At 58.5% G+C, this 56,263-nt stretch carries 54 protein-coding genes and 3 pseudogenes (2 of these 57 cut by a window edge); 23 read left to right on the top strand and 34 right to left on the bottom strand.

Features of this window, described 5'->3' with window-relative positions; all coding sequences use genetic code 11:
* The 8 genes from RGR602_RS28065 to RGR602_RS28030 form a co-directional block, all read left to right on the top strand.
* A protein-coding gene (locus RGR602_RS28065; RefSeq protein WP_040115322.1) for a response regulator transcription factor crosses the window boundary here: on the top strand, nt 1–171 show its 3' end. The gene continues 522 nt to the left of window position 1, outside the view; the window shows 171 of its 693 coding nt (coding positions 523–693); its start codon lies off the left edge, out of view; it ends in the stop codon at nt 169–171.
* A gap of 40 nt (nt 172–211) precedes the next feature.
* The gene (locus RGR602_RS28060) at nt 212–667 is read left to right on the top strand and encodes a PTS sugar transporter subunit IIA (protein ID WP_040115321.1); all 456 of its coding nucleotides are present in this window, start codon (nt 212–214) and stop codon (nt 665–667) included.
* A 289-nt stretch (nt 668–956) separates the two neighbouring features.
* Nucleotides 957–1,982 carry a sulfate ABC transporter substrate-binding protein gene (locus RGR602_RS28055; protein WP_040115320.1) on the top strand — a complete coding sequence of 342 codons (1,026 nt, stop codon included), beginning with the start codon at nt 957–959 and terminating at the stop codon, nt 1,980–1,982.
* Nucleotides 1,983–1,990: 8 nt separating this feature from the next.
* Nucleotides 1,991–2,848: a sulfate ABC transporter permease subunit CysT gene (cysT, locus tag RGR602_RS28050; protein WP_040115319.1), complete on the top strand. Its 858-nt coding sequence runs from the start codon at nt 1,991–1,993 to the stop codon at nt 2,846–2,848.
* Nucleotides 2,838–3,710 carry a sulfate ABC transporter permease subunit CysW gene (gene cysW / locus RGR602_RS28045; RefSeq protein WP_040115318.1) on the top strand — a complete coding sequence of 291 codons (873 nt, stop codon included), beginning with the start codon at nt 2,838–2,840 and terminating at the stop codon, nt 3,708–3,710. The genes cysT and cysW overlap by 11 nt, the downstream gene beginning before the upstream one ends.
* Before the next feature lie 10 nt (nt 3,711–3,720).
* Nucleotides 3,721–4,764, top strand: coding sequence for a sulfate/molybdate ABC transporter ATP-binding protein (locus tag RGR602_RS28040; protein ID WP_040115317.1), 1,044 nt, complete (start codon nt 3,721–3,723; stop codon nt 4,762–4,764).
* A 202-nt stretch (nt 4,765–4,966) separates the two neighbouring features.
* Nucleotides 4,967–5,629 (top strand): peroxiredoxin, encoded by a 663-nt coding sequence (locus RGR602_RS28035; RefSeq protein WP_040115316.1) that lies wholly within the window; start codon nt 4,967–4,969, stop codon nt 5,627–5,629.
* Nucleotides 5,630–5,675: 46 nt separating this feature from the next.
* A complete protein-coding gene (locus RGR602_RS28030; RefSeq protein WP_040115314.1) occupies nt 5,676–6,713 on the top strand; it encodes an MBL fold metallo-hydrolase in 1,038 nt (345 codons plus the stop codon).
* A gap of 66 nt (nt 6,714–6,779) precedes the next feature.
* On the opposite strand, the gene RGR602_RS28025 is transcribed toward RGR602_RS28030, so the two are convergent.
* The 6 genes from RGR602_RS28025 to RGR602_RS28000 form a co-directional block, all read right to left on the bottom strand.
* Nucleotides 6,780–7,835, bottom strand: a complete 1,056-nt coding sequence (locus tag RGR602_RS28025) for an ABC transporter ATP-binding protein (protein ID WP_040115313.1) — start codon at nt 7,833–7,835, stop codon at nt 6,780–6,782.
* Nucleotides 7,836–7,839: 4 nt separating this feature from the next.
* Entirely contained in the window at nt 7,840–8,670 is an 831-nt protein-coding gene (locus RGR602_RS28020) for a carbohydrate ABC transporter permease (RefSeq protein WP_040115312.1), read from the bottom strand.
* Between the two features lie 4 nt (nt 8,671–8,674).
* Nucleotides 8,675–9,607, bottom strand: coding sequence for a carbohydrate ABC transporter permease (locus RGR602_RS28015; RefSeq protein WP_040115311.1), 933 nt, complete (start codon nt 9,605–9,607; stop codon nt 8,675–8,677).
* A gap of 85 nt (nt 9,608–9,692) precedes the next feature.
* Nucleotides 9,693–10,952, bottom strand: a complete 1,260-nt coding sequence (locus tag RGR602_RS28010) for an ABC transporter substrate-binding protein (protein WP_040116535.1) — start codon at nt 10,950–10,952, stop codon at nt 9,693–9,695.
* A gap of 38 nt (nt 10,953–10,990) precedes the next feature.
* Nucleotides 10,991–12,157, bottom strand: a complete 1,167-nt coding sequence (locus RGR602_RS28005) for a PLP-dependent transferase (protein WP_040115309.1) — start codon at nt 12,155–12,157, stop codon at nt 10,991–10,993.
* Nucleotides 12,154–12,876 (bottom strand): FadR/GntR family transcriptional regulator, encoded by a 723-nt coding sequence (locus tag RGR602_RS28000; RefSeq protein ID WP_040115307.1) that lies wholly within the window; start codon nt 12,874–12,876, stop codon nt 12,154–12,156. The genes RGR602_RS28005 and RGR602_RS28000 overlap by 4 nt, the downstream gene beginning before the upstream one ends.
* 553 nt (nt 12,877–13,429) lie before the next feature.
* Between RGR602_RS28000 and RGR602_RS27995 the strand changes: the two genes are divergently transcribed.
* The 3 genes from RGR602_RS27995 (at nt 13,430) to RGR602_RS27985 (ending at nt 15,144) form a co-directional block, all read left to right on the top strand.
* Nucleotides 13,430–13,768 (top strand): hypothetical protein, encoded by a 339-nt coding sequence (locus tag RGR602_RS27995; RefSeq protein ID WP_210263505.1) that lies wholly within the window; start codon nt 13,430–13,432, stop codon nt 13,766–13,768.
* A gap of 259 nt (nt 13,769–14,027) precedes the next feature.
* On the top strand, nt 14,028–14,621 hold the full coding sequence (locus RGR602_RS27990) for an ankyrin repeat domain-containing protein (RefSeq protein WP_040115306.1): 594 nt from the start codon (nt 14,028–14,030) through the stop codon (nt 14,619–14,621).
* A gap of 13 nt (nt 14,622–14,634) precedes the next feature.
* The gene (locus tag RGR602_RS27985) at nt 14,635–15,144 is read left to right on the top strand and encodes a YHS domain-containing (seleno)protein (protein WP_082046707.1); all 510 of its coding nucleotides are present in this window, start codon (nt 14,635–14,637) and stop codon (nt 15,142–15,144) included.
* Nucleotides 15,145–15,164: 20 nt separating this feature from the next.
* Here RGR602_RS27985 and RGR602_RS27980 read toward each other — a convergent pair whose 3' ends face one another.
* Complete coding sequence (locus RGR602_RS27980; RefSeq protein ID WP_040115305.1) at nt 15,165–17,339, bottom strand: adenylate/guanylate cyclase domain-containing protein; 2,175 nt, start codon at nt 17,337–17,339, stop codon at nt 15,165–15,167.
* Between the two features lie 643 nt (nt 17,340–17,982).
* On the opposite strand from RGR602_RS27980, the pseudogene RGR602_RS40055 reads away from it, so the two are divergent.
* Nucleotides 17,983–18,158, top strand: a pseudogene (locus tag RGR602_RS40055) (IS110 family transposase); the annotation flags it as partial.
* An 89-nt stretch (nt 18,159–18,247) separates the two neighbouring features.
* Here the strand turns inward: RGR602_RS40055 and RGR602_RS27975 are convergent.
* The gene (locus tag RGR602_RS27975) at nt 18,248–18,760 is read right to left on the bottom strand and encodes a DUF2937 family protein (protein WP_040115304.1); all 513 of its coding nucleotides are present in this window, start codon (nt 18,758–18,760) and stop codon (nt 18,248–18,250) included.
* A gap of 145 nt (nt 18,761–18,905) precedes the next feature.
* Between RGR602_RS27975 and RGR602_RS27970 the strand changes: the two genes are divergently transcribed.
* Complete coding sequence (locus tag RGR602_RS27970; protein WP_040115303.1) at nt 18,906–19,085, top strand: hypothetical protein; 180 nt, start codon at nt 18,906–18,908, stop codon at nt 19,083–19,085.
* Between the two features lie 539 nt (nt 19,086–19,624).
* On the opposite strand, the gene RGR602_RS27960 is transcribed toward RGR602_RS27970, so the two are convergent.
* On the bottom strand, nt 19,625–20,026 hold the full coding sequence (locus tag RGR602_RS27960) for a hypothetical protein (RefSeq protein WP_040115299.1): 402 nt from the start codon (nt 20,024–20,026) through the stop codon (nt 19,625–19,627).
* Nucleotides 20,027–20,227: 201 nt separating this feature from the next.
* On the opposite strand from RGR602_RS27960, the pseudogene RGR602_RS36530 reads away from it, so the two are divergent.
* Nucleotides 20,228–21,075: pseudogene (locus tag RGR602_RS36530) on the top strand (acyl-CoA thioester hydrolase/BAAT C-terminal domain-containing protein).
* A gap of 21 nt (nt 21,076–21,096) precedes the next feature.
* Here the strand turns inward: RGR602_RS36530 and RGR602_RS27955 are convergent.
* From RGR602_RS27955 to RGR602_RS27930, 5 genes and pseudogenes are all read right to left on the bottom strand, one after another.
* Nucleotides 21,097–22,179 carry a YihY/virulence factor BrkB family protein gene (locus RGR602_RS27955; protein ID WP_040115297.1) on the bottom strand — a complete coding sequence of 361 codons (1,083 nt, stop codon included), beginning with the start codon at nt 22,177–22,179 and terminating at the stop codon, nt 21,097–21,099.
* Between the two features lie 365 nt (nt 22,180–22,544).
* Nucleotides 22,545–22,793: a hypothetical protein gene (locus RGR602_RS27950; RefSeq protein ID WP_040115295.1), complete on the bottom strand. Its 249-nt coding sequence runs from the start codon at nt 22,791–22,793 to the stop codon at nt 22,545–22,547.
* Nucleotides 22,794–22,859: 66 nt separating this feature from the next.
* A complete protein-coding gene (locus RGR602_RS27945) occupies nt 22,860–23,273 on the bottom strand; it encodes a membrane protein (protein ID WP_040115293.1) in 414 nt (137 codons plus the stop codon).
* A gap of 496 nt (nt 23,274–23,769) precedes the next feature.
* Nucleotides 23,770–25,023: pseudogene (locus RGR602_RS27935) on the bottom strand (sensor domain-containing diguanylate cyclase).
* Nucleotides 25,024–25,800: 777 nt separating this feature from the next.
* Nucleotides 25,801–26,580 carry a DUF1194 domain-containing protein gene (locus tag RGR602_RS27930; RefSeq protein WP_040115290.1) on the bottom strand — a complete coding sequence of 260 codons (780 nt, stop codon included), beginning with the start codon at nt 26,578–26,580 and terminating at the stop codon, nt 25,801–25,803.
* Nucleotides 26,581–26,890: 310 nt separating this feature from the next.
* Here RGR602_RS27930 and RGR602_RS27925 point away from each other — a divergent pair, with 310 nt between their 5' ends.
* Complete coding sequence (locus RGR602_RS27925; RefSeq protein ID WP_082046706.1) at nt 26,891–28,171, top strand: diguanylate cyclase; 1,281 nt, start codon at nt 26,891–26,893, stop codon at nt 28,169–28,171.
* A 135-nt stretch (nt 28,172–28,306) separates the two neighbouring features.
* On the opposite strand, the gene RGR602_RS27920 is transcribed toward RGR602_RS27925, so the two are convergent.
* The 5 genes from RGR602_RS27920 to RGR602_RS27900 all read right to left on the bottom strand — a co-directional run bounded on the left by RGR602_RS27920 (nt 28,307) and on the right by RGR602_RS27900 (nt 30,853).
* Nucleotides 28,307–29,341 carry a fatty acid desaturase gene (locus RGR602_RS27920; protein WP_040116531.1) on the bottom strand — a complete coding sequence of 345 codons (1,035 nt, stop codon included), beginning with the start codon at nt 29,339–29,341 and terminating at the stop codon, nt 28,307–28,309.
* An 82-nt stretch (nt 29,342–29,423) separates the two neighbouring features.
* The gene (locus RGR602_RS27915; protein WP_040115288.1) at nt 29,424–29,750 is read right to left on the bottom strand and encodes a DUF6481 family protein; all 327 of its coding nucleotides are present in this window, start codon (nt 29,748–29,750) and stop codon (nt 29,424–29,426) included.
* 185 nt (nt 29,751–29,935) lie between these two features.
* Nucleotides 29,936–30,145, bottom strand: a complete 210-nt coding sequence (locus tag RGR602_RS27910; protein ID WP_022719019.1) for a cold-shock protein — start codon at nt 30,143–30,145, stop codon at nt 29,936–29,938.
* Nucleotides 30,146–30,399: 254 nt separating this feature from the next.
* Nucleotides 30,400–30,648, bottom strand: a complete 249-nt coding sequence (locus RGR602_RS27905) for a hypothetical protein (protein ID WP_040115283.1) — start codon at nt 30,646–30,648, stop codon at nt 30,400–30,402.
* Complete coding sequence (locus RGR602_RS27900; protein WP_040115282.1) at nt 30,635–30,853, bottom strand: hypothetical protein; 219 nt, start codon at nt 30,851–30,853, stop codon at nt 30,635–30,637. Before RGR602_RS27900 ends, RGR602_RS27905 begins: the two co-directional genes overlap by 14 nt.
* 920 nt (nt 30,854–31,773) lie before the next feature.
* Between RGR602_RS27900 and RGR602_RS27890 the strand changes: the two genes are divergently transcribed.
* Nucleotides 31,774–31,983: a cold-shock protein gene (locus RGR602_RS27890; RefSeq protein WP_040115278.1), complete on the top strand. Its 210-nt coding sequence runs from the start codon at nt 31,774–31,776 to the stop codon at nt 31,981–31,983.
* A 415-nt stretch (nt 31,984–32,398) separates the two neighbouring features.
* Here RGR602_RS27890 and RGR602_RS27885 read toward each other — a convergent pair whose 3' ends face one another.
* From RGR602_RS27885 to RGR602_RS27865, 6 genes are all read right to left on the bottom strand, one after another.
* A complete protein-coding gene (locus RGR602_RS27885) occupies nt 32,399–33,946 on the bottom strand; it encodes an MFS transporter (RefSeq protein ID WP_040115277.1) in 1,548 nt (515 codons plus the stop codon).
* 337 nt (nt 33,947–34,283) lie between these two features.
* On the bottom strand, nt 34,284–34,436 hold the full coding sequence (locus tag RGR602_RS39310; protein WP_246703715.1) for a DUF1772 domain-containing protein: 153 nt from the start codon (nt 34,434–34,436) through the stop codon (nt 34,284–34,286).
* An 83-nt stretch (nt 34,437–34,519) separates the two neighbouring features.
* Nucleotides 34,520–34,729: a hypothetical protein gene (locus RGR602_RS27880; RefSeq protein ID WP_040115276.1), complete on the bottom strand. Its 210-nt coding sequence runs from the start codon at nt 34,727–34,729 to the stop codon at nt 34,520–34,522.
* A 449-nt stretch (nt 34,730–35,178) separates the two neighbouring features.
* The gene (locus RGR602_RS27875) at nt 35,179–36,963 is read right to left on the bottom strand and encodes an ABC transporter ATP-binding protein (RefSeq protein ID WP_040115275.1); all 1,785 of its coding nucleotides are present in this window, start codon (nt 36,961–36,963) and stop codon (nt 35,179–35,181) included.
* Nucleotides 36,964–37,072: 109 nt separating this feature from the next.
* A complete protein-coding gene (locus RGR602_RS27870; protein ID WP_040115274.1) occupies nt 37,073–38,176 on the bottom strand; it encodes a glycosyltransferase family 2 protein in 1,104 nt (367 codons plus the stop codon).
* A gap of 3 nt (nt 38,177–38,179) precedes the next feature.
* The gene (locus RGR602_RS27865; RefSeq protein WP_040115273.1) at nt 38,180–39,358 is read right to left on the bottom strand and encodes an acyltransferase family protein; all 1,179 of its coding nucleotides are present in this window, start codon (nt 39,356–39,358) and stop codon (nt 38,180–38,182) included.
* Nucleotides 39,359–40,136: 778 nt separating this feature from the next.
* Here RGR602_RS27865 and RGR602_RS27860 point away from each other — a divergent pair.
* The 7 genes from RGR602_RS27860 (at nt 40,137) to RGR602_RS27830 (ending at nt 47,084) form a co-directional block, all read left to right on the top strand.
* A complete protein-coding gene (locus tag RGR602_RS27860) occupies nt 40,137–41,480 on the top strand; it encodes an extracellular solute-binding protein (RefSeq protein ID WP_040115269.1) in 1,344 nt (447 codons plus the stop codon).
* A gap of 74 nt (nt 41,481–41,554) precedes the next feature.
* Entirely contained in the window at nt 41,555–42,445 is an 891-nt protein-coding gene (locus tag RGR602_RS27855; protein WP_040115268.1) for a carbohydrate ABC transporter permease, read from the top strand.
* Nucleotides 42,446–42,452: 7 nt separating this feature from the next.
* Complete coding sequence (locus RGR602_RS27850; RefSeq protein ID WP_040115267.1) at nt 42,453–43,340, top strand: ABC transporter permease subunit; 888 nt, start codon at nt 42,453–42,455, stop codon at nt 43,338–43,340.
* Nucleotides 43,341–43,370: 30 nt separating this feature from the next.
* A complete protein-coding gene (locus RGR602_RS27845) occupies nt 43,371–44,501 on the top strand; it encodes a sn-glycerol-3-phosphate import ATP-binding protein UgpC (protein WP_040115266.1) in 1,131 nt (376 codons plus the stop codon).
* Between the two features lie 30 nt (nt 44,502–44,531).
* Nucleotides 44,532–45,482 (top strand): sugar phosphate isomerase/epimerase family protein, encoded by a 951-nt coding sequence (locus RGR602_RS27840; protein ID WP_040115265.1) that lies wholly within the window; start codon nt 44,532–44,534, stop codon nt 45,480–45,482.
* Nucleotides 45,483–45,814: 332 nt separating this feature from the next.
* A complete protein-coding gene (locus RGR602_RS27835; RefSeq protein WP_040115264.1) occupies nt 45,815–46,015 on the top strand; it encodes a DUF2905 domain-containing protein in 201 nt (66 codons plus the stop codon).
* A gap of 268 nt (nt 46,016–46,283) precedes the next feature.
* Complete coding sequence (locus RGR602_RS27830; RefSeq protein ID WP_040115263.1) at nt 46,284–47,084, top strand: DUF899 domain-containing protein; 801 nt, start codon at nt 46,284–46,286, stop codon at nt 47,082–47,084.
* A 228-nt stretch (nt 47,085–47,312) separates the two neighbouring features.
* Here the strand turns inward: RGR602_RS27830 and RGR602_RS27825 are convergent, their stop codons facing one another.
* The 9 genes from RGR602_RS27825 to RGR602_RS27780 form a co-directional block, all read right to left on the bottom strand.
* The gene (locus RGR602_RS27825) at nt 47,313–48,641 is read right to left on the bottom strand and encodes an MFS transporter (protein WP_040115261.1); all 1,329 of its coding nucleotides are present in this window, start codon (nt 48,639–48,641) and stop codon (nt 47,313–47,315) included.
* Between the two features lie 304 nt (nt 48,642–48,945).
* Nucleotides 48,946–49,521 (bottom strand): S-(hydroxymethyl)glutathione synthase, encoded by a 576-nt coding sequence (gene gfa / locus RGR602_RS27820; RefSeq protein ID WP_040115260.1) that lies wholly within the window; start codon nt 49,519–49,521, stop codon nt 48,946–48,948.
* A gap of 92 nt (nt 49,522–49,613) precedes the next feature.
* Nucleotides 49,614–50,741, bottom strand: coding sequence for an S-(hydroxymethyl)glutathione dehydrogenase/class III alcohol dehydrogenase (locus RGR602_RS27815; protein ID WP_040115259.1), 1,128 nt, complete (start codon nt 50,739–50,741; stop codon nt 49,614–49,616).
* A gap of 56 nt (nt 50,742–50,797) precedes the next feature.
* Nucleotides 50,798–51,085: a PQQ-binding-like beta-propeller repeat protein gene (locus RGR602_RS27810; RefSeq protein ID WP_133938326.1), complete on the bottom strand. Its 288-nt coding sequence runs from the start codon at nt 51,083–51,085 to the stop codon at nt 50,798–50,800.
* 576 nt (nt 51,086–51,661) lie between these two features.
* The gene (locus RGR602_RS27805) at nt 51,662–52,402 is read right to left on the bottom strand and encodes an ABC transporter ATP-binding protein (protein WP_040115258.1); all 741 of its coding nucleotides are present in this window, start codon (nt 52,400–52,402) and stop codon (nt 51,662–51,664) included.
* Nucleotides 52,371–53,189 (bottom strand): ABC transporter permease, encoded by an 819-nt coding sequence (locus tag RGR602_RS27800; RefSeq protein WP_052451776.1) that lies wholly within the window; start codon nt 53,187–53,189, stop codon nt 52,371–52,373. Before RGR602_RS27800 ends, RGR602_RS27805 begins: the two co-directional genes overlap by 32 nt.
* A complete protein-coding gene (locus RGR602_RS27795; RefSeq protein ID WP_040115256.1) occupies nt 53,186–54,175 on the bottom strand; it encodes an ABC transporter substrate-binding protein in 990 nt (329 codons plus the stop codon). Before RGR602_RS27795 ends, RGR602_RS27800 begins: the two co-directional genes overlap by 4 nt.
* A gap of 574 nt (nt 54,176–54,749) precedes the next feature.
* On the bottom strand, nt 54,750–55,580 hold the full coding sequence (locus RGR602_RS27785; protein WP_040115253.1) for an endonuclease/exonuclease/phosphatase family protein: 831 nt from the start codon (nt 55,578–55,580) through the stop codon (nt 54,750–54,752).
* Nucleotides 55,581–55,671: 91 nt separating this feature from the next.
* Nucleotides 55,672–56,263, bottom strand: partial view of a phospholipase D-like domain-containing protein gene (locus RGR602_RS27780; protein WP_040116528.1) — the 3' portion only. 872 nt of this gene lie beyond the right edge of the window; 592 of the gene's 1,464 nt are visible here — the last part of the coding sequence; its start codon lies beyond the right edge, outside the window — the gene reads right to left on this strand; its stop codon occupies nt 55,672–55,674.

Below are 56,263 nucleotides of genomic sequence, written 5' to 3'. Positions count from 1 at the left end.
GTGCTGACCCATCAGTTCCTCCTGAAACAGGTTTGGGGACCGGCCGCCGACGTTCAGTATCTGCGCGTTTACGTCCGTCAACTGCGGCAAAAGGTGGAGCAGATTCCGGACCAGCCGCAATATATCACCACGGAAACCGGGGTCGGCTATCGCCTCAGGGAGCGGGATTGAACTTCCCCAATCACCGTGCCAGCAAGACAACGAGAACGACATGAAGCTCGCAGATATTTTCCGGCCGGAGCATACCTTCATCGGCGTTTCCGTGTCGACGAAGTGGCGGGCGCTGCAGAGCCTCGCGGAAAAGGCCGGCAAGGCCTTCGGCGTGGAGGAAAAGACGATTGTCCAGGCACTGGAAAGGCGTGAAAATCTCGGCTCGACCGGCATCGGCAACGGCATTGCCGTACCGCATGCGGCGATCGCCGGCATGACAAGCCCGCGTGGGCTTCTGGTGCGTTTCGCCCAGCCGCTGGATTTTCAGGCGATCGACGATCTGCCGACGGATATCGCCTTCATGCTGCTTTTCGCAGAAAGCAACAGGGGCGAATATCTCAATGTGCTTGCCGCCATCGCTCGGCGCCTGCAATCGGACGGCGTCGTCGTGTCGATGCGCGAGGCGAAAAACGTCGATGAATTCTATTCGAGTTTCATTGAAGATTCGCGACCGTGACAATGCGTCAGAGCCTTGCTTCTGACGTCCATGTTTCGATTTAGAAATCGTTTTGCATACGGCGTGGGCCTGTCATCGATTGTACGGATCGCGATGTTTTCACCGGTGTCATGGCGAGCGCGGCTGTGCTTTTCTGTTCCGGCACACGATCGGTGACGGTCGGGACGTCCGTTTCGTTTTCGCCAGCGGAATGGGATGGGTTTCTAAAAGCACATCAGGAACCGGAAGAACTTTCGTTTCGTTATACGACCAAGTTGATAGAGTTTAAGTAGAACGAAGGAGGTTCCCCATGCCGTCAATACGGATCACCCGGCTCCTCGCGGCCGCTGTCTTTGCAGGCAGCGTCGCAATCGGCGCCACTGCCCCGGCTTTAGCCGATCAGACGCTTCTCAACGTGTCTTACGATCCAACGCGTGAATTGTATAAGGATTTCAACGCCGCCTTTGCCGCAAAATGGGAGAAGGACACCGGCGAGACGGTCACGATCCAGACCTCGCACGGCGGCTCGGGCGCCCAGGCGCGGTCCGTCATCGATGGTCTTGAGGCCGATGTCGTGACCCTCGCACTCGAAGGCGATATCGATGCGATCGCCAGCAAGACCGGCAAGATCCCAGCCGACTGGAAATCCAGATTCCCGAATAATTCGGCGCCCTATACCTCCACCATCGTTTTCCTGGTCCGCAAGGGCAATCCGAAGGGTATCAAGGATTGGGGCGACCTGATCAAGGATGACGTTCAGGTCATTACGCCGAACCCGAAGACTTCGGGCGGCGCGCGCTGGAATTTCCTCGCCGCCTGGGCATGGGCCAAGCAGGCAAACGGCGGTGACGACACCAAAGCGCAGGATTTCGTGACGAAGCTCCTGCAGCACGTTCCAGTTCTCGATACCGGGGCTCGCGGCGCAACGACGACCTTCGTCCAGCGCGGCCTGGGCGATGTTCTGCTTGCCTGGGAAAACGAAGCCTATCTCTCCTTGGAGGAGCTCGGGCCGGACCAGTTCGAGATCGTCACGCCGACCTTGTCCATCCGCGCCGATCCGCCGATTGCGGTCGTCGACGGCAATGTCGATAAGAAGGGCACGCGCAAGGTTGCCGAAGCCTATCTCAACTATCTCTACTCCGACGAAGGCCAGAAGATCGCTGCAAAGCACTTCTACCGCCCGAGCAAGCCGGAGGTCGCCGACAAGGCGGACATTGACCGCTTCCAGAACCTGAAGCTCGCCACCATCGACGACTTCGGCGGCTGGAAGGAAGCACAGCCGAAATTCTTCGGTGATGGCGGCGTATTTGACCAAATCTACAAGCCGGCCCAATAATACCTCGCATGAAAGCACATAGCCCCACGCGGTGGCGGTTCAAACGGCCGAGCGTCATTCCAGGATTTGGAATGGCGCTCGGCCTTACCTTGACCTGGCTCACCCTTTTGATCCTCATCCCCCTCTCGGGCCTTGCCTGGCGTTCGAGCGAGCTTGGCTGGGACAAGTTCTCGTCAATTGCACTCGATCCGCGCACGCTGAGCGCGCTTCGCATCAGCTTCGGCGCGGCTTTTGCCGCGGCCTGTGTCAACGCCGTCTTCGGCGTCGTCCTTGCGTGGGTGTTGGTGCGGTACCGTTTTCCCGGCAAGCGGGTGATCGATGCCATGGTCGATCTGCCTTTTGCACTGCCGACCGCGGTTGCCGGCATCGCCCTGACGACACTCTATGCACCGAACGGCTGGATCGGCCAGTTCCTGACGCCGCTTGGCATCAGGATCGCCTTCACACCGGTCGGCATCGTCGTTGCCCTCGTCTTTGTCGGCCTGCCTTTCGTCGTGCGTACCGTGCAGCCGGTGATGGAAGAGATCGACAAGGAGGTGGAAGAAGCTGCAGCAACACTTGGTGCCAATCGCTTCCAGACGATCTTCCGTGTCCTTCTTCCAGCCCTCGCGCCTGCCGTGTTGACAGGCTTTGCATTGGCCTTTGCACGCGGGGTCGGCGAATACGGTTCGGTCATCTTCATCGCCGGCAACTTGCCGTTCAAGTCAGAGATTGCGCCGCTTTTGATCGTCATCAAGCTGGAAGAATACAACTACGCGGCCGCGACAGGCATTGCGGCAGTCATGCTGATCATCTCGTTCATCATGCTGCTCGTGATCAATCTCATCCAGAGCTGGAGCAGGCGGAGGTACGGGAATGGCATCTGACACGATCACTCGCCCAACCAAGGTCCGATCGGTCGTCACCGAGACGAGGTTCGCCCGCTGGACGCTCATCATCCTGTCGCTGATCTTCCTGCTCCTTATTCTGCTTTTGCCGCTTGCGGCTGTCTTCGTCGAGGCCTTCCGCAAGGGAGGGAGTGCTTTCTTCGAGGCGCTGCAGGACGCCGAGACTTTCTCGGCGATAAGCCTGACGCTTATCGTCGCCGGCATCAGCGTGCCGTTGAACCTATTTTTCGGCGTCGCGGCCGCATGGGCGATCGCCAAGTTCGAATTCAAGGGCAAGGCCATCCTGACGACCCTGATTGACCTGCCCTTCTCCGTCTCGCCGGTTATTTCCGGCCTCGTATTCGTGCTGCTTTTCGGTGCCAATACCTATCTCGGAAAATGGCTCGACGCGCACGACATCAAGATCCTCTTCGCAGCGCCCGGACTGATCCTTGCCACAATGTTCGTCACCTTTCCCTTCGTCGCGCGCGAACTGATCCCGTTGATGCAGGAACAGGGAACGGCGGATGAAGAAGCGGCCCTGTCACTGGGTGCCAGCGGCTGGCAGACCTTCTGGCATGTGACGCTTCCCAACATCAAATGGGGCCTGCTTTATGGCGTGCTTCTTTGTAACGCCCGCGCCATGGGCGAGTTCGGCGCCGTCTCGGTCGTCTCCGGTCACATCCGCGGCCAGACGAACACCATGCCGTTGCAGGTGGAAATTCTCTACAACGAGTATAATTTCACCGGCGCTTTTGCCGTTGCAACATTGCTTGCCTTGCTTGCGCTTGTGACCCTTGTTTTGAAGACGCTGCTCGAAATGCGATACAGCGAAGAAATCGCTGCCAGCCGGCGGCACTGAAGGAATTAGAATGGAAGTACGCGTTCAAAACTTGCGCAAGGAATTCGACCGCTTCCCGGCGCTCCATGACATCTCGCTCGATATCCGTTCAGGAGAGCTGATCGCGTTGCTCGGTCCATCCGGCTCCGGCAAGACGACGCTGTTGCGCTTGATTGCCGGCCTCGAAAGCCCGACCGAAGGTCTGATCTACTTCGGCGATGAAGATGCTTCGAAAAAGACCGTGCAACAGCGCAATATCGGCTTCGTGTTTCAGCACTATGCTCTTTTCCGCTACATGACGGTGCTCGACAATATCGCCTTCGGGCTGAAGGTGCGCGATGCAGCGCGCCGTCCCACAAAGTCCGAGATCCGCAGCCGCGCGCTGGAACTGCTGGATCTCGTGCAGCTTTCCGGTCTGGAAAAGCGCTATCCGGCCCAGCTCTCGGGCGGCCAGCGCCAGCGCGTCGCGCTCGCGCGCGCTCTTGCGGTAGAGCCGAACGTACTGCTTCTCGACGAGCCTTTTGGCGCGCTCGACGCCCAAGTGCGAAAGGACCTGCGCAAATGGCTCCGTGAGATTCATGACCGCACCGGTCACACCACGGTTTTTGTCACGCACGACCAGGACGAAGCCATGGAACTTGCCGACCGCGTCGTCGTCATGAGCCAAGGCGCGATCGAGCAGGTCGGCACACCGGACCAGGTCTACGACAATCCGAATTCGCCCTTCGTCTTCGGTTTCGTGGGTCAGTCGAATTGTCTGGATGTGCGTGTTGCCGGGGGCGAACTTTGGTTCGAAGACCGTCCCCTTGGCTTGAAGGCGGACAATGAGAGGGACGGCAGCGCGCAGCTCTATTTCCGACCGCACGACATCGAACTGCGCGACGGCTGCGGTGGATGCATCGCCGGTCTGCTCGTCTCCAGCCGCCGCGTTGCCGGCACGCGTCACATCGAGGTCAACATCGGCAAGGATCACCCGTCGATCGAGCTCGAATTGCCGCCCGAGCAAGCTGACAGCCTTGACCGCAACCGCATCGCCTTCCGCCCCAAACGCTGGAAGCTGTTCAGGAACGCCTGACGATCCTTGCCCACTCCAAAAGGGGTAGAATGGCCAAAACCCGAAAGTTCAACTGTATTGCCCTGCCCCTCTCCAATACATTGCCGGCGGCTTCTACAAGAGCCGCCGCACTTAAATATTGCGCATTTCCTAATTTAGCAGAATATAGATCAACCATACGCGGCGAAACGTTTCGGCAACCATGTGTCAGATGGAGGGGTTCATGTCTCTCGCGATCAACGATACCGCACCGGATTTCCAGGCAGAAACGACTGAAGGCAAGATTGGGTTTCACGACTGGATCGGCAATTCCTGGGCTGTCCTGTTTTCGCATCCCAAGGATTTCACGCCCGTTTGCACCACTGAACTGGGCTACATGGCCAGGATCAAACCCGAATTCGACAAGCGTGGCGTAAAGATCATCGGCCTATCGGTCGATCCTGTCGATCGCCATGCCGGTTGGGCAAGCGACATCCAGGAAACGCAGGGCGCTGCACCGAATTTCCCGATGATTGCCGATACCGACTACAACGTATCGAAGCTTTATGGCATGCTCCCCGCAGCAGTCTCCGGCGATCCGACAAAGCGAACGCCGGCCGACAACCAGACCGTGCGCAACGTCTTCGTCATTGGCCCCGACAAAAAGATCAAGCTGATCCTTGTCTATCCGATGACGACCGGCCGCAATTTCGATGAAGTGCTGCGGGTGATCGACTCGCTCCAGCTAACCGCCAAGCACAAGGTTGCCACGCCGGCGAATTGGAAACAGGGTGAGGATGTCATCATCGCCGGCTCGGTGAGCGACGACGAGGCCAGGACGATCTATCCGAACGGATGGACCGCACCAAAGCCCTACATCCGGATCGTCCCGCAGCCAGAGGCATAGGTGCGGTGCGACATCCGGTGGAGCAATCTGCAAAAGGGAGGTGCCGATGATCTTCCGCCAGCTCTTCGACAGTGTCTCCGGCACCTACACCTATCTCGTCGCCAGCCGAAAGGGAGGCGAGGCGCTCATCATCGATCCAGTGCTCGAAAAGGTCGACCGCTATCTCAAGCTGGTCGAGGAGCTCGACCTCAAGCTGGTCAAGGCCGTGGATACTCATCTGCACGCTGACCACATTACCGGGCTCGGTGCGCTGCGCGACCGGACCCATTGCGTAACAGTGATGGGCGAGCAGACGCTTGCCGATGTCGTCTCCATGCGCGTCACGGAAGGCGACCGTGTGGCGATTGAGGGACTGAGCCTCGACGTCCTCTACACACCGGGCCATACGGACGATTCCTATTCATTCCTCATGAATGGCCGCGTTTTTACGGGCGACACGCTGCTCATCCGCGGCACCGGGCGTACCGATTTCCAGAACGGCAATCCGCTCCAGCAATATGACTCCATCTTCAACAAGCTCCTCAAACTGCCTGACGAGACCCTGGTCTATCCGGCGCACGATTATAAGGGCGACACCGTTTCTACCATCGGCGAGGAAAAGCGCTTCAATCCACGCCTGAAGGTCAGATCAGCCGACGAGTACGCCGATCTCATGAATAACCTGAAGCTTCCAAATCCGAAGATGATGGATGTGGCCGTGCCTGCAAATATCCATATCGGCCTGCATCAGGACGAGATTGCACGCAAGGGCTGGGCCGTCTCGGCGGCAGAGGTCTTGGCGCTGAGCGGGCGTCCCGACATTGCAATCGTCGATCTGCGTGAGAAGGGAGAACGGGAAAAACATGGAACAATTCCCGGCTCCCTTCATGCGCCCTATCCGGACTTGCAGGAGAACATCAGCACCGGCGGCATGTTGCATGAACTGGCAGAGGCGACCGGCAAGCGCATCGTGTTCTACTGCGCTTTCGGCGAGCGATCAGCAATGGCCGTCCAGGCCGCGCAGGATGCCGGCTTGGCCAGCGCCTGCCACATCGAAGGCGGCATCGATGCCTGGAAGAAGGCGAACGGGCCGGTGATCCGATAACCTACCTGAGGTATTCGTGGGCCGCCACGGCGATTGTCGTCAGTCGGTCGAGGCGGAAAAAATACGTCAGCCAGCCCTATTTCCCTCGCCGTCGAATAGATGCAGATGCTGCGCCGGAAAGGATACGCTAACTTCGGGCCCGGCCGTCAGCGCTTCGCGATCCAGCGTGAAGACCTTGAAAGGCAGGCCATGCAGCGACAGATGCAGGATGATGCCGAAGCCGGTCGGTTCGACGAGCTCGACCTCGGCACGCATTCCGCCTTGGTCCGACATGACCACATGCTCCGGGCGGATGCCGAGCGTGACTTTCGCGCCGCTCGAAAGCGCAAGCGGCGCCGACAGCGGAACAAGCGTCCCGTCCTTCAGCCTGACCCCGCCCGCCTCGCATGTCGCTTCCAGGAAATTCATGCCGGGAGAACCGATGAAGCCCGCGACGAAAAGATTGGCGGGCCGATCGTAAAGTTCGAGGGGGCTGCCGACTTGCTGCACCACGCCGCCATGCATGGCGACGATCCGGTCGGCGAGCGTCATTGCCTCGATCTGGTCATGCGTCACATAGATCGAGGTCGCCTTCAGGTCGCCATGCAGTTTCTTGATCTCAGCACGCATCTGTTCGCGAAGACGTGCGTCGAGGTTCGAGAGCGGTTCGTCGAAAAGGAAGGCCTTGGGCTGGCGAACGATGGCCCGACCCATGGCGACACGCTGCCGCTGCCCGCCCGAAAGTGCCTTTGGCCGCCGTTCAAGCAGCGGATCGAGGCCGAGCTTGGAGGCGGCATTTGCAACCGCGCTCGCAATCTTTTCCTTCGCCGTCTTCCTGAGCCTTAGGCTGTAACTCATGTTGCCGGCGACGTTCATATGGGGATAAAGCGCGTAGGACTGGAACACCATTGCGATGTCCCGGTCTTTCGGATGCAACTCATTGACCCGGTTCCCGGCAATGCGGATTTCGCCGCCAGTGACATCTTCGAGGCCCGCGATCATGCGCAGCAGGGTCGACTTGCCGCAGCCCGACGGGCCTACCAGGACGACGAATTCGCCATCCTTGATCTTGAGATCAATGTCATGCAGCACCTGGACGTGGCCGTAGGCCTTCTTGATGTTCTGGATATCGATCGATGCCATGTGACTAACCCTTGACCGCGCCGGCCGTCAGGCCTTGGACGAGATAACGCTGAATGAGCAGGAAGAAGAGGCCGGCTGGAATGAGTGCCATGACACCCGCCGCCATCATCTGCCCGAAATCTACGGAGAATTTCGAGACGAATGTAAGGAGGCCGACCGGAAAGGTTGCCGCGTCATTGCCGTTGATAAGCATCAGCGCAAACAGCAGTTCGCTCCAGGCCGCGGTGAAGACGAAGCCGAGGGTTGCCGCAATCCCCGGCAACGTCAGCGGCAAGATGATCTGCCGGAAGGCCGTGAACTGCGTCGCTCCATCGATCATCGCAGCCTCCTCGAGATCCTTCGGGATGCCATCGAAAAAAGACTGCATCAGGAAGGTCGCGAAGGGCACGTTGAAGGCGGTATAGACGACGACGAGGCCCGTCAGACTGTTCGTCAAGTGCAACGGCGAGAGTATCTTGAAGATCGGTGCGACGAGCATGACCAGCGGGAACATCTGCGTCAAAAGCATCAGCGCAACGATCCAGTATTTTGCGCGGAAATTGAAGCGCGACAGCGCATAACCGGAAAGCGACGCGCAGATCGTCACCGCCACCGCCGTCGAGGCCGACACGATAAGGCTGTTCTTGAAGAAGGTTGGAAAGGCACTGTGCTGAAGCACAAAGGAATAATGTTCCCATGTCGAACGCGACGGCCACATGCGCACGCCCTCGCTATAAAGCAGGTCGTTCGGGGTGACCGAGACCTTCAGCAGCCAGAAAAGCGGAAAGAGCGCGAAACCGATATAGCAGAGGATTGCCAGTCGATGAGCGATGGTCGCAATTGTGGATCGTCTCATCAATTCAATCCTTCAGCAGGGTCTGCCGCAGCAGGATGATCAGCATGGAATAGGCAAGCAGCAGTGCGAGCAGAACCAGTGCGATCGCCGAGGCATAACCGAAATCGAGCCGCCTGAACGCCTGGGTGAAGATATAGCTGGCGACGATCTGCGTCCGGTCCGCCGGCCCGCCGCCAGTCATGACGACAATGAGATCAGCAAAGTTCGATACCCAGACGGTGCGGAGCAAGACCGTGATGGCAATCGTCGGCGCAAGGAAGGGAAGCGTGATCGAACGGAAGCGCTGGAGCCAGCCAGCGCCATCGATCGATGCGGCTTCGTAAAGATCGCGAGGAATTGCCTGAAGCGCTGCGAGCAGCGTGATCGCGAAGAACGGGATGCCCCACCAGACATTGGCGATGATCGGTCCCCACATCGCAAATTGCGGATCAGAAAGAATGTTGCCAGGGGCGCCGGTCAGCCCGAGGCCGAAGAGCCAGTGCGGAATGGGCCCGATCACCGGATTGAAAAGCCAGGCCCAATTGAGGCCCGCAAGGAAGGACGGAACCGCCCAGGGCAGAAAGACGAGTGCCTGCACGATGCCCCTGCCCCAGAACGGCTTATCGAGCAAAAGCGCCAGGATGAGACCGAAGATGAACTGCAAGATCACCGAAGCGCCGGTCCACCACAGCGTATTGCGAAGCGCGCCGTAAAAGGCCGCATCTTTCGAAAGGGCTCGGAAGTGCTCAAGCCCGATGAAACCGCCGGAAAATGGGTTCAGAAGCTGGATATCGCGAAAGGCGTAGGAAATGCCCACTGTCAGCGGCGCCAACATAACCGCGATGATGAGGATCAGCGACGGTGCGCTGTAGAGATAGGGCTCCGAGGCATCTGCAAGACGCTTCAGCCACGGCCTGCGATCGTGGCGCCTGTTCAACGTGTCGGCGATCATAGTCATCGGCCAAATTCCGGTTCGCGGGCCTGATGGCGCCGTCTGTCTCGTCGGGAAGGTTCGGCGGCGGATCGCTCCGCCGCCCTGGCTCCTATTTTTTGGCCAGGAACTTCTGCTGCGCCTTGGTCAAGTAGTCGGCCCACTGATCGGCCAGTTCCTTCGGCGTAATGTCGCCAAGAAGTGCCTGCTGCGAGGTCTTGATCGCCAGCGAATCCTTGAAGAAGGCGAATTCTTCGAGGTAGGTCGGCATGACGGTCGGAACCGTGTTGGGGTCAGCCAGTTCCTCGAACCAGCCCCTGAACTGGTCGCCTGCATAGAAGGGATCCTTCTCGGCCGCAGTATAGGCCGGCAGAGCGCCGATCTTCTTGTTCCACTCGATGTTGCCTTCCGGGCCTTCAAGCGTTGCAATCAGCTTCCAGGAAAGGTCCTTGTTCTGGCTCGTCGTGAACATCGACCATCCCGCATAGCCGATCGTTGGGAAGGATTTGCCGTCCGGCCCCTTGGGCAGCGGGATGACGCCGAAGTCTTCCTTCTTCATGCGCTCGGCAATGGCAATCAAAGCATCCGGATCCTGGTCGAGAAAGGCGCAGGTGCCGGAATAAAAGCCGGCAACGACCTCATTAAAGCCCCAGTTCACACTGTCCTTCGGCGCATAGCCCTTCTTGTAGAGGTCGACCATCCACTCGATGCCCTTTGTCCAGCCGGGGCTGTTCATCGTTGAAGTGCCGTCTTCGTTAAAGTACTTGTTGTCGCCTGCCATGGAGGCTGCAAAGATCATCCAGCCATTCAAGCCGCCCGGGCCGCCGCGCATGCAGTAGCCATATTTTCCGGAGATCTTGGAGACCGCTTCGGAGGCCTTGGAAAATTCGTCCATCGTCTTCGGCGGTTCGGCAACGCCTGCTTCCTGTAGCAACTTCTTATTGTAGAACATGGCACGTAGATAGAAGCCGTAAGGCAGCATATAGGCCGTATCCTTGACATCGCGCCCGAGTTCAAGCGCGCGCGGCGTCAGCTCCTTGGTGTGCTCCCACTTTTCCAGATAGGGTTCAAGGCTTTCAAGCATGCCGTTGTTGCCGTAGAGCGAAAGCCAGGTGTCCGGCATTTCCATCACGTCCGGCGTATCGCCCGCCGACACCATTGTCGCGAACTTCTGGAAGGCTTCGTTCCACGGTAGCGAAATGATCTCGACCTTGGTGCCCGGGTTTTCGGCCTCGAACTTACCGACGATCGATTTGAGGGTCTCGGTGCGCTCCGGGCTGGTGATGACTTCAACGAGTTTCAGCGTCGTATCGGCAAAAGCCGTGCCTGCCATCATCGCTGCGAAGAGCGTTGCAGTTATCAGTCTCTTCATGCTCATTCCCCCTTTTCGGTGTTCTTTCAGTTGACGGGTTATGAAGCGGCGGCTATCGCCTCTTCGATATCCCTCCACAGTGCCTCGGTTCCTTCAAGGCCGACATGGAGGCGTACGGACCGCGGATGAATGCCAAAGGCATGCGCGGAATTCGGCTGCGCTTTCTGCTGGAGCACAACCTCGCCCGGTACGATCAGGCTTTCATGCCCACCCCAGCTTACACCCAGTTTGAAAAGCTTGAGGTGGTCGGCAAAGGCGCGGATATCGACACCTTCGCGGAAAATGAACGAAAAGAGCCCTGATGTGCCGTTGAGGCCAGTGGGCAGACGATTGGAAAGTCCCGGATGACAGACCTGCTCGACGACATCGAATTTCTGCAGGCGCTGGGCGATGGTCATCGCCGCAGCCTCGTGGGCCTTCATGCGAAGCGGCAGCGTCCGCAGACCGCGGATGAGAAGCCAGGCGTCGAAGGGCGAAAGCTTGGCGCCGAGATAGGGATAGGCCTCGGCCTTGATGCGCGCGATCATCTCCTTGGAACCGGCAATAACGCCGGCGACGACGTCGCTGTGGCCGCCGAGATATTTTGAAGCCGAATGGATAACGAGATCGACCCCTGATGTCAGCGGCCGTTGGAAGAAGGGGCTCGCCCAGCTGTTGTCGATCATGGTAACGGCGTCATGCCGCTTGGCGAGTGCCACAAGCGAGCCAACGTCATGGGCCTCCATGACCCAGCTCGTCGGGCTTTCCATGTAGAAGAGCCTCGCACCGGGCAGCGCCTTGGCGACTGCCTCCTCGTCGCGCCCGTCGACATAGCTGACCTCGATCCTCATCCGCTTCAGGATCGTGCCAAACAGGCGGAAAGCGTCTGGATAGACGTGTTTGACCGCTACGATCCGGTCACCGGGCTCTACAAAGCTCAGGACCGCCGATGAGATCGCCGCCATGCCGCTCGCAAAGCCGAGGGCATCTTCCGCGCCCTCGAGCTTGGCAAGCATCTCCTCGAACATCCGCACAGTCGGATTAAGCCCACGCGTATAGATCGGCCGCACCTTCTCGCCGCGATAGGAAGCGATCATGTCATCGTAGTCGGAGAAGGTGAAAAGCGACGTCTGAAAAATCGGCGGAACGACCGCATCCGCGAAGTTGCCCTCGTCATGGGCGGTGATCAGCGAAGCAAGCTCGAAGGGTTCCAAGCCGTTGCTCATTTGGACATTTCCTTGATGTCTTCCTCGACAACCTCGAGGATTTTCAATGTTTCTTCGCGGGCAGCCTCGGCGTCCTGGGCAACGATGGCGTTGAAAAGCGTGCGGTGGAACGGAAAGGACCGGCGCGCAAAGTCTTCCCGGTCGAATGGATGAGTCCAAAAGCGCTCGAAGGTCTCGCGCATCTGCTCAAGAAGCTGGCCGAACAGCGGATTATGGGTTGCGTCATAAACAGCCATGTGAAAGGCGAGGTCTTCGGGACCGGACGTGCCCTTCGCTTGGTGCACGCGCTCCATTTCATCGAGCTTCTCTTCGATGACGGCGAGGTCGCCGGCCGTTCTGCGCCGCGCAGCCACCATGCCTGCTTCGCATTCGATGCCGCGGCGAACCTCCAGCGTCTGCAGAAGGACGTCACGAAGATGCGCCGTGTCAAGCGACAGCGGCATGTGGATGGTCGCCTTGGAAACCGGTTTCAACAGGTAGGTGCCGCTTCCCATGCGCGTCTCAATCACTCCCAGCGCCTGAAAGTGCCGGATCGCCTCGCGAATAGTCGAACGACCCACAGCAAGGGCTGCCATAAGTTCACGTTCGGCAGGCAGCCTGTCGCCTGCCTTAAGCTTCGCCGCCTCAACATAGTGAGCCAGCGCCTCGGTCACCTGACGCGCACGATCCATGGCGGGAAGCGGCCGGATCAAGGGGGTATCGCCGACATGTGCCTTCATGGTTCACCGATTGATTCTTAAAGCACCAGCTTTTCAAATTGGTCTGACGTCTTAGCATTTCGCAAAGAATCTGCTCCGTCAAGGTGGAGCAAGCTGATGAAGAGCAGATTCCAATTTTTCGAAAAACCCTGCCTTTCGGAAAACTGCCGATTAGACTCTCCTAAAGTGCCGATCTAGGTCAATTATAGGAATTTCTTCCTGCTTCCGATGTTTCGTATGCTGCGGAGTAGGAATGGCGAATTTCCGTTCTGAGTTGGGTCTTCAAGCGATCAGGTGAAATTTCGCGACAGGGGCTGCAGGCGTTCCCAGGCCTCCCCCTTGCGACTGTGGAGCTGGGGTGGTCTCACTGAGGCGGAGCGGCTAGTGAACAATGTCCTCGCAGCCAAGAACCTAAGTCCGCAGGTAACGAGACACGATAGCCTCATCTGGCTACAGGACGCTCTTTCAGCGCCGTTCTCGTGACCATGTCGACGCGAGCTGGGGAGTGATACGATGACGGCTTTGGAACTCTACGCACGCATGATGTTCGCCCATTATCTGGGCGACTTTCGCCCTGCAGTCGCAGTTCATCGCGGACGGCAAGAACTGTAGGAATCCAATCCCCGGAGTGCCGTCGCGGCAGGTGCTGATGGCCCATGCGGGAATCCATGGCGGCTTTGTCGCGGTGGCGATCGCCGTCGCCGGCCTCTCGAATCCCGAGCTTCTCCATTGGGCGGTGGTCTTCGGCGTCGCCGAGACGGCGATCCACTTCCGTATCGATGCGGCGAAATGCGGCAAGAAGTTCGGATGGGACGTAGACCAGGCGCTGCACTTCCTCTGCAAGCTCGCATGGACGGGCGCCGCCTGCCTCATCGCTGGGATGCCGGTACTAGACCGCATGACCTCCCCTTAAAAGCGCCTGAGTGACGTCGTCCGCCGCGAGGCCGAGCATTTTCTCGGCATTATGCAGGGGAGACATGTTCGCGATAACTGTCTTTCGGGCGGTGACCGGCTGGAATGGAGCACGAGCACAACACCACTCGCCCCGACACCTTCGGGCGAACTATCTTTCTGAAACGTTGATTTGACAACCCGCCCTTAGCGCGCCGAGGTTGTTTTAGGCTTCTCTTATATTTTGTGTTATTTTCACTAGAAACATCCAAGGTGGAGTCATGGGCCGGCTGCTTGCATCGGTAGCGTTGTTTTTTGCGGCGACAATGGCCGCCGCAGGTGATCCCTTGTTCGATGCCGTTGCAGCGGGAGACACCGTCGCCGTCGAGCGGACTCTGGCTGCGGGTGCCGATGTCGACAGTCGGGCACGAGACCAGGGGACGCCTCTCATCAACGCCGCCCTCGCAGACAAGCTCGCCATAGCCGAACTGCTGATCCGCAAAGATGCCGACGTCATGGCTCGCAATTCTGGCGGCTTTACGCCCCTTCATGCCGCGGCCTTTTCCGGCAGCTTGCCGATCAGCAAGCTGCTGCTCGACCACGGTGCGACGCTTGACGACGCGGCCAACAAGGCGGGGGTGACGCCGCTGATGGTGGCCGGTGAGGAAAACCACGCAGCCCTCGCCGAGTTTCTGCTCGCCAAGGGCGCTGATGTCGGTCACGCGGAGGTTCACGGCTACACGCCGATCGCGCGGGCATTCTGGAAGGGCAACACAGACATCGTCCGGCTGTTCAAGCGGCACGGCGCGACCTGCCCTCCGGCCAGCCTCCTCGGCGACCAGGGTTACGCGAAATGCATGGAAATCCACGATTGAACAGGAGGCTCAGATGGAAGTAATGACCAGAAGCCGCGCACGAGGCATTGGACGCTCTGTGGCGGGGACCGTCTTGGTAGTGGCAGCGGTTGTCGGTGGGTCGCCTGCCTTCGCCGATGACTCGGTGAACACGGGCTACTTCGGCGGTGTGGCGATCATGGGGTACGACACGGTCGCCTACTTCACCGCAGGCAAGGCGACGAAGGGATCAGAGAAATTCTCCTACGAATGGCTGGGGACGCCGTGGCATTTCGCCAACACCGAACACCGCGACATGTTCATAAGTGAGCCTCTCAAATACGCGCCTCAGTATGGCGGCTACTGCGCGGGCGAGGTGATCAATGGGTCGGTCACGGTCAACATCGATCCGGAAGCCTTCAAGATCATCGACGGCAAGCTTTACCTGATCTACGACAAGAAGCATGCGGAGGGGTTCGCCGCCCACGCGGAAGACGCCGTGGCGAAGGCAGACGACAATTGGCCGAAGGTCGCGGCCGATCTCGAAATGGATCAGTATCACTGACAAAAGATCGACCAGGTCTTCTATTTCACGGGCGAGAAATAGAAGACCTTGGTCGAGTTCACATAGGCATAGATGGTCTCGTCGTCCGAGTTGGCACGTCTGTAGACCGGACCGCAATCTGCTTGACCGAATGCATTCTCGCTTTGCTCGCAGAGCATGTCTCCATTGATGGAAACCGTTTCGGTCATCAACTGCGTCGACGAGCGGAATGCCGCGCTGCCATCGAGGCCGATTTGCATGAGTGCCTGGCTTCCTGAGGGCTCGGTCTTGCCCCGCAGCAGTTTGCCTATGACGGTGCTTGCGATTTCGTCCCCGTTCAGCCGGTTACGCTCGTCGCCTTTGAAACCGAACGGCCACTCCGGCAGGCCGGCCTCGCGCAAGCCATCGAGGATAAACGCAAGATCCTGCTTGCGGAAGTGGGCGTAGCTGAGCCGCCAGCCTGCCAGGCAATCGCGCCCGGCCTGAAGGCGGATTCCCTCGGCGACAGCCGCGCGGGCGTCATCAAGGCGGCCGCCACGGACATAGGCCATGGCAAGAGGGGTAACGAACTCGCCGTTTCCCGGCGAACCATCTCGGGCGCGTTCGAAATTGTCGATGGCCTTCGCGTAGTCGCGCAGCAGATAAAAAACCAGACCAGCAGTGTATCGGTCGATGGCGGAGAGGTTCGGATCATGCTGGAGCGCCGTCTCGACGGCCGCAGCGGCTCCGTCATGCTTACCGGAGACCAGTTGAACGTATGCGAGCGCCATATAAGCTTCGGCATCGGCGGATCCAAGGGACACCGCCTTCTGCGCCGAAATGATTGCCTGTTCGTAACGGCGGTCCACGACCTGCATGACGGCAAGGACAGCGTACGGTGATGGAAGTTCGGGGTCGAGCGCCAGCGCGCGACTTGCCTTGTCGTAGGCCCTTTTTCGCGCCGGCGCGCTCTGTAGAACGTCGTCGTAGGCGCTCCGCCAGACATAGGCGGTAGCGTGCGCGTCCGCCGCGAAGGCCGCCGCAAAACCGGGGTCGAGGGCCTGCGCCTTGTCGAAGAGCGCCAGCGCCTCGAGCAGCCGGGAACGGCGGCCGGTCCGCGTCGCCTGCTCGGCCCGCAGGTAGTAGTCGTATGCCTCGAGATTTGCTGTCGGCGGCCGGGCAATCCGCTCGGCCTCGGACGGAGTGAGTTTCAGGCCGAGCGCTTCGGCGATCTGCCGGCTCATCTCGTCCTGCACGGCAAACACGTCCGCCCCGCCGCGGGCAAATCGGTTGGCCCACAGATTGTCGCCGCTTGCCGCATCGATCAGTTGCGCGTTGACGCGGATCTGACCGTCGGTCCGCCGCACGCTGCCCTCAACGACAAACTGGACACCGAGATCGCGTTTGATGTCTGCCAGAACGCGGGGCTTGCCTTTGTAGGCAAACACCGAATTCTGGGAGATGACGTCGAGGTCCGAAAGCTTGGCAAGATCGGTGATCAGATCGTCGGTGATTCCATCGGTGAAATAATCCTGGCGGGGGTCGCCGCTCAAGTTGGCGAACGGAAGTACCGCGATCGTTGCACGTTGCGGCGCAAATTGCCATTGCCATGCCACCACAATCGCGGTGATCGCGATCAACAGCGCTGCGAGCGTTGCCAAGACGATAGCCCGCCGTCCGGCCCGGCGGGCGGGTGCGGCGACAATCTTGCCCGCCTCGGAGGGATCGAGCAGGACGCGATACACGCGAACCGGATCGGCTATGTTCTTCAGGTGCTGCTCACCGAGGGCTGAAAACCCGACGTCGGCCTTGTGCGCGGCGTGATCGAACGCAGTGCCTGATATGCAGATTCCCCCTGGCGGGGCGATACCCTGGAGGCGCGCGGCGATGTTGACGCCATCGCCGTAGATATCATCTCCTTCGACAATGATGTCGCCGAGATTGACGCCGACCCGGAACTGAATTCGCTTTGTCTCGGATACGCCTTGGTCGCGGCCTGCCATTTCCCGCTGGATCACTGCGGCACACCGGACGGCGTCTACGACGCTCGCGAACTCAACCAGCGTACCATCGCCCATGAGCTTGATGATACGGCCGTGGAACTCCTTTATGGCGGGATCGACCAACTCCCGGCGGCAGGCTTTCAAGCGATCCAATGTGCCGCCCTCATCCTCCCCCATGAGGAGACTATAGCCGACCACATCGGCAGAAAGTATCGCGGTGAGCCGCCTCTCCATATCTCCGCCCCCCTTTCGAGGTCGTAAGAGAGCTGTTTATTCTACCACGTCGAAGGCGCGCAGGCGTTGCCAATCTCGTACGGCTTGCAGCCCGCGGCTGCATCATAGGCAGGCAGCCGAACCGCCAGCCCCTCAGAAAGGAGACGTGCAACAAGAGGAGAAAAAACGTCGATTTCCGGCTCCGCGACCAACACACTGGATTTCCTGGTGTTGGATGCCGAGGACGCGACGCGTGGGGGGCAAAGTATGGGTATACCATCATGACCGCTCCCTGTTCAGAATCGCTTCGAGTGTAAGACAAGGCGGCTGCAGAGGACATTATACGCTTGGATAGTTTTCATGGCCGATGGTTGTTGAGAGTGCCTGCTTCAACTGGCTAACGCGCATGGAGCGACGGTGGTGGTATTGCCGATCCATGAATAGTGAAATGTGTTTGCCAGGCATCGAGCCCGGACACTTATGGGTCGGCGTACTGGGCGCGCTCGGTTTTTTTGCTTCGCTTTTAGGCTTAGTCTTCCTGCCTGTTTCGTTCGTCCTGCTAGCCGCGAACGCTTTCGGATGGCTTTATTGGTTGGCGAGTGGCCGGAAATCGGGTCGTTGACAATTATCCAGCAACGAACATGAGGCATCGCCGAGCACTTCCAGAACGCGTGCGTGGATCGAACAGACGCTGCAGTTCCTGCTCGAGCAGCGCCAGTCGGTCGTAGACGAGCCTGCCTCCACTCGGATGCAGAACTCTCAAACAAGGCCGGCGTGCTGATGTCGCTCAAGGGCATCGGTTTGCGCACCGCATGCTTCCTCATGGCCGGCCGGCCGAAACATCGCGAATATGGAAACAGCGGGCGCCGCCCGAATGCGGACGCGCATGCGCTCCTTATGTTCGTGATACGGCACAATTCTCTGCCAGGTCACGCCCTGCGGACGCCTGCCGCCCGTGTGATTCCACGACGCGCAGCACCGCAACCGGCTGCCGTTGCCCAGCCCAAGATGCATCCCGCTGCCCCCCAGATCAGCCCTGCCAGATCGACTGGAACCGCTGGCACGAAGTCATTCCAGGTTTTCGTGGCAAGTGTCAGGTCGGGGCGGCGCAGCAGCACCAATGGTCTAGTGACTGGAGGCTCCAGTACCAATTCCCGCTGCTGTGCCGAGAGCCTGTCGTAACGCTCGAATATCCGGCGCATCGCGTCGCCCTGATTACGGAGGAAGACTTCAGGAGAGGCTGCATATACGCTCAGGGCCTCCTGACGGTCGAGGCCGTTTTGGACGGCCTGGGAATCAAATGCTTCAACGATTTTCCGCAATTCGTCCAGGGCCCCACCGATGCGCTGGCGGTACTGTTGGGCAAATTCAGGTCCTTGCGAGAAAACGACGCCACCCAGTAGCGCCATGACTATTGTCAACATTCGTGCCAGAAGTCCCATCCGAAGCCTCGCGTCGTTCAATGTCGAAACGGCGCGATCCACGGATGGTTGCGTGGTGAGAGATGAAATTTGTCAGATCCTGGCGGGAGCGCCTTCTTGGAACCAGGTTGCCACCATCGGTGTTCTTGGTACAAGGGAGATTGCCATGAGCACCAAGGACATGAACGCCACTCGGGAACAGCGCCGTCCAAAAGATGTCAAGCCGGTGCCTGGGAAGCCTGATCCCGCTGAAAAGGAGGCGATAGTACCCGCGGTTCCGCCAGCCGGTGCGCGGGACGAGAGAGAGCGTCCGATTGTCGACCCGGTGACCGGTGTCGCCCTTTGATCCGTCATGAAATCGGTAGTTCCGTGCATACCCGAATATCGGCCTTGTAGTCGCATTGGGCGCGGCGGCGCATAAATCTTTCTGTGCGCGCTGATCTACGAGAAGGCGGCTGTCATCGCTCGATCCTTCTCGACGAACGCACGGGTAGGCTGAAGTGAGAAAACTGGCTCAGCGTCTTGTGAGTTCAGTCGCAAAATTATGGCGATTGTTGTGCTGGTCTCGCCGTTCAGTACGCGCTTCAATGAAAGCTGGCAAAGCGGTCCTCCGGGTTACGACCAACCAGCGACGCGCACCCGCTGTACGGAATGCTGCTGCGACTTCGAGGAGAGCGAGGCGATCACGCTCTGGTTTTGCCGGAAGCATTGGCTGCTGACCTATCGCGGCCCGCGACCACTTGGCCGTCTGGAAAGGCCAGCTAAATCGGCATTGTTGCTCTCGTAAAGTCCTTTTGTTCTCGACGCCGTTGCCCCCGCACCAGCAACTCAGCACTTTAACTATCAGCGCTATTTCTTTTCCGCGCGATAGCGCTCATCAGCCACTTATTCGGCGGCCGCTAGAAAGAAGTTATTTTGTGAGGAAGCGGCAAGATCATGGACCCTGGCTTCAGCTTTGGCAATCAGCTGGTAGAATTCGTCCTGCGCTTCAACGTCCAGCTGGATAACAGCGTTGACATCGTCTGCCGTGTCACAGACGCAGGCGACTGCCGAGATAGGACACACGCCGCCTGGATAACGCTTACCAGTGCCGGTATAGGCGCGGCGACCCCAGCGTTCCGAATAGACAGTCTCTTCACGGTCGAGGTGCAGAATGGTCCCCTTGCACGCGGTGACAATGGCGGCCTTGCCGTAGGCGAACCAGTGGTAGTTCAACTTTCGCAGTATATATTTGCCTGTGATGTCCTCGCCCGCCAGCTCTGCCGGGTCATTAATCATTCTGATCATCGTGGCTACCTCTCATCGCTCGCTAATATCCGTCAGGACCGCTAGGACGACAAGATAGAAAAACGTAGCATTCGGAGTAACTTAGTCACAAAGTGTTTCCGATTCTTACACTGCTTCGAGCACCCTTCAGGTGGTTGGCAGCGTTGGGAAACGCAGGTTGGCCTCTGCCAAAAACAAGGATGCACATGTCAAGGCTGTTCAATGGCGAGCTGTATCCAGATCGATCTATCCGGAAACGTCCAAGGAATATTGCTTGAACCTGATCGGCGGACGGAAGGGGAACCCTTGTTCTCGCCGGATCGAGCGGGCGTGTCGATGTTCCACGTGCTCCGCTCTTCGCCAGCATCGGCGCAACGTCGCTTGCCCTGCGCTGGTTCGGCGGCGAGGGCCAAGCCCCAGGAATCTGTGAAGTCCCGCTGGAGACGTTCGTCCAAGCAATCGACGAACTTGAGAAACGCGGCTGCAGGCAGATCGCCATAGCCGGAACATCAAAAGGTGCGGAAGCTGCTCTGCTTGTTGCTGCACGCGATGAGCGCGTCGACGCAGTCTTTGCCATGAGCCCAACGTCCGTTGTCTGGGGGAACATCGGACCGGGCCGTGACGGCATCGCCTGGCCGGAGCGCTCATCGTGGACATGGAAGAGCGAGCCCTGCCCTTCGTACCCACCGATCCTTTATGGACAAAGGAATACACGAACGGGCTGGTTTCCTATCGAAGCTTGTTCGAGCACTGTCTTCAACGCTACGCCAAATCGATTCCGGCTGCCACCATTCCCGTCGAACAAAGCCGGGCAAAAATAATTCTGATCGCTGGCGGCAGTGACGCTCTGGCGCTCGGAGAGCTTTGCGAGATCGGTTCTTCATCGCCGCCAAATGTTCGCGAAAGAAGCCGAGCTGATTTGCGATCCAGAGGCTGGTCATCGTATCCTCCTTCCAGCGGAAACAACGCCAAGATCGTCGCTGCATGCGCACGGGGGCAGCGATAAATCTGAGAGGCGACTGGGAAGGGCTGCTTGGGTTGCTTTTGCCAATATTATACACCTCGCATAACCGTGTTGGACGCCATGGTGGTCAGCGCAGCCGGTCTGCAGTCTCGCCGAGAGTGTCCGCCACATAGGCTCCGCGTGATCCCATCGGCAATGGTGCGCCCGTGGTAGTGTCCTTCGCCGTCTGGTGTTCCAGCTCGGCATTCAGCTCGCCTCCCACGATCAGGATGACGATCGACAGCCAAATCCAGACCAGGAAGCCGATCAGCGCGCCGAGGGTGCCATAGGTCGCGTCGTAGTTGGCGAAGTGGTTGAGGTAGAACGAAAATCCGATCGACATCGCAAACCATGAAAAGCTCACAAGAAAGGCACCCCACGTCATCCATCGGAGCTTGGCGGGCTCGCGGCTCGGACCGAAGCGGTATACGGCGGTGGTGGCTGCGGCTGCGATCAAAAGCAACAGCGGCCACCTCAGGAGCAGGGCCATGTGCTCTTTGAATAGGTCGAGCCAAAGATAGGAAAGCACCACAGGCATGACAGCGACCAATCCTATTATTGTGGCGGCAGAGAGCATCGCGCCGAAAGTGAAGCACAGCCCTACGAGGTTAAGCTTGACCAGTCCCCGCTTTTCCTTTTCTTCATAGGCCACGTTCATCGCATCGAAGACCGCCAGCGTCCCGCTGTGCGTGCTCCACAGGGCGATGGCAAGGCCAACGAAGAAAGTGATGCCAAGCGTCGAGTCGCGGCTTTCCGCGAGGCTCTTGATGCGATCGGCGATGAGATCGAACGCGCCCGGCGGAAGCAGTCCTGACAGTTCCCGGAGGTGGCCAGCCATGGTGGCCGGATCTGCAATCAGCCCGTAAAGCGCGACGAGTGCCGACAGCGAGGGGAAAAGACCCAACAAGAGGTAGAACGTCACTCCGGCTGCTATGAGTGTCACACGATCATCGATGACCTCGTGAACCACCCGCCAAAAGACATCGCGCAGGCCTTTTACAGGTATCGCCTCGGGAACGCTTGCGTCCCTTCCTCGACCAGCCTCGAACTCAGTCTCCACTGATCCGGCTGGCGTGTCTCCATGGGTGCCCCTCAGTGCGACGAGTACACCGCCCACCAAGACAAGGAGGGTGGCGACGCTCGACAGCTTAATGTGCGGACGACTGAGCATAGGTAGTTCCATTCAGCAGGGTAATTGCGGTGGGCCACGCTTCTTGTTGGGATCGCGGTTCCCCTTGCTCATCCTAAGATTTGTCCGCCTCCTCGACCATCCTACCTTGGAAGCATCATGAACGTCGGACGCGACTGAAACAGCCTCGTTAGAGACGTCGGATGCAATCTTCGGTCTTAATCCATCATCGAATACAGCTGGGCCGCAACCGTGTTTTTCTCCGCGTCGGCGGCTTGGCCAAGGTGTTCGTGTTTCGGTTTCTGTATGCGGCATGGCGGACGGCGCCTGCCGCATCTCATGAACCATCAATTGGAAGGTTTGTTCCTCTGAGCACAGCAGCGTGCGTCTCGGGGGGCGTGACGGTCCTACTGCAGGGTCACGTGAGCAGGATACACACGAGCCATCTCTGGACGTTGCTCGAACGTCCGGCGGAGCAACCGCGCTGCGTCATCCATGATGAAGACGAGGTCCGTAAGGCGCTCGATCTCCTCGTGAATTCGATATGCCTCGACGTCGTCGAGACTGCCACTTCCGATCAGCCTTCTCGCCTTTTCGACCAAGCGTTCCGTCCGGTCAACGATGTCCAGGCTGCGGCGTATAATGACTTCGAGCATGCGTGTCCCTCGCTTGCATGACGCAGCGTGGGGGAGAATCGATCAACAGGCAATCACTAAATGTGACTAAAGACGGTCGCGGATACGGTCGTAAAGATCGCGGACTTCATCGAGCGCCCGGTCGTAGCGTGAGCGAGGCGTAGATGATCGAAGACCGGCGATCGCAAAGGCAAACGCACCGGCGACCGCCGCGGCGGTCAGGAGTGATGAAACAGGATAGAGCTTAACCGTTGCTTCAGTCTGACGTGCGGCTTGCCTTGCGCCACCCTTTACGGATTGCGCGGCGTCGGAAATCTGCTGCCGCAACGCCTCCATCTGCTTGCGCAGGGCGCTGATTTCTTCGCGAGGATCATAGTCCGGCTGAGGCGGAATGCCTACCGCGGCGGTGTTGGTGTCGACAATCGCCTTGGGAACGGGCTCGCCGATCTTGGCACCCTTGGCAACCAAGGGCGCGGTGTCGGTTCGTTTGCGAGGCGGCATGGGCGGTCTCCCTGAAATGGTCTTTCCACGTTAACTGGAGCAGACGGTCCTGCGTTCAAGCGCACAAGCCACGCAGTCGAATTGCTGCTGACCGATTGGATGACGGAGCGTTTAGTCGCGCAGTCCAGATGGACCATGAAGCTTCGATCCGCTTCGCGGCGACGTCTTCGAGAGTGCGATAGCCTTCGTCGTCGAGTCCAATGGCTGCGCTGGGGAACGTATCGTCGGGCAAATCCTCGTAGAAGCGGACCTGCGATGTACCGCTTCGGTAAGGGCTGCGACATCGGCCCTGTCCGACATAAACAGCAGCTGCGGCTTTCCAGGTCCTCAACCTGTCGAGGTCCTCGCTGGTTAGTCTGCGGACCAGCTCCGGTTCAATCAGGTTCGTTTGGTGCTGGTCCTTCATAAGAGGCGAGCGAAACACCTGCGCAATCCACGCCCAAAGGAGTGGCCCCTGACAGCTCTCTTATGCGTGGGCTTAAGAACGTGGCTGACGCTATCTGAATGCCACTTCCACGTGTGCCGATCCTGGGCAATCACCTGGCAACCCGTCTCGAAACCTTCCCCTTTAATAGCCAGAACGAACTCGGGAGGAATACCGGCCGAGTTTGAAACGGAAAGCGCGGCACTGTCGCTACCGAGGGACTTGATGGTGCAGTCGATGGTTGAACGTCGATCGTTAGATATAATGGAACCAGCCTTCAGCACCCGACGACGGTTGCCCATCGTCTGATCCGCTTGAATGGAACTCCACGAGACGCAACGATTTCGTCCTTTATGCTTGGCATGATAAATCGCGGCGTCCGCCTGGGCCAGAAGTGTCTCGATGTCTTTGCTAACGATCGAGAGTGCCGAGACTCCCAAGCTGGCTGTCGCCCTCAGCGTGCCGTAGTCGCCGCGGATTTCCTGCGACGAGATCGCAGTCCTCAGTTTTTCCGCCACTGCAATTGCACCTTCCCGGTCAATATGGGGAAGGATAATGGCGAACTCTTCGCCCCCGAGGCGGCCAAACAGATCGCCGGCCCTCAGTGCTGCCCTGCATGTTGACGCGACCGTCTTGAGAACCTCGTCTCCGGCAGCATGACCATAGGTGTCGTTGACTCGCTTGAAATGATCGATGTCGAAGACGACGCAGGAAAGACTGTGCTGGTGCCGCAAAGCCAAGGAGATGAGCTGCTCGGCTTCCTGCTTGAAGGCGCGCCGCGTTAGGGCTTCGGTCAGGCTGTCGGTGGCTGCCGATTGCAGTAATTCGATTCGATCCATGGCGGCACCCGCAAGTTCGGTGAGGATCGCCAGATCTCTGCTGCCGAATGATCTTGGCCTGCGATCTATCGCGCACACCGTGCCAATTGCGTGTCCGTCATTCGTTTTCAATGGGACGCCTGCATAAAAACGGATGTGGGTCTTGCCCGTCACCGCCGGATGGTTTGAAAACCGCAGATCCTTGGTTGCATCCTCCACGATGATTGGTTCTTCGCAGTCCACGACGTAGCGGCAGAACGTATCTTCGCGCGGCACCTCATCGGTTAAAAAGGCCGGAGCAGGCCTTATACCATTGACGATGCGCATCGATCAGCGAGACGATACCGATATCGATTGCGAAGATTTCCTTGATCAGCCGCACCACCCGATCGAAGCCTTCGTCTCTTGGCGTGTCGAGCAGGTCGAAGCGTTCCAGTGCAGCCAGGCGGGCTGCTTCCCGCTCGGCGGCCACTGCAGATGACTTCCCGAATGGTCTTGCCCCTGCCATTTCCGCGTCTCTCCTCAAAGGTCCGTGGGTTGATGATCGATTCGAAAAATTAACAAAGGAATTCGGCGATAGCGAAAAGTTAACGCTTCAGGGATTCGGATGCCGCGCACTGAGTGCTGAAAAGCCGGTCGAGGCCGCAGTCGGTTCCTCTTCGCCAGCCCTTCTTGGTGGCGCCTGCTCAGACTTGTCAACCATTTCCAGGGTCGATCGCGTCCCTGCCGCAGTTTCGCGGCCTAGTTTCTGCGCGCTCAGCGTCGACCTCACGGCTGGGCGCGTAAAAGTTTTAGAGCGCTTCGGAGCGCACTACGCGCAAGAGCGTTGGAGAAGGAACTGTTGTCATCGTGAGTCCGCTTTCCCAGAAGCGCGTTTTCGTTCTGTGCCAGTGCGAAGCTGATTGTCCTGCCGCCTTTGCTCTTTTGCAACGAATTCGTCTGGTACGCGATTGTCGCTTTCGCTTTCTCGTCCAGAAAACCGCGTTCCGTTTACCTGCTTTCCAAGCAATGGATCGACCGGGCAGCAGGGGCCGTCGCAGGGGCGCTCGGCGTGAAGCTCGTGATAGAAGGCGTGGGGGCTGCGCGATAGACAATGAAGCGTCGGAGACGGGTGTTCGTTCAATAAATATCCGGCGTTCAGCAAGTTGCCGAAAGCGCATTTTTGGTGAGCATCGCCGTCAGGGACTCGTTGTCGCCGAACGAAGAACCGGTCACCCGGTAGAGCAGCGGACTGAGAGACGCAGTTGTAAGAACCGAACGGAAACGGATGGTAGGACAGTGAAACTCAGCGGTTGAACAGGTCCTGCCACTGCTTCTCGCCAATCATGCAGTCGGTAGCCGGTATGCCGTCGGCGATTTTTTGAATCTCCGCCGGCGGGGTAAGGCCACTGATCTCCATGACCAGCTTACGGCGCACAGCAACGGCGAAATCCTCTATCTTGCGAACCGGCAGCACGAAGGATCCGGGGCCGCCGATGACGCAATCCGCATAATATTTGTCGAGCCCGCTCGGAGCCTCGGCAGGTCTCAGCATAATGGCGAGACCGTTAATGACGATGCCTACCCCTAACGCCTTGTCCCGGGTAGACATGACCGGATCGCCGGAATTGTTTGGCCCATCCCCGGAAACATCGATCACCTTCCTTATGCCGTCATAGGGGCTGGAGACTATCATTGTGGCGCCCTGGGCTATCGCAGCGGAGATCGATGTACGACGCTGCGTGCTGATCGGTCGCGCTTCCAGCTTATTGGCGAAATCGAGCGCATCCTGCTGCGTCTCGATTGCCTGCCACTCGATCACGGAACCGGGCACAACATAGCCTGCCCATTCAAAATAGCTGATGACAATGCGACCGGTGAGACCGCCCTTCACCGCGTCGATGAATTCCTTGTGCTTGAGCGCTTCGATATAGCCCTCGCGCTGGATGCGAACTTCCTCGTAATCCATGGACCGTGAGGTATCGACAGCAAGGACAAGTTCGACATCGACCTCGACTTCCGAAGCTTGCGCCACTGTCGAGGGGAGACCGGAGAGGCCGATGAGCACCGCGAGCGTCGTAAACATCGTCAACCAATCACTGCGTTATTCACGCAAAGGACTGTAACACAGCTTGGTCGGAGAATGACCCTCGAGCGCCTGCGGCCCTTCAACTTTCGGTGAGAGATGGAAATCCGGCTCTGTCGACAGCATCCGACGTTTATCCGTCCCGATCTCGACGACCGCGATCGACACGAGCCGAAAAGTTGTCGGTGTACAGCGGCGCCGATTGCACGAATTTGCGGCTGAACACGATAATGGTTGCGGTCATGGCAATCCATCTTCAGGGCGCCCTGCCATGCTTGCCTGCGGCAGATATTCCGCTAGTTGGGTTCAAATGGATGTCCAGGAGAATGCAGTTCCGATCGGTTCGTTGAATACGTCCAAACAGGTGCCGCTTCACGTGCAGGACCCAGCTGCGATGGCGGAAATTGAACGGCTTCTCACCCGCCGTACGCGTGACATCCGTCTCAAAGGCGAGCTTCGTCGCCTGTTTCGGGAGCGCTCCTGGTCGCGAACGGCCAAGATCGTTCGCGCCTGGATGGTATGGGTAGCTTTGTTGGATGTGCTGACGCTGTCGCTCAACATGTTGATGCTTCCAAGAGCCGTCACCGTGCCGATGCTCCCGCCGAGCAGCATCCTCCCGGCAGTCGCTATGGCCATCGCCGTTGTTTGGCAAAAGCCGCGCGCACCCTGGCTCCAAGGGCTATCGCTGATTGCCGGCATGTTCCTCATTCTCTTGTCGATCGCATTGGTGGGCGTGAGCGCGGGTGGCGAGTTCTACGAGCGGCACTTGAACATCATGCTGTTCGTGGCGATTACAGCCATCATTATCTTTGGTATACCATTGGCTTGGACGGTGACGATCGCCGTTTTGGCGCTCGGCCTTTATCTCGTTTTTCAGTTGCTGAACCCAAGCCTTGAAATCGGCAGCGCCGTGGCTGCGACGCTGTTTTTTGCCAGCGGTATCATTGCAACGGTCGTTGCCAGACGGACCATGACGATCCTTGCCCAGAAGACTTTCCTACTTGAGCTTCGAGACCGCTGCCGTGTCGCTGAACTGGCAGACGCAAATGGCAGACTTGAGCATCTCGCAAGAACCGATCCCCTAACCGGGCTCGCAAACCGGCGCTGGATGATGGAAACACTCGATCGGCTCTGGGGCGGCGGCACCAAATGCCCTGCAGGCGCAGCCATGCTGATGTGCGATATTGATGAGTTCAAGAACCTGAATGATCGTCTCGGCCATGCCGAGGGTGATCGCTGTCTCGTCGAAGTTGCCGATATTATCCAGGACTGCGTGAGGCGCGATCGGGACCATGTGGCGCGCTACGGCGGCGAAGAGTTCCTTGTTCTGCTTCCAGGGTTGGACGCGCGCGGAGCCATCGCTGTGGCTGAACAAATTCGCAAGAGCGTCGAAGCCGGCACGTTTCCCAATCCTGGATCGCGCGTCTCCCCCTACGTCACCTTGAGCATTGGAGTGGCGGTACAGGCCCCAGCCGCAGAGGCTGCATCGCCCGAGCAGCTTCAGCGTCAGGCCGATGCAGCGCTTTACCTTGCGAAACAGGCCGGTCGCAATCGCGTGGTCCTCCACGGATCGGTTTCATCGAGCATCTAAGCTCGCTTGTCCCGATACGGAGTGGAGTCTCGGTCAGGACGCTCATTCATGGTCTCGTCTTCGCCGGTCACGCTTGTTTTAGAAGACAGCCACGGCCGCTCCACCGCGAACCGAGCCCGATTCCGCGCGTCGAAATTAAGCCGCCGCTGTCGCCGCGTCACGAAATGAAACGAGTTTCTGGCGTCGATCATCCCACAGCACAAGCCCGACGCATTGCAGGCTTTGCCAAAGTGTAATGCGCCCGATTCCGGCAAGTTGCGGATGATCGCGCAGCACTTCGGGCAGCCGGTAATAGGGTATGCGGCTCGACAGGTGATGGATGTGGTGGATGCCGATGTTGCCGGTCATCCATCGCAGCACCAGCGGCAAGTCGTAGTGGGACGCACCGTGAAGGGCAGCTTCCGGAAACCGCCAGTCGTCGCCCGTTGACCAGTGCGTATCCTCGAACTGATGCTGGACGTAGAAGAGCCATATGCCGGCCGCACCCGACACAAGCACGATCGGCAGGTGGATCAGCAGGAACGGCCAGACCCCCGCAATCCACATCATCAAGCCTGCGAGTGTGACGAGAGCTAGGTTTGTGCCCATTGTCGATACCCAGGGAAGCGCTCCGGAATTCATCATTCCGATTGGCAGGCGTTGCTTGAAGAGGAAGAGCCAGGCCGGGCCGATGCCGAACATCACGAGTGGGTGACGGTAGAGGCGATAGCCGAGCCGTCTCATGGGCGAAAGGGCACGGTATTCTGCAACCGTCAGAGTCGTGATGTCGCCAACACCCCGCTCATCCAGATTGCCAGCCGATGCATGATGGGCGGCGTGCGCCCGACGCCAATAATCGTAAGGGGTCAGCGTAAGCACGCCAATCACACGCCCTGTCCAATCGTCGATGCCGCGACGGGCGAAGAACGAGCCATGGCCGCAATCGTGCTGGATCATAAACAGGCGTAGCAGGAAGGCTGCGGCCGGAATGACCGCGGCCAGCCCGTACCAGAATCCGTCAACGAAAGAAAAATAGGCGACAGCCCAGCACGCTGCGAACGGGATGACGGTGACAATCAGCTCGAAGGCGCTGCGACCAACCCGCGGCTGACGGTATTTCGCCAGGGTTTTCAACCAAGCTGCGACATTGTCTTCAGCAAGTGAGGCAGGTGTATAGACATTTGCATTCATCAAAAGCTTTTCCTGTTCGCGCATCTTGCACCATCTGTGCGCGCATGACCTGTTTGCGCCCATAAACGCCGTGGTTTGCGCGTCAGGATTTACGAGCCTTGCGTGCGGCATAACGGCGATCGCGTTCGGCCTTGCGTGCGGCTTCGGCGGCCGCGGCGCGTGAAACCTGATCGGCAATCTCTGCCTGACGAGATTCGGCCTCTGCCTTTTCCTGTGCCGCCTTCAATGCTTCCCGTTCGGCACGACGGAGCTCACGGGCCTGGGTCACCGCATCACGCGCGGCAAGTCTCTCCTGCATGGCGGGATCAGCCGATTTCGGGGCGGAGGCAAACTTTGCCAGAAGCTCTCGTTTGGCCTCAGCCGCAGCATTGCGGCGCTCGGTAAAGCCGTTGTCGGTGGGACGTTTCAACAGATATTCCTTTGGATCTCGTAAAGTAGCATGCGTGGGATGAATGCGCAGCCAATGAAGGCCGGTGGTGACGGTATCGTGCACTCCTGGAGGAGCTTCAGAACGGAAAGGGCCAGACACGAAGCCTGGCCCCTGAAGCTTCGTGCCGCCGTACCGATACATCTGCGGTCATCGGCGGCTGAGGCTCAGGCGGCCTTGAGCTGGCTGGCAGACATCTTGCCCGACTTGCTGTCGCGCTCAAGCTCGAAACCGAGCTTCTGGCCTTCGACGATCGAATTCATGCCTGCACGTTCGACAGCCGAAATATGAACGAACACATCGGCGCTGCCGTCATCAGGCTGGATGAAGCCGAAACCTTTGGTCGAATTGAACCATTTAACCGTACCAGTCGTCATAACGAACCTTTCTTTAGCAACATTGTTTACCGCCGGGCGATGCACAGCGGTTTTTCGACTTTTGAGAGAGGGAAGTTCGTCACGAAGCGCGAGGCGCAGCAAAAACAAATATCGGCAAACAAAGTATCGATGGCGCGAGTATAGACGCTTTGATCGTCACGTCAACTTCTTGTTTTGGCATCTAAAGTTATACTACTTTTGGTAGAATACAAGGAGACAGGTCGCGCCAGCCAGATTGAGGCATCATACGCGCTTCAGTTCTTCCGCCGCCTGGGCAGAGGATATCCATCGGCTTCGTAAAACGTCTGCATCTGCTGACCATCGAAGCGGGCTTCCTCAACTTCCAGAACGGCACCGCGAAGCATCGAGGCGGGCATGTCCTCGATCGCAAAGCGGAGCGCTTCAGCAGCTGATTCAAACCTTTTGTATCGAAGGTGGCTCGTTCTCCTTACCGTCTTGCAGGGATAAAGTCCTGCAGCAGCACTATAATCAAACGGCGCCATGCGTAAGCTCCTTACGGGCAGAGAGCGTCACGATGTTGGCGCTCCTTGTACGATTTTCGAGCCGCTGCTGCCGTTCGACGGGCCTTCGTTCTCTCATTTTGAGGATCTGCCTGGCGCGGATGTCCTGCAGCTTGGCAGCATTCGAACCCTCCGGCGCTGCGCGCCGGAACAGGCTTTCCGCCGTGTGGCGGGTCGTGTCTATCATAAAGGTATCCTAAACGTGGATGCGCGAGGCAATAGCGTTCAGCGCAATTCTCTTCCGCCAGGGCGGAATTCGGGACTTTCGCGGTTCTCAGTTAGCCAATCAGCCGGCCGGGCCAGCGGAATCAGCAACCCGAACGTCTGAAAGCGTAACAATGACATGGTGACGCCGGCCGCCCCTTTCAAGGCGCCGCCACAGCCCATCTTCGCAACAAGCACCTCCGACGTCAACCACTGCGACCCATTATAAAATCATCGGCCGGAGTTCACGAAAGGCAGTCATTCGGGCTTTCGCGTCCGGCGTCGTTTTCGCACGCTTTGCAGAACTGGCTCGTTCCCGGCTCCCACTTCTCCCGTCGAGGGCTTTGCCTCTTCTTCGGGCACTGCAGGATCCGGGCGGACAGATAGTCCTCGCTCGTGACGGGACTTTTCCCGCTCTTTCAGCAGTGCGAGATACCGCTCGCGAGCTTGAGGCATGGTCAATTCACCCGCGACCCAGCATTCGATCAAGGCATGAAAGGCTGGATCGGCATCAATTTCGAGACCGAGCCTGCGCGCGCGCCCAAACGCTTTTGTGACAGCCACCCGACGGCCTTCAATGCTCATGCAGAACTCCGATTCGTATCGAGCCAACCATGCCACGATCCTTTATAACGGCTATATATCGACTCACCAACATGAAGGAGTCCGGGCTAGCCGCAGGGAATTGGCAGATGGCCGCACCCAGTCCCGACGATGTCTGATGCAGCCGGGAATCTTTCGCTGAGGTGTGCCGCCGCCGGCGAAACGGGTAGGTCGATGGTACCGGCAGCCGATCTCAGCAGAAAGGCACTTCGACGACCGGACGGACTGAAGTTGCCACTTGTCAACGCATGAGTGTTCTTCCAATGTATTTGAATGAGTTTCCAAGATGAGGATCGGAAAATGCCGACGGGGACAGTGAAGTTCTTCAACCAAACCAAGGGCTTTGGCTTTATCCAGCCCGATGATGGCTCAACCGACACGTTCGTTCATATTTCCGCCGTCCAGCGGTCGGGTCTTACCAACTTGAGCGAAGGGCAGAAGATCAGCTACGAGATCGTCGAGGATCGCCGGTCAGGCAAATCGTCCGCCGAGAACCTGAAGGTCCTATAGATAGGGAAGACAGGTACTCCAGGAGAAAGCGTTTTGGCTCGAACGGTGCCCCGTACGCCGCCGTCGCCTGCGGCCGAAGCGAGGCGTGCACGCCAAAGCAAATCGCCCGATCGTATTGCTTGCTTCAGGGGCGGCTCTTTTCTTCCTCGTCGTCCGACCAGGTGAATCTCGACCGGGGCAAGCTATCCGATGGCTGGCGCAAGACGTCGTCTCACAAGAACTGGTCCTGCTTCACTTTAAGAATGAGTACACCAGCATATTCTACACCTATGAGAACCTTCTCGGAGCCATCAGGGCAGCGGCACCGCGCAACGACGAACGAGCAAACACTTTCGGCCTCCGCCGATGCAGGGCAGCCCCCGCGACCTTGAGCGATCAGCCGATGGCATTTCGATCGCGGATCAATTCTAACCGCCTAGCGCGGGGCATCGTTTTCATCTGTAGCCTCGCTTGCATACACGTTGTGAGCGACGGCGGCCAAAATCAGAAGGGTAACCGAGGCCAGGGCGCAGCAGGCAGCAAAACCGAGCGCGAAGCCGCGTTTCGCCGTCTCGAGCCAAGGAAGCTCCGCCGAACCGCCCAATGTCCTTGCGATCTCCACCGCTCCGGCGAGCGTCGCGGAGATCGCTACGACCTGTGCCTCGTTGAACCCGCTTAAGTTCACTTGGTCCATCGTCATGCGATAGACCAGCGTTCCAAGACTGCCGAGTAAGGCGACACCGAGCGCGCCGCCGAATTCCGCACTGGTTTCCGAAATGGCAGAGGCAGATCCAGCACGTTCGGGCGGCGCGGTGCTGACGATCAGCCCCGTCGTCGTGAGGATAACCGGGACGAAGCCGAGTCCAATAAGCATGCTTGCCATCAAGATTCCAACGAGACTTTCAGCGTATGCCGCAACCGCCATGGCAGTTGTTCCGACAGCATTGACGATCAGACCCCCGATCACGGTACTGACCGGACCAAAGCGGTTGGTGAAGCGATAGGCCTGAAAAGACATAACGGTAAAGACCAGCGCCGATGGCACCGACCACAACGCCGCTCCCAGCGGCGAAAGCCCGAGCACCAGCTGCAGAAACAGGTTCTGGAACAGGAAAATACCGAAGACGAAAAATACACCGGCGAGATTAACCATCAATGAAGCCGTGAAGGACGGAACGCCAAAGAGACCAAGATCGATCAAGGGGTGAACAAGATGCTTCTGGCGGCGCACGAACACGATGCCGACCAAAGCGCCAACAACGATTGGAAGCAGCTGGCCCGGTTTGAAACCATCGGCGGCCATATGCTTGAAGCCGTAGATAATCGGCAGAACGGTTGCAAGGGACAACAAGACACTCGGAAGATCGAGTTTGCCGCCCTCGTCATTTCTATACTCCGGCAGGAGAAAGGGAGCTGCGATCAGCAAGGCCATCATAACCGGAATATTGATCAGGAAGACCGACCCCCAATGGAAATATTCCAGTAACGCGCCTCCTAAGAGCGGGCCAACCAGGCCACCAAGGGCGAAGGCCGTGCCCCATATACTGATCGCCCGGTTGCGCTCGGCCTCGTCCTGGAAAAGGTTGACCACAAGTGACAACGTGGAAGGAGCGATGGTGGCACCGGCGACACCGAGCAGCGCACGTGCGATGATCAATTGCTGAGGGGTGCTGGCTGCCGCCGTAAGCGAGGAGGCCACGGCGAAGGCGAAAGCACCGACGAGCAGCACCCGCCTTCGTCCTATCCGATCTCCAAGTGTGCCCATGGTCACCAAAAATCCCGAAACCATGAAGCCGTAGATATCGTTTATCCAGAGCAGTTCCGATGCGGATGGATCGAGATCTGAGACAATCGCCGGCATCGCGAGAAACAGGACGGACAAATCCATCGAATAGATAAGGCAGGCGATCGACAGAACATAGAGGCCGATCCATTCGCGGCTGCCGGCGGTGGGCTGGGGTTTTTCTGCAAGATGTTCCTGCAAAGGCTGCCTCCCGAGTTATGATTTTGCAAATCTCGCCTCCCCTCAAGATTTTGGCAACCAGCGCCGAACGCCCATAAGTCTAACGAACCGCAATAAACGTCCCGCGCAGACCGGAATGCAGGGTTAAGCCAGACTTTCAACGGCCGTTGGTTTGACGGGTTTCACCCCAGAAATGCTGAAGCGCGCAGGACCGACGGAGGACTGGACAAGACAATACCACGGCAGCGGCGCACGCTCTCCTCTGCCGACGGTGACGTTCGCCGTCAACTCTATTCGGTCATTCAGGCCTGGTACTCCGGTCACAACCTTGCCACCCCAAAGGCGCCAAGGGCTAAGGCTATTCTCGGCCGTGGTTTAAAAACTGCCATCGCTTCGAATAGTCCCGCCAGATATTTCCCGCCGTCTCGATGTCATGGGGAACGGCAGTCGCGGCTAACGTCTCGTTCATAGGCACGTTCACCGTGAATGTGAGCAGCAGTCCGAAAACCAGATAGACGACCGCGGCAGTAGCAAACCAGAGCGCGGGCGCTTTGCACGACCAACTTGTCGGGTACGTGCACGTGCGAGGTCTCGTTAATGCATCGAATGCATGTCTTCCTGGCGCAACTGGTCGATGGCATCCAACGCCTCTTCGGCAGACCAGCCCGCTCGAAGGGCGGCCGCGATCAGACGCACTTCAGCTTCCTGCTCAAGCTTCAGATAGAGCCCCTCAAGAGCTTCTCTTGCAGTGACGACATGTTCGTCGTGGGGCACGACATGGGGAATTCTTTCAAGCTGTGGCATGTTGATCTCCGCTAATAGCTGCTCCTCTTGAAGCCTTGCCGTCCGGCCGCACGGGGCGTTCGATCCTTTTCATCGCGAAGAGCGGCAGCCTCCTTGAGGACGAGCTTGACGCCAGAGCGATTGTTTGCGCGTTGAAACTGATCCTTCGAAGGGCTTGCGATCTTCTTCACTTTGATGCCCTCAACCGTCAGCTAGGGCGTAGGCTGAAGGGGTCAACTGAAAAATGTTAGCGGGATAACAACTTCGAATGGCCGGAGCAGGCGGCGCATCACAGCCGAGCGGCGGTTTTGACCCGCTGCGTTCGACAGGCTGGAGCAGATCACCGTTTACCCGTTAAGCAACCCGGACATAGTCAGGGCATCGATATCGGAAAGCACCGTGCCTGCGGCGAAGGCAGAGCGAAAACGACTGACAATCATGCGCAATCAAGGGCCGAGGCATTCCTGTCCTTAGGAAGAGAGCGTTGCGTGCTCGTAGAGTTGGTCCATGCTTAAAGTCGCGATTTCGGCAAACGGGGTCTGGTTCGTGACACGGCCGCCGTCCAGGATCACGACGTCGTCGCAAAATGAGATCGTGCTGCGGTGATGGCTGATGACGATCGTCGCACGACGACCAGCTCTTGATTTCAAGGTCTCCACGATCGCTGCTTCAGACAATCCGTCGATGGCGTTCGTGGCCTCGTCCAGGATGAGGATTTCCGGATCGCGCACGAGGGCCCTTGCCAGGGCGATCCGCTGCCGTTGACCAGCCGAAAGGCTGGCTCCCCTATAGCCGACGATCGTCTCATATCCATCAGGAAGCTTTTCGATGAACTCATGCGCCTCGGCAAGCTTGGCTGCGCTCTCCGCCTCGGCCAACGTGGCGTTGTGACCATAGGTGATATTCTGGAGAATAGTGCCGTCGATCAGCTCAAGGTCCTGGCTGGCGAGTGCAATTTGCCTTCGCCACAGGACGGGATCGATTTGATTAAGAGGGGTGCCATCGACCAGAATATCTCCTTCATCGGGCTCCACAAATCGACACAGAAGATTGACAATTGTCGTTTTTCCAGCCCCCGACCGTCCGATAATGGCCGTCGAACGGCCTTGGCGAATTTCGAAAGTCGCGGCGCGCAGCACGACGGGTCGCGAGCCAGACCCCGGATATTTGAAAGTCACACGATCAAATTTGATCCGCTGAACAGGCGCATGAAGCTGGCCGTCGCCTCCAGGCGGCGGCGGCTTGTCAGACGAGTCCAGAAGCCATCTGACCTCTTCCAAGGAGCCGCTCCAGCTCTGCACTTGGCTCCATGCCATTTGCAGTGAACGGACGTGTGGCTGCAGACGATAGAGTAGGACCACGAAGGCCACGATAATCGGAAAACTTACTCCCCAAAGCCAGGCGCCGACGACGACTGCTAGAAACAGACCCGAATGAAGCGTCTCGGTCAGCGGCGGCAGTGCAGCCTGGCGGGATTGGAGGACGAAACCCGCTTTTCGTACGGCATCTGAAGCGAAATCAAAGACTGCTTTTTCTCGCTGCTCCTGTCCGAATGCACGAATCAGCCGTCCGGCATGTACGAGATGAAGCATCCTGGCGGCGAGCTCACCGTTGAACGAAGTGACATTGCGGCTCGGGTCTTTCAGACTGGCCGACAAGATCGCATGAATGGCCTGGATCAGAACAAGCCCCAATGCAACACACAGCGTCATCTGCCATGAAAGAAGCAGGAGAAAGGCGAGCAAAATGACGACCGCCGAGGCGGACACGATCGAAGCGAGCATAGTTTGTATCGCGTCCGAAGCCCGCCAGGATTCGTTGGAGATGATATTGAGCAGCCGCCCGGGGCTTTGCTGCAGAAAAAACGGGTATCCGATCGTCAAAAGCTGCCTGGCAAGAGAGCTGCGGATCGCATGGCCGGCCTTGCCGTAGATGAAATTGGCAAGCACGGCGTTGGCGAACGCCAGCACATTCTTCAGGGTGATCAATCCAAGGATGGCGGCAGCGATCGCGATCAGCCTTACGCGGTCATCCAGGCCGGCACCCACTTGCTGGAAGACGGCTGAGAACCCGGCCATTCCTGAGGGATCCTTATCGCCGGCAATGATGCCGAGCATGGGAATAATAAGTCCAATGCCAGTGCCTTCAAGGACAGCGCTGCTGAGCCCAAGAACGACGACAACCGCAATGAGGCCGATCTTTTTGCCCAGCGCCTGACGCAATAGCCGAAAGCTCGACATAATGAATTCTAGCATGGCGGTCGTGACCTCAGCAGACGAGTTATCTGGTCGATCGGGGTTACCTCTGACAGCTCCCATCGTACGATGGTGACAGGAGGTGTAAGCGCGACAGCACCCCCCGCCACTATGCGAGCCCCTGAAGCGGCGGGACCATTTTGACCGGCACCGACTGGCAGTAACGCGCCAGCGCATCCGCTCGCCGGGTGGCCCCATCTGAAAAGCGGCACAACCACGGGGCATGAAAGGCTGAGCGAAGTCCATATCGCTCCCGCCGTCGAATGACCTGCCACTTTCCGGTTCGCGTGAGAAACTCGTGTGTTAGTTCGGGACGCTGCTCATCGGCAATGAGCTGATAGAGGAAATAGAAGAAACACAAGGCTCCGTCGGCATAGCTGGAGGACGCCGGCGCGGCTTGCTTGGCAATTTTTCTTTCCAGCGTGAGAATGCAATCTGCCACACGGCGTACCGTGTCCAGTGTGACGCCTGCGCCGATGTCATGAAGAGCGTCGGGGTCATCGTTAAGAGATTGCCGCTCGAGGTTCTCTGCAACGATCTTCAGATGGGTTCGACGCATTTGGTGCTTATGTCTGCTCGTGACACTGTCGGAGTGAATACGATAGGCGACCAGGCTGTCATCGATCATTGCCGCCGGAAACTCTCGGGCGATTCGCCTGAAAAGATCGAAATCCTCCGCATGCACATAACCGGCGTCATATACCAGCATGTCTTCGGGAACGACCCTTCGGTTAAACATTACGGTCGAGTGCAAGAAGATCGTAAAGAACAGCGACAGTATGTGCCAATCCCCGGACTGATAGATCGGATTTGGCTTGCCGCGGATCACGCGATTGCCGAGAAGCTGATCGATGCCCGTTCCACTCATGGCGAGCTCCGGCTGCTGGGCAAAAAGTGCCACCTGGCGTGAAAAGCGGGACGGATAGGAAATGTCGTCTGCATCCATCCTGGCGATCAGATCGCCCCTCGCCAGGGCGATGCCCTCATTCAAGGTCGCAACGAGCCCGCGATTCTCCCGCGAAACGATGCGCACACGATCGTCGACGTTTCGATACCGTTGGAGAATACTCAACGATCGATCGGTCGAGCCGTCGTCAAGTGCAATCACTTCAAAGCGCCCATAGTCCTGGCGCAGAATGCTTTCCAGCGCTGCAGCAACATAAGGTTCGCCGTTATAGACAGGCAGCACAACAGAGATCAATGGGACAGACATCGTTCAGCTCGCATGTTCATCGGAAATGCCGCGATTGGCATAGCTGCGGCCATAGGCTGAAGCATCATATTCCTGTCCCCCGGCCTCACTCCGCTTGGTAGACGACGGAAGGCGGGCGGAGCTTCCGGAGCGGACGTATGGAAAATAGCGTTTGAGCTGGTTGAGCGGTCTTTCGAAAGCCAGCCAAGAGATTGAAGCGACCATCAAGGTGGCTGTTGTTCCAACCACAAAACGTGAAGGACCCTGTTCTGAGACATTCACCGGAATCCAGGGTTGAGCCTTGACGATCAGCGAAAGGACAATTGGATGGAAAAGATAAATGCCGTAGCTTACGCGCCCGATGGCGACAATCAGCGGGAGCTCCAACAGGCGGCCGAAGGCGCCTCGCAGGCCTGACGAACAACATCCAACCAACAATACGAACGGTGCGAGGGGAGAAAGCTCGCGACCGATCCATGCCAGCCATTCAAGCGCCGGCGGCATGGCGGCTGATTTCAGCCAGAGGAAAATGACGGCGGCGCCAGTCAAGGGAACCCAGCTTAGCCGTATCCATTGTGGCCAGACGTCGGTTCTGCTTCGATGGACTGCGAGGAGCGCGCCTGCGACGAGCGCATCCATCGACGCTGGAGGAAGAAGGTCACGCGCGAGAGATGGTGTGCCTGTCAGTGGCCAGTAGAAACGATACGCAAGCGAAAATGTGACGACGGCGATGCAAATCGGTGCGATAAACCGGCGCGGCGCGAACAGGATGACCAGCGGCCAAGCGACGTAAAACTGCTCCTCGATGCTTAGGCTCCAGGTATGACACAACACCCACGGCGTCCATTCATCACGAAGGGCATACCAGAAATTTGAGAGATAGAGCGCGTGCCATTTGAGGTTGCCCCGAGCGCCTTCAAGGTCGACAAGCCAGACGAAGCCTAGGACTGCGAAGTACGGGGGAAATATCCGAAGTGCGCGGCGAAGATAGAACGATTTCAGCGCATTTACTGGCTCATACTGGATTGCCGAGCGCGCTTCCAAGAGAAGCCGCGTTATCAAAAAGCCGCTGAGTACAAAGAACAGTCGTACGCCCAGATGGCCCAAAACTGATCCTTCGGCTGCCAAGAAATGGTCGTACAGCACCATTGAAATGGCAAAAGTCCGAAGACCATCCAGTTGCCGATCGCGTGCATGAAACATCTATCCCCCTCAGTCTCGTGGGCCCCTCGTCGCCGAAGCAACGCCCGGCTGCAGTCCTGCAGCCTGCTGCTATTATTCCGTTCCCGATGAGGCGGATCGAAGTATCAAAGCGCTTCCTAAAAATTCGTGGGAATCGGGCCAAACTGTGACGCCAACGCAATATCAGACTTTAGTCCGATATGGCTCCCTGGCGCCTGCCTCGACTTCACCTGTGTTCTGCGCACCCATGCTCTCGGGCAAACAAACCGGTGCGACGCCACCTGCAAGGAACTCGGCGCAACCGGTCGCGGCTATGCTGTGGCCGCCTTTAAACCCGTCAACTAAGAGCTCCAAGCATTTCACGTGGTGGCCCGCTTCACGCTCCTCGAAGAGAGCGGAAGGCTCTTCCCGAGCACGTTCCAAGACTGCCTGGAAGGACGGCAGGTTTCGTGAAGGTGACAAACCCACTGGCCGGCAACCAGCAGATCGCCGGAACAACCGGTCGTCACTCGCCAACACAGCCGGTTTTGCATCACATTTGCGAGCGCCTGTACCAATCCACTCATCACGGTGCGATCGTCCGGGCCAGCAAGCCGCAAGCGGGTTTCGGCCTGAAATTCCTCAGTCGCGCGCGCGTATGAACGGCTCTCGGCGCGGTGAACGGAATTGCACGTTTCGTCATTTAAGTTTCACGGAAGTTAACGCTGACTGTCACATTGGACTGCTAGCTGAAGCAGCGAACGAACCATGGCCACCAAGGCGCCAGCGGTCATCTTTATCCGTTCAAGGAGCATTTTCGATGAGACTCACTGTTCTTCAATCAGCTCTGGCGTCCCTCCTGGCCGCCACCGCATTTGGTGCTGGTCCGGCCCATGCAGAGAAGACCAAGTTCGAATTCTGGTACGGCCTGTCGGGCGACCTCGGAGAGCGCGTGCAAGACGCCTGCAAAAAGTTTAACGACATGCAGGCTGACTACGAAATCGTCTGCACTTCGCAAAACAGCTATGACACGACGCTTCAGAACACGATTGCCGCCTATCGTGCCAAGAAGCAGCCGGCGGTCACCCAGATCTACGACGCCGGAACGCTCGACATGATGCTCTCCGGAGCGTTCGTACCGGCCAAGAAACTGATGGCCGACAACGGCTACACGATCGACTGGACCAACTATTTCAGCGGCATCGCCAATTATTACGCAACAGCTGGAGGAGAGTTGAATTCCTTCCCGTTCAACTCTTCAACCGCCATGTTCTATTACAATGTCGACGCTTTCCAGAAGGCGGGCATCGACTTCAAGCCGGAAACCTGGGAGGAGGTCGAGGAAGCCGCCCGCAAGCTGAAGGCGGCGGGTTTCGACTGCCCGCTCGGCTTTAACTTCGATACATGGCAGATGATGGAGCAATTTTCCGCCATCCACAACCAGCCGATCGCAACAAAGGGTAACGGCTACCAGGGCCTGGACGCCGAACTGATCTTCAACAAGACCAAATTCGTCGACCATGTGAAATTCTTCAAGAAAATGGTCGACGAGAAGCTGTTCGTCGTCAAAACGAAACAGCTCGGGATGGACATCGTCCCCGCGTTTGCCTCGCAGACATGCCAGATGATTCAGACCTCGATCGCCGACCACGGCACGATTGGCAAGACGCTGCCGGAAGGTGTCAAATGGGAGGTTGCGATGCTGCCGGTCTGGAAAGGCACGCAACGACAGAACTCGCTGGTCGGCGGCGCCTCGCTATGGGTCATGGCCGGCCGTCCGGAAGGCGAGTACAAGGGCGCAGCCGCCTTCCTTAACTTCCTCGCCACGCCGGAAATGGCACAATGGTGGTCGACGGTCACTGGGTACATTCCGGTCACCAAGACCGGCTTTGAAGCCATGAAGGCCAACGGTTTCTACGACAAAGCTCCTTACAAGGGCCGCGAGCTCGCAATTGCCAGCCTGACCTACACGCCGACCTCGCAGAATACCCGCGGTATCCGCCTCGGTGGTTTCACCCAGGTCCGCAAGGAGGTCTCTACGGCGCTGGAGGCGATTTTCATGCAGAATGCCGACGTGCAGGCTGAACTCGACCAGGCCGCCGATCGAAGCAACGCCGTGCTGCGCCGATTTGAGAAAACCTATGCCGGTCAGAAGCTGAACTGAGTCTCGTCAGCAAGAGCCTGCCCGTCGCTTATGGCAGGCTCTTGTCCCTGAAGTACTATTGGTTTGATTGATCCATGGAAAAGCGGGCCGTTTTCAAAAGCTGGTGGCTGCCGATTCTTTTTGCCCTGCCGCAGATTCTTCTGATCCTTCTCTTCTTCTACTGGCCGGCAATCGCGGTGATGAAGTGGGCTTTCACACTTGAGCCTCCTTTTGGCGGGGTAGCGGAATTTGTCGGACTGACGAATTTTGACGAGGTGTTCGCCGATCCATTCTATTGGAACTCCGTCGCCGTCAGCCTCATCTTCGCACTTTGCGGGACTTGCTTCACCATGCTGGTCGGTCTCGTGCTGGCGATTGCAGTGGATCGGCGGCTGCCCGGTTCTGGGCTATTCCGGTTCCTATATATCCTTCCATATGCAATCGCCGGACCGGCCGCCGGCATGGCCTTCCGGTTCATTCTGTCGCCAGAACGCGGGCTGATGGCCTCGGTCAATGCCGCGTTCCCTGATTTCTGGAACCCGGCAAAATACGGTGCCCACGCTCTCATCCTCGTCATCGTCATCTTTGCCTGGAAATGGACCGGTTACACGTTCATCTTCCTGTTGGCCGGCCTGCAATCCGTGCCGCGCTCTCTGACGGAGGCCGCCGCCATGGACGGCGCCGGACCGATCCGTCGCGCGATCGATATCCAGGTTCCGCTGCTGGCGCCGACGCTGTTTTTTCTGCTCGTCATCATGATGACCGAGGGGTTCGTCGGTTCGGACACCTTCGGTATCGTACACAGCACGACTGGCGGCGGACCAAATCACGGCACGGAGGTGATGGTTTTTCGCATCGTGGACGAAGCGTTCAAGGGGCTCAACTACTCTGGCGCTTCCGCGCAGAGCATCGTCCTGATCGGCCTGATCATGGTCTTCACGTTCATCCAATTTCGCTTCATCGAGAAGCGTGTGCACTATAAGTGAGCCCGTCATGATCCAGCGCACGCCGATTGCTGATGCACTGACCTATCTGTTGATGGTCTTGGGTTTTATCCTGCTGATTGGCCCCTTCCTCGTCATTCTGGCTGGTGCCAGTCAAACGCTCCAACAGATCAACAGCGTGCCGTTCCATTTCCTTCCCCAGGACCGCTTCCTCGAAAACGCCTCCGCTGCCTGGTCGCGCGCCAATCTCGGATCGGCCATGATCAACAGCTTCATCATGGCCTGTTTCGTCACCGTCGGCAAAGTGGCTCTTTCGGCTTGCACGGCCTTCGCCATCGTGTTCTTCCGCACGCCACTCAAGCATTTTTTCTTCTGGATCGTGTTCATCACGCTGATGCTACCGCTCGAAGTTCGCGTGGTGCCGACCTATGCCGTAGCCGCCGACCTTTTCCAGCCGTTTCGATTACTGATTTCGGCACTGACCGGCATCGAAGTATCGGTCGAATGGAACCTGCTGAATTCCTATGCGGGCCTCACGCTGCCGCTGATTGCCACCGCAACAGGCACATTCCTTTACCGGCAATTCTTCATGACTCTGCCAAATGAGCTCGCCGAAGCCGCCCGCATGGACGGGTCCGGACCAGTGCGCTTTTTCGTCGACATGCTGATACCTCTTTCGCGCACCAACATGTTGGCGCTCACCACGATCATGTTCGTCTACGGCTGGAACCAATATCTTTGGCCGCTGCTGATGATCACAGACCCGGCCTACAAGACGACCATGATGTCGCTGAGCGCGCTGCTTCCTTCGGAAAACAGCCTGCCCGACTGGAATGTCACGCTGGCCGGTTCACTCATCATCATGGCGCCGCCGCTCGTCGTCGTTGCGGTGCTGCAACGCTGGTTCGTCCGTGGCCTGGTCGCCACCGAAAAGTGACCTGGCGATTTTAAGAAACGAGGTTCAAATATGGCTGACATCGATATCCGCGCCGTGCGCAAGTCCTATGGTAAGACCCAGACGCTGCACGGCGTCGACCTGTCCTTTGCCTCGGGCGAATTTGTCGTCATTCTCGGTCCCTCTGGCTGCGGAAAGTCGACGCTTCTACGCATGATCGCTGGACTTGAGGAGATTACCGCCGGCGAAATCGCAATCAATGGTCGCGTGGTCAACAGGCTCGAGCCGCGCGAGCGCGGCTGCGCCATGGTGTTCCAGAACTATGCGCTTTATCCGCATATGACCGTGGCCCAAAATATCGGTTACGCGCTGAAGGTAGCCGGTGTGTCAAAAGCGGAGCGCGAAACGCGCATCGAGGAGACGGCGAAGATCGTCGGGCTTTCGGAGTATCTTGCGCGCAAACCAGCAGCATTGTCCGGCGGCCAGCGTCAGCGCGTGGCGATGGCGCGCGCCATTGTTCGTGAGCCACAGGTGTTTCTCTTCGACGAGCCACTGTCGAATCTCGACGCCAAGCTGCGGGTGACCATGCGGGCGGAAATCCGCAAACTGCACCAACGTCTTTCGGCAACATCCGTCTTCGTCACCCATGATCAGATCGAGGCGATGACGCTTGCCGACAAGCTCGTGGTAATGAATAAGGGGCATGTCGAGCAGGTCGGTCAGCCGCTCGACATCTATCATCGACCGGCAAGTATATTCGTCGCATCCTTCATCGGCTCTCCGGCGATGAACCTCTTCAATACACGCGTCGAGGTCGAGACTGGGTCGGTGCGTTTCGGCGGCGTGCAGGTTCCCATCGACCCTGCGCTTGCGGCCAGCTTGCGCGGAAGAGATGTCACGATCGGCATTCGACCGGAGCAATGTGCCGTTTCGCTGGACGGCAGCGGCGTGCGGGCGACAATAGACTTCGTCGAGGAACTTGGCTCCGGTCGGGTCGCCCATGCCGAGGTCGATGGCGAGCCATTTGCAGCCGTCATCAGCGACCGCATGGGCGTGCGTCCAGGCGATCAAGTAGGCCTGGAGTTACCCTCGTCCCAACTGCATGTCTTCGAGCGCGAAAGCGGGCGGCGGATAGATATGAAGATCAATTCCAGCTCCCCGCATCAGGCGGCCGCCACCTCGACGCTGGCGATTGTTCATTGATTTTCGAGAGTCCCCAGAAGGAACACCCGCATGAACGACATCATTTGCGCCGTCGGATTTTGCAACCGGACCGGCAAGGGCGACCTCAGTGCGCTTGACGCTTCGCTGCGGGAAATCGCCGAAACGGGGGCCGACGCCTGCGAAATCGGCATCTATGCCGAGGAAATCATCAGCGGCGGCCGCATCATCGAGGATCGGACGCGCCGCGTCGCCGACATCGTTCGCCAGCATCCTTTCAAGAAATTGTCGCTGCACGGACAGATCCTATCCAACTTCATGGACCGCGAGCATTTGCAGCTGCAAAAGAAGGTCGTGCGGTCGATGCTCGAACTCTGCAACCGGCTTGGTGCAGGCATACTCGTCCATCATTCAGGCGCCGGACAGCTTGCCGATGGCGAAGATGGCGCCGATCTCGACCGAATGGAGCGCGAGACACTGGCCGAGATGGGCGATATCGCGAAGGGCTACGGCGTACGCATCGCACTTGAAAACATATTCACCACAGAAAGCGGCCAATACCGCCAGACGCCGAGCGAAGTGGCCGCGACTGTCAGGGCTATCGGCTCGGACAACGTTGTTGCGCTTATCGACTTCTCGCATGCCTATATCGAATCGACCTACCGCAATCTCGATTTCCTCGAAGAATTGCGCGCAATGGCGCCGGTAACCGGTCACCTGCATGTCCATGACAGTTTTGGCCTTCCCTATTCCATGACGCGCTTTTACCATCCCGCCGAAGCAACGGCCCTCGGCATCGGCGATCTCCACTTGCCGATCGGCTGGGGTGACATTCCTTGGGAGGGTATTTTCCGCGAGCTCACGTTCCTTCCGGATACGACGCTGATCATGGAAATTAACGCGGAGCGATTTGGTGACCAGCAGCCGGCCTGCCTGGAAAGGGCACGACGATTGGCGACATTGATGGGGATGGCGGGGGAAAGCGGAAAAGCGGCAGCTGTCGTAGCTGCCGCCCTGACCTGAGCGGTCATTAGAAGCGGTGACCTATCCCACCAAAACAGCGAACGGCTGAGTGCCCTCCTTGACGATTGCCATCCTTGGCATCGCCGAGCAGCAAGCCGGCACCAGGAATTCCTTTGCCGTCCCAGTTCCGGGGCATCATGTAGGTGATCGATCCATTCAGATCGACGCGCTTGATGCCTCTTCGCTTATCTCTTATCGCCGGCCGCCTTGGAAGAACCACTGGAACATATTCAGGGGCTCGTCTTGGGTTATATGACCGCCACGTAAGAGTGTTGCCTATACCGAAATTCGGTTATCATCTAATCGAGCGAAGTCGTATAGTATCGTGTGCCGTGTCTAGAGTCCTCATCATAGTCGGGCTTGTTTTCGTCGTGGTCGGTATTCTCTGGCCGTGGCTTGCACGCATCGGCTTGGGGAGGCTGCCGGGCGACATTCTTATCGAGCGCGAGAATTTCTCCATTTATATCCCTATTACCACCGGCCTGCTTTTCAGCATTTTGCTGTCGGTGATGCTCTGGCTCCTCAGTCGTTAAAAAAGCGATGCCCGTAAGGATCGCTCACGCTGTCCGAGAAGAGGTGGATTCATTGTGCGGCTTGATACGCGCCGGCGTTCGAAGAATCTCAGTGAGGTTTGCGCTTCGATGCGCCCATTGCGGCTTCAGCGACGCCGTCGCAATAGCGTCACACTTGTTACTCCCCCTGTTCACTCTCCGGTGCCAAACTATCTCACGAACACCAACGAGCGAACCGAACGTCAGCAAGCAGGCGCGGAAATTCGCCCTGATCAGGAGATTTGAAGCCATGACGAGATCAACTGAAAATGGTCAGAAAGGCAGACAGCCTGGCATGCACACTCCACCGGTCGTGTTGCCGCAGGCGTGGGAGGCGGCCCGCCAGCAGCTGCTTGTGAAAGAAAAGGCACTGGCACGCGCCCGTGACGCTCTGGCCGCCGAGCGCCGGCGAATGCCGCGGATGGCCGTGGAGACAGCGTATGCGTTCGAGGGACCTAAGGGCACGGCAAGCCTGCTGGACCTGTTCGATGGTCGGCGACAGTTGATCGTCTACCGCGCCTTCTTCGAGCCGGGCGTGTTCGGTTGGCCCGACCACGCGTGCCGGGGCTGCTCCCTGGTGGCCGACCAAGTCGCCCATGTCGCGCATCTGAACGCGCGTGACACCACGCTCGTCTTCGCCTCGCGTGCACCTCAGTCCGACATCGCGCGCCTGAAGGCGCGGATGGGCTGGGAGATGCCGTGGTTCACTCTCACCGACAGCTTCGACGCCGACTTCGGCGTGGACGAGTGGCATGGCACGAACGTGTTCTACCGTGACGGCGACCGCGTATTCCGCACCTACTTCGTCAATAATCGCGGCGACGAGCAAATGGGAAGCACGTGGAACTACCTGGACGTCACGCCATTGGGCCGGCAGGAGGTCTGGGAGGACTCGCCCGAAGGCTATCCTCAAACCCCGACGTACAAGTGGTGGAACTGGCATGACAGCTACGTTGCAGACGTAATACCCGACAAGAAATGGGTCGAGGTGTCGGACGCTGGAGAGGCAGCGTTTCGAAGCCAACACGCGAGCACGAAGCCTGAGCCATGACCTGTCAGGTGCTGGAGAGGTGAGGAAGGTCGCGGAGAGTACGGCCTCCGCACGAAGCGGCTCTTTAAGGGCTCTCCAAAATATGGCGCCAACGGACCCGCACAGGCATCCGATCTTTTCTGACCTGCTCCGGATCGTCGGCGAGGAGCATTTTGCCTGCCCTCGTCGAAGGCGCATTCGATGCGACAACAATGTGGCGGGCCTTACGACCCGCACAATGTGGCCCCATTACAGCTCGGCTTTAGGCTCGATCGGGTTCCAGATGCTTATTTTGCGGGTCTCAGGCATCAAGAAAAGGGCGAGCAGGAAGCATACGGCAGGAACGGCGATTGGGTAGATAAGCGCGTAACCAATGCTGCCAGTGGCCGCGAACGCCGCCGAGGTGATGAACGGCACCAATCCGCCACCCCAACCATTGCCAATGTGATATGGCACTGACACTGACGTGTACCGGATCCTGCCGGGGAAGTATTCAGCAAGGAACGCACCAACCGGGCCATATACCATCCCGACGTAGCAAACCAGGATGAAGATGATGAAGATCGCGGTTGGGTAATTGATGTTGCCGGGCTGCGTGGCTGATCCCAGCCACAAGTACAGCGGATAATACGTTACCGCGGCGAGCAACATGCCTCCCAGGATCACTGGCTTGCGGCCGATAATGTCTGACAGCCATCCAAAAAAGATCAAGCTCGGCGTTGCAATGAGCAGCGCGGCTCCCACGATATAGGACGAGGTCAACGAGTCTACCTTGGAAACCTGCTGCAGGAAGTACAATGCCCAGAACTGACCGCTATACCAGACCACGCCCTGCCCGATCAGCACGATGGTGGCGATCCCGACATATTGGATGTTGGAGCTGAGGAAGGCTTCCTTCCATGGATTTCGAGTCGTCTGCCCCTTAGCTTTGATCTCCTCGAAGATCGGTGTCTCCTGAAGCTGAAGCCGGATATAGATTGCAATGGCTACCAGCAGGAAGGAGACCAAAAACGGAATGCGCCACGCCCATTCGTCGAAGACCTCGTTGCCGAAATAGGTGCGCGTCGCGATGATCACGGCCAGCGATACGACGATTCCGAGCGTCGGAGAGGTCTGAAGCCACCCGGTGTAATAGCCACGGCGTTCGTCGGGAACATGCTCGGCGACATAGGTGATGGCACCGCCATACTCACCGCCCAAGCACAAGCCTTGGATCATCCGCAGGCCGAAAAGAAGGAACGCAGCGGTCAGCCCGATCGACGCGTAGGTCGGCATCAAACCGATCGCACCCGTGCCCAACCCCATGCCGCTGAGCGTAATGAGAAACGTGTATTTGCGGCCGACCCGGTCACCCATCCAGCCAAAAAGGAACGCCCCCAGTGGACGGATCAGGAATCCTGCGGTGAACAGCGCGATCGTACTCAGCAGCGCTGCGACTGGATGGGATTGCTCAAAGAACTTCACCGAAAGAACCGCGGCCAAGCTTCCGAAGATATAGAAGTCATACCATTCGATGATGTTTCCTACCGACGCGGCAATGATCACACGGCGGAAATCCTTTGGAACTTGAGTGGGCATGTTTCTTCCTCCCGTTTAACATCACCCTCCAACGTCTTGTATTTTAGCATGAAAAGTAGCTTGATCCAAACCGGGCACCCATTCTTCAGCTCGGCGCAGCGCGCCACGATCAGCCGGTCGCCAGTGAAGGAAAGCGGCGCGAGACCAAGACCGACAGCATGCTCGCCTCGCGATGCCGATGAGACCTTAACAGGCCAGTTCCGCATGAAGCACGCGCATGTTGATGTCGTCTTAAATGAGCCCGAAGGAGAAGGTCAGCGCCCTTGTTCAGAACGCTGAGAGGTTTCATCAACTCCGTCTGCGATCAACTTGCAATAGCACCGGATTTCTTTGCGACCCAGGTGGCGACATAGTCCATCAGGGCTGGCGATAGGCAGTCATATGGCTCCAATCCAAGCTCCCGCAAGCGGGCCCGTATGTCGTCCATTCGACCGGGATCGACGCCCGATTCGATAATGGAGGAAACAAAGGCTGCAAATTCCGGTGGAGCCCAGCCAGATTCCTGGAAACGCTCGGGGTGAACGAAGTCCAGCCCCTGGAACGCATGCTCCCGCTCGACCGGTCCATACATGTGCACGCCGCATTGCCTGCAGGCGTGACGCTGGATCAGTGCACTCGGATCGACCACCTGCAGCTTGTCGCCGTTCTCCAGCACAGTCACCTTGTCATGTGGGACGACCGCGACAATGGAGAACGAACTACCTCTGGGCTTCCAGCATTTGGTGCAGCCGCAAACGTGATTGTGGGCGACCTGCCCCTCGATCCTTAACTTGACCGGCCGGTCCGTGCAGGCACAAACAAGCGTGCCACCGGAAAAGCCGGGGTTGGCGGGTTTTAAACCATCGTCGACCGCCGGATGAATACGAACTGCACTTTCCATCGCATGTTTCCTCCCCTGTTGCACCGAAGTCCGTCCGGCTCTACGGATATTGGCCTACTTCGGCGTTTCGTCCGAACGCCCGGCGGACACGTTTAGTAGATGACAACGCTCCTGATGCTTTGACCGGAATGCATGAGTTCGAAGCCCTTGTTGATGTCTTCGAGCGGCATCGTATGGGTGATCATCGGATCGATCTGGATCTTGCCTTGCATGTACCAGTCGACGATCTTCGGCACGTCGGTGCGGCCGCGCGCGCCGCCAAAGGCGGTGCCCATCCAGCTGCGGCCGGTGACCAGCTGGAACGGGCGGGTGGAGATTTCCTGGCCGGCACCGGCCACCCCGATGACGACCGACTTGCCCCAGCCGCGATGGCTGGCTTCCAGCGCCTGGCGCATCACCTTGGTGTTGCCGGTGCAGTCGAAGGTGTAGTCGGCGCCGCCGATCTGGTCGGCGCCACGCTTCGTCATGTTGACGAGATAGGGCACGATGTCGTCGCCGACCTCCTTGGGATTGACGAAATGCGTCATGCCAAACTTTTCGCCCCACACCTTGCGGTCATTGTTGATGTCGACACCGATGATCATGTCGGCACCGGCAAGACGCAGGCCCTGCAGAACGTTGAGGCCGATACCGCCGAGGCCGAAGACGATCGCCGTTGCGCCGATCTCCACCTTGGCGGTGTTGATGACGGCGCCGATGCCGGTGGTGACGCCGCAGCCGATGTAGCAGATCTTGTCGAAGGGAGCGTCCGCATTGACCTTGGCAACGGCGATCTCGGGCAGCACCGTGTAATTGGCAAAGGTCGAGCAGCCCATGTAGTGATGGATCTTGTCCTTGCCGATCGAAAAGCGGCTCGTGCCGTCCGGCATCAGCCCCTGGCCCTGGGTGGCGCGGATCGCCGTGCACAGATTGGTCTTGCGCGACAGGCAGGACGGGCATTCACGGCATTCCGGCGTGTAGAGCGGAATGACGTGGTCGCCCTTCTTGACCGAAGTGACGCCCGGGCCGACATCGACGACGATGCCGGCACCCTCATGACCGAGGATTGCCGGAAACAGGCCCTCCGGATCGGCCCCAGACAGCGTGAAATCGTCCGTGTGGCAGATGCCGGTCGCCTTGACCTCGACCAGAACCTCGCCGGCCCGCGGGCCTTCGAGATCGACCTCCGTGATTTTCAACGGTTTTCCCGCCTGAACGGCAATGGCGGCGCGGGTTTTCATCCTTTATCCCCTTCTAACGCTCATTCCTCATCGTATTGGCTGCCGCGCACGCCATGTCACCCACCTATGCAGTTGGCCTCGTGGTCTTTCGCCGCTTGGAGCCTGTCAGCCTTCTTGGGCGGACAACCGCGTGGCGCGTCGCCGACGGCCCGGGCGCACAAATAGGCGCTAAGGTCGTCGAGGTTGCGGTAGACGTTCTTGTTTTCGCCGAAGGCCGGCATGACGTTTTCCTTGCCTTCGTTGAGATCGAGGGCATAAACCGTATTTGGGAACGGCGTGTGGACATACATCACGTCGCCGATTACGCGACCTCGGGAGACCACAAGGGCCGACCAAGCGCTCAACTTGTTGTCTATGATGGGACGTCGCTTCCGTCAGCGTGTCACGGTTCGCCAGGTGGGCAGGAGGCACCATTGTTGCCCGTCCTCGTACCTACGGGACCCTGCCGCTCCCATTCGGCAAAGCCTTGAAGCCGGAAACCAACAAATACGATAAGCCTTTCAAAAGACGTAAGCAATAATAAATAGGTTGCTTGGTTCCGAGCAATAGAGGAAATGTCGCTCTGAAACATGACCCCTATTTGTTGCGAAGCCGCAGGCCTGGTAAGAATAGATGCGTAGCGTTTCGGATCCACCTCAGCAAAGGTTGCGGTGTTTACCGTCCGACAAGCCGCGGAATCGTCCACGGCACTCATAGATCGTTGCTTGGCTTGCTGCCACCTGCCCTGCGGTCGCGATCGTGAATCGCGGCTATGCCTGCAAGCGGGTTGCTCTATTCTCGCAGAATCCGAAGGCGAAGTCTGCAACCACGGAACCAAGGCGCGCTCAAAGCGGCGGCAAATATCCGCTGGTTTTGACAGTGCAACATGCGGGCCGCCCCACCGTGACTGCTATCGGCAGGGTGATGGCGGGCCTGCAAAGTCAGCCGGCGTCCGGAAACTTCGTCCGGAAATCCGAAACCAGATCGTCCAGTGCCTGGACGTGGCGAGCCTGGCGCGGGACGTCGACATCGAAGATGCCTCGCACATGGGCCGGCCGCGGTGACAGCACGATGACACGATCTGCCAACAGAAGCGCTTCCCGCAGATTATGCGTCACCATCAGGGCAGTGGTGGGCCTCGTCGACCACACCGTCATCAGAAGACGCCGCAATTTGTCAGCCGTCCGTTCGTCGAGCGAGGCGAAAGGCTCGTCCAGCAAAAGGATCGCAGGTTCCGTGGCAAAGGCACGCGCGAGGGCAGCGCGACGCGCAAGGCCCAGCGAAAGTTCTGAAGGATAGAGCGACCGCATTGAGGACAAGCCCAGGATGTCGAACAGCCCGTCCAAGTCCATGTCCCGCGTGCCTGAAGGCAACGCAAGGCGGACATTCTGCTCCACCGTTCGCCAAGGCAGAAGCACGGGCTCCTGGAATACCGCAGCAATGCGATTGGAGCCGCCCTTGGGCAATTGGTAGCTGCCGTAAAACGCCTGATCAAGCCCCAGCAGAATGCGCAAGGTCGTGGTTTTGCCGCAGCCGGACGGCCCAAACAAACAGGCAAATTCCCCCTGCCGCACCTCGAATGAAAGTCCACGCAGGGCATCAATGGTCACGCCCTCGGCCGACCGGAAGGTCTTCTCTGCAATGTCGACCTTAAGCGGGGCGGCGGCGCCAGCGTGTTGCATGTCGTTCAAATGGCTGCACCAGGAGGAGTTCGATCAATAGCATAATGGCAACGAAAGCCAGCGAATAGGCAAGGATGGCAGCGACATCGAATATCTGGAAGTGAAGATAGATCTGGAAGCCCACACCATTTGAACGGCCTAACAACTCGACAACGAGCACGATCTTCCAGATCAGCGCAATACCCGATCGCGATGCGGCCGCAAAATAAGGCTGCAACTGCGGCATCAGAATATGGCGGATCCTGTCGAGCGGGCTGAGGCGATAGACTTTTGCCATTTCGGCGTAACGTGGATCGAGCGCCCGCGCGCCCTCGCGCATGGTGACGACAACATTGGGTATCTTGTTGATCGCCACTGCGCTGATCGCTGCTGCTTCTGTCAGGCCGAACCAGATGTAGGCAAGAACGATGACGACCAGTGCCGGGAGATTGAGAAAAAGAACAAGCCACGGATTGAAGAAAGAATCCGCTCGCCTGTGCACGCCGAGCAAGACGCCGACGACCGATCCGACCAGCATCGCGACAACATAGGCGGCGGCGACCCGGGACAGGGTCATGGCGAGATGATAGGCAAGATCGCCGGTTGCCGCCTCCTTGACCAGCACACGCCAGACGTCGATCGGCGGCGGAAACGCCCGGCTCGGCCAGATTCCCGCCACGAGGTTCCAGAGCAGGCACAATCCGAGAAGGGATGCCAAAGCCGTTGCCGCCGGCAGAAGACCACGAGAAATGGCAGTCGCTCGTCGGCCCTCAACAGCCGCTTTTTCCCGTCCGCGTCCTGCCGTCATATCTTTAAGGCCCAGAACGTTCCCGGAGCCATCTGGCGCGCCTCACCGACAAGCTTCGCCCCACCCAGTTCGGCCAGGATTCCGTACAGCTTGGCGGCATCTTTCTCCTCCTCTGCGAGCGGCCTGTTCGGAATGCCTTCGCGGTAGCGATCGCGAAGCACCTCGAGTTCCCTGCCGTCGGCTCGCACGATCGGCGCCAGCCGCTGCCATTCTGCGTCGGACTGTGCCAGGAGCTTCTTGGCCCCGCCACTTGCCCGCAGGAAGTTCATGGCGACGTCCGGGTTTTCGTTTGCCCATTTATCATGGAAAACATAGCCGAGCGCCGAAACCGGCCCCGATGCCCCGAGTGCCTTGGCCGCATCGTCGGCACCCACGAGACGGCGGAAACCTTTTGCCTCCAGCCGGGCACAGAAATGCCAGAAATTCAGCACAGCATCGAGTTCGCCGGAAACGGCCTTTTCCGACAGCAGGGGCGGTGCGCCGAAAACGATCTCGCTTTCTCTGGTCAGGTCCATCTTGTGATCACGCCGGGCAAGGCCCTGGATTAGGAGCCAGCTCTTGTCGAGCGAGCCACCGGTCACGCCGATTTTCTTGCCGGCGAGATCGGGAATGGCACGAATGGGCGCATCCTCCTTGACCATGATGGCGCCAACCGCGGTCGAGTAAGGTGCGAGCGTCAGATCCGCACCCTGCGAACGCTGGCGCGACACCCACAGCCAATCGGAAACGATGATGTCGAGGTCGCCCGCCAACATGGCGACATTGCTGGCGTCTTCCCCCGCGAAGTAGACGATCTCCACGTCGATCCCGTTGGCCGCGTCAAACTTGTGGTACTTTATGGTGTCAAGTTCCCAATTCACTGTCCCGAACTTCAAGATGCCGACCCGGATCTTCGGCGCGGACGGTTTGGCCAATGCATGGAAGCTGAGGAGACTTGTCGCAGCAAGAACGGCTGCTCCGCAAAGCGCGCGCCTCGATATGTTCATGATGCCACCTCCCAGCCAAATGTTTGCAGCGGCGTCATATTTCCCGGCTCCCGCCGGGGAAGACGCATGTCCAACGGATGAACTTCTGTGACGGATGGCTTCCCGACCAATTTGCGATAGGTCAGGACGAGATCGACGAGGTTCAATTGAGCACCTTTCACTGCACGAAATGCGCACGCAAAAACGTCAACCGACATGCTCTGCATGCCGTCCGGTTGCCGGCTTTCACAAGGTGCCCGATGGAGAGCCGACCTAAAGGATACGCGTGCCACAGAGAAGCGTCAATCATTCCGCGAGGAACCGCGCCTGCCTGTTCGTTGAATGTGCGGCCCATGTTGATGTGCCTCCGACATGATCGCCGCCCACCGACGGCGCCGACACGGGCGGTCCCCGGAAACTTGCCGATACAGCTGCGTCACGGCATGCAGGAGCCGACTATACACAGACATTTATGGAGTAGGCTCACGCGATTTGAACCGGGGCCACCTTTAGAACAGCAACGGGAGCTCAACATTGAGCACCGGCTTTCCCGCGCACCATTGAAACTCCAACCATTTGACTACAATGCGGAAAATCACGCGGTCGCCGTCAGTTCTTCTACTCGCTTGAGGTTGAGAACCGCCTTGATCGGCAGGTGGTCGGAGGCGACGCGGGCGAGCGGTGTATCATGCGCCTCGACATTCGTCAGCACACCCTTGCGGTTCGACATGATGCGATCGAGCGCCAAGATCGGCAGGCGCGCCGGAAAGCTTGCGACGGCCGGGGGCTGGGCCTCAAAAGCGGATTGAAGCGTGTTGAGTGAGGACCGGTCGCCGAGCCGCCATTCGTTGAGGTCGCCAAGCAGAACGGTCGTCGCTTCGCTTCGATCGGCCATGAGCTCGACCAGCATCTGTGCCTGGCGCGCCCGCGAGTGGCGCAGAAGCCCGAAATGGGCAGCGATGATGCGGAGCTCTCCGCCATTTTCCAGTTCGAGTTCCGCTACAAGCGCCCCGCGCGGTTCAAGGCCCGGCAATTTAATCTGGTGCACGTCGCGCACCAGCCCTTTCTTGAAGAGCACGACATTGCCGTGCCAGCCGTGTGCCTTCGACATGCCCGAAACCGGAACCGGAATAAGCCCCGTCTCGCGCTCCAGGCGCGTCAAATCAAGAATCCCGGTTCGCTCCCCGAAGCGCGTATCGGCCTCCTGCAGGGCAATCACGTCAGCGCCGATTTCGTGGATAACCCGGCTCGTCCGCTCGGGATCGCAGCGCCTGTCGGCTCCGACGCATTTATGGACGTTGTATGAAGCAATCAGCGTGCCTTCGGCCCGCGGCTTTGCCGCAGCCAGCACGGCTTCCAGCCGTTTTTTCCGGTTGCGGATCGAGGCGAGAATGCTGGCGGGGAGGTTGTCTTTCCTGGCATGCATCGAAGTCAACACGCGCTCCGTTGATCGAAAACGGCTCCGGTTCGGAGTATAGGCCCACGGGTAAAACTTGCCATGCTTCTATCCAAGAAAATCAAAGATAAGGCGAACCCAGCCACAGGATCTTTTCAACAAGCCGCACCGGGAAAGGCCGCGACCGCAGGCTCTCCAATGTCACCGGGGCTGCAGATTTCAGCATCTCGTCGATATGCTCGTCGATCTCCGCCGCAAACCCCTCGTTCAGAACTTCGAGATCCACCTCGAAATTCAGCCTGAGCGAACGCGGATCAAGATTGGACGAACCGACATAGGTCCAGACGCCATCAACTGTCAGCAGCTTCGAGTGGCTGAAGCTGCCGGTCGAACGCCAGATGCGGCAGTAATTTTTGAGGATTTGGTCGAACTGTGCCGTCATCGCCCGATCGACGAGGACAAGGTTGTTGACGGCCGGGACGATGATATCGACCTCGACGCCACGCCGTGCGGCTGTCGTCAGCGCGCTAATCAGCTCGCGATCCGGCAGGAAATAGGGCGACATGACGCGGATCGATTGCCGGGCAACGGAAAAGGCGCCCATCAGCATCTTGTGATTCGTCTCGATGCTGCGGTCCGGTCCGGACGCGACGACGCGCATGAGAACCGGATCGCCGGGCTGGCGTTCAGGCGCTTCGATCCGCCACGCCTCT

The sequence above is a fragment of the Rhizobium gallicum bv. gallicum R602sp genome (assembly GCF_000816845.1).
In the GTDB taxonomy this organism is placed as follows: domain Bacteria; phylum Pseudomonadota; class Alphaproteobacteria; order Rhizobiales; family Rhizobiaceae; genus Rhizobium; species Rhizobium gallicum.
The sequence above is the reverse complement of the archived record's forward strand: the minus strand, read 5'-3'. Positions and strand labels throughout refer to the sequence as shown.

What these genes read in the sequence shown, in the direction of transcription:
- RGR602_RS28060 (WP_040115321.1), top strand. Translation starts at nt 212, where the DNA reads ATGAAGCTCGCAGATATTTTCCGGCCGGAGCATACCTTCATCGGCGTT.
- RGR602_RS28055 (WP_040115320.1), top strand. Translation starts at nt 957, where the DNA reads ATGCCGTCAATACGGATCACCCGGCTCCTCGCGGCCGCTGTCTTTGCA.
- cysT (WP_040115319.1), top strand. Translation starts at nt 1,991, where the DNA reads ATGAAAGCACATAGCCCCACGCGGTGGCGGTTCAAACGGCCGAGCGTC.
- cysW (WP_040115318.1), top strand. Translation starts at nt 2,838, where the DNA reads ATGGCATCTGACACGATCACTCGCCCAACCAAGGTCCGATCGGTCGTC.
- RGR602_RS28040 (WP_040115317.1), top strand. Translation starts at nt 3,721, where the DNA reads ATGGAAGTACGCGTTCAAAACTTGCGCAAGGAATTCGACCGCTTCCCG.
- RGR602_RS28035 (WP_040115316.1), top strand. Translation starts at nt 4,967, where the DNA reads ATGTCTCTCGCGATCAACGATACCGCACCGGATTTCCAGGCAGAAACG.
- RGR602_RS28030 (WP_040115314.1), top strand. Translation starts at nt 5,676, where the DNA reads ATGATCTTCCGCCAGCTCTTCGACAGTGTCTCCGGCACCTACACCTAT.
- RGR602_RS28025 (WP_040115313.1), bottom strand. Translation starts at nt 7,835, where the DNA reads ATGGCATCGATCGATATCCAGAACATCAAGAAGGCCTACGGCCACGTC.
- RGR602_RS28020 (WP_040115312.1), bottom strand. Translation starts at nt 8,670, where the DNA reads ATGAGACGATCCACAATTGCGACCATCGCTCATCGACTGGCAATCCTC.
- RGR602_RS28015 (WP_040115311.1), bottom strand. Translation starts at nt 9,607, where the DNA reads ATGACTATGATCGCCGACACGTTGAACAGGCGCCACGATCGCAGGCCG.
- RGR602_RS28010 (WP_040116535.1), bottom strand. Translation starts at nt 10,952, where the DNA reads ATGAAGAGACTGATAACTGCAACGCTCTTCGCAGCGATGATGGCAGGC.
- RGR602_RS28005 (WP_040115309.1), bottom strand. Translation starts at nt 12,157, where the DNA reads ATGAGCAACGGCTTGGAACCCTTCGAGCTTGCTTCGCTGATCACCGCC.
- RGR602_RS28000 (WP_040115307.1), bottom strand. Translation starts at nt 12,876, where the DNA reads ATGAAGGCACATGTCGGCGATACCCCCTTGATCCGGCCGCTTCCCGCC.
- RGR602_RS27990 (WP_040115306.1), top strand. Translation starts at nt 14,028, where the DNA reads ATGGGCCGGCTGCTTGCATCGGTAGCGTTGTTTTTTGCGGCGACAATG.
- RGR602_RS27985 (WP_082046707.1), top strand. Translation starts at nt 14,635, where the DNA reads ATGGAAGTAATGACCAGAAGCCGCGCACGAGGCATTGGACGCTCTGTG.
- RGR602_RS27980 (WP_040115305.1), bottom strand. Translation starts at nt 17,339, where the DNA reads ATGGAGAGGCGGCTCACCGCGATACTTTCTGCCGATGTGGTCGGCTAT.
- RGR602_RS27975 (WP_040115304.1), bottom strand. Translation starts at nt 18,760, where the DNA reads ATGGGACTTCTGGCACGAATGTTGACAATAGTCATGGCGCTACTGGGT.
- RGR602_RS27970 (WP_040115303.1), top strand. Translation starts at nt 18,906, where the DNA reads ATGAGCACCAAGGACATGAACGCCACTCGGGAACAGCGCCGTCCAAAA.
- RGR602_RS27960 (WP_040115299.1), bottom strand. Translation starts at nt 20,026, where the DNA reads ATGATCAGAATGATTAATGACCCGGCAGAGCTGGCGGGCGAGGACATC.
- RGR602_RS27955 (WP_040115297.1), bottom strand. Translation starts at nt 22,179, where the DNA reads ATGCTCAGTCGTCCGCACATTAAGCTGTCGAGCGTCGCCACCCTCCTT.
- RGR602_RS27950 (WP_040115295.1), bottom strand. Translation starts at nt 22,793, where the DNA reads ATGCTCGAAGTCATTATACGCCGCAGCCTGGACATCGTTGACCGGACG.
- RGR602_RS27945 (WP_040115293.1), bottom strand. Translation starts at nt 23,273, where the DNA reads ATGCCGCCTCGCAAACGAACCGACACCGCGCCCTTGGTTGCCAAGGGT.
- RGR602_RS27930 (WP_040115290.1), bottom strand. Translation starts at nt 26,580, where the DNA reads ATGTTTACGACGCTCGCGGTGCTCATCGGCCTCTCCGGTCTCCCCTCG.
- RGR602_RS27925 (WP_082046706.1), top strand. Translation starts at nt 26,891, where the DNA reads ATGGATGTCCAGGAGAATGCAGTTCCGATCGGTTCGTTGAATACGTCC.
- RGR602_RS27920 (WP_040116531.1), bottom strand. Translation starts at nt 29,341, where the DNA reads ATGAATGCAAATGTCTATACACCTGCCTCACTTGCTGAAGACAATGTC.
- RGR602_RS27910 (WP_022719019.1), bottom strand. Translation starts at nt 30,145, where the DNA reads ATGACGACTGGTACGGTTAAATGGTTCAATTCGACCAAAGGTTTCGGC.
- RGR602_RS27905 (WP_040115283.1), bottom strand. Translation starts at nt 30,648, where the DNA reads ATGGCGCCGTTTGATTATAGTGCTGCTGCAGGACTTTATCCCTGCAAG.
- RGR602_RS27900 (WP_040115282.1), bottom strand. Translation starts at nt 30,853, where the DNA reads ATGATAGACACGACCCGCCACACGGCGGAAAGCCTGTTCCGGCGCGCA.
- RGR602_RS27890 (WP_040115278.1), top strand. Translation starts at nt 31,774, where the DNA reads ATGCCGACGGGGACAGTGAAGTTCTTCAACCAAACCAAGGGCTTTGGC.
- RGR602_RS27880 (WP_040115276.1), bottom strand. Translation starts at nt 34,729, where the DNA reads ATGCCACAGCTTGAAAGAATTCCCCATGTCGTGCCCCACGACGAACAT.
- RGR602_RS27875 (WP_040115275.1), bottom strand. Translation starts at nt 36,963, where the DNA reads ATGCTAGAATTCATTATGTCGAGCTTTCGGCTATTGCGTCAGGCGCTG.
- RGR602_RS27870 (WP_040115274.1), bottom strand. Translation starts at nt 38,176, where the DNA reads ATGTCTGTCCCATTGATCTCTGTTGTGCTGCCTGTCTATAACGGCGAA.
- RGR602_RS27865 (WP_040115273.1), bottom strand. Translation starts at nt 39,358, where the DNA reads ATGTTTCATGCACGCGATCGGCAACTGGATGGTCTTCGGACTTTTGCC.
- RGR602_RS27860 (WP_040115269.1), top strand. Translation starts at nt 40,137, where the DNA reads ATGAGACTCACTGTTCTTCAATCAGCTCTGGCGTCCCTCCTGGCCGCC.
- RGR602_RS27855 (WP_040115268.1), top strand. Translation starts at nt 41,555, where the DNA reads ATGGAAAAGCGGGCCGTTTTCAAAAGCTGGTGGCTGCCGATTCTTTTT.
- RGR602_RS27850 (WP_040115267.1), top strand. Translation starts at nt 42,453, where the DNA reads ATGATCCAGCGCACGCCGATTGCTGATGCACTGACCTATCTGTTGATG.
- RGR602_RS27845 (WP_040115266.1), top strand. Translation starts at nt 43,371, where the DNA reads ATGGCTGACATCGATATCCGCGCCGTGCGCAAGTCCTATGGTAAGACC.
- RGR602_RS27840 (WP_040115265.1), top strand. Translation starts at nt 44,532, where the DNA reads ATGAACGACATCATTTGCGCCGTCGGATTTTGCAACCGGACCGGCAAG.
- RGR602_RS27830 (WP_040115263.1), top strand. Translation starts at nt 46,284, where the DNA reads ATGACGAGATCAACTGAAAATGGTCAGAAAGGCAGACAGCCTGGCATG.
- RGR602_RS27825 (WP_040115261.1), bottom strand. Translation starts at nt 48,641, where the DNA reads ATGCCCACTCAAGTTCCAAAGGATTTCCGCCGTGTGATCATTGCCGCG.
- gfa (WP_040115260.1), bottom strand. Translation starts at nt 49,521, where the DNA reads ATGGAAAGTGCAGTTCGTATTCATCCGGCGGTCGACGATGGTTTAAAA.
- RGR602_RS27815 (WP_040115259.1), bottom strand. Translation starts at nt 50,741, where the DNA reads ATGAAAACCCGCGCCGCCATTGCCGTTCAGGCGGGAAAACCGTTGAAA.
- RGR602_RS27805 (WP_040115258.1), bottom strand. Translation starts at nt 52,402, where the DNA reads ATGCAACACGCTGGCGCCGCCGCCCCGCTTAAGGTCGACATTGCAGAG.
- RGR602_RS27800 (WP_052451776.1), bottom strand. Translation starts at nt 53,189, where the DNA reads ATGACGGCAGGACGCGGACGGGAAAAAGCGGCTGTTGAGGGCCGACGA.
- RGR602_RS27795 (WP_040115256.1), bottom strand. Translation starts at nt 54,175, where the DNA reads ATGAACATATCGAGGCGCGCGCTTTGCGGAGCAGCCGTTCTTGCTGCG.
- RGR602_RS27785 (WP_040115253.1), bottom strand. Translation starts at nt 55,580, where the DNA reads ATGCATGCCAGGAAAGACAACCTCCCCGCCAGCATTCTCGCCTCGATC.